This window comes from Dinoroseobacter sp. S124A, from assembly GCF_049801015.1.
Taxonomy (GTDB): Bacteria; Pseudomonadota; Alphaproteobacteria; order Rhodobacterales; family Rhodobacteraceae; genus Dinoroseobacter.
Map to the genome: position 1 here is coordinate 332,906 of NZ_JBNAGD010000005.1, position 57,443 is coordinate 390,348.

At 64.0% G+C, this 57,443-nt stretch carries 52 protein-coding genes (2 of these 52 running past the window's edge); 37 read left to right on the forward strand and 15 right to left on the reverse strand.

All coding sequences use genetic code 11. The annotated features are described in order from the left end of the window. Positions 1–500, forward strand: the 3' portion of a protein-coding gene (locus ACP15I_RS14680) for an NAD(P)-dependent alcohol dehydrogenase (protein ID WP_424975671.1). It extends 475 nt beyond the left edge of the window; the window shows 500 of its 975 coding nt (coding positions 476–975); its start codon lies off the left edge, out of view; the stop codon is at positions 498–500. A gap of 4 nt (positions 501–504) precedes the next feature. Here ACP15I_RS14680 and ACP15I_RS14685 read toward each other — a convergent pair whose 3' ends face one another. Continuing rightward, positions 505–1,389 (reverse strand): LysR family transcriptional regulator, encoded by an 885-nt coding sequence (locus ACP15I_RS14685; RefSeq protein ID WP_424965281.1) that lies wholly within the window; start codon positions 1,387–1,389, stop codon positions 505–507. Between the two features lie 331 nt (positions 1,390–1,720). Here ACP15I_RS14685 and ACP15I_RS14690 point away from each other — a divergent pair, with 331 nt between their 5' ends. From ACP15I_RS14690 to ACP15I_RS14705, 4 genes are all read left to right on the forward strand, one after another. Next, positions 1,721–2,686 carry a glycine betaine ABC transporter substrate-binding protein gene (locus ACP15I_RS14690; RefSeq protein ID WP_424975672.1) on the forward strand — a complete coding sequence of 322 codons (966 nt, stop codon included), beginning with the start codon at positions 1,721–1,723 and terminating at the stop codon, positions 2,684–2,686. A gap of 76 nt (positions 2,687–2,762) precedes the next feature. Further along, positions 2,763–3,818 carry a quaternary amine ABC transporter ATP-binding protein gene (locus ACP15I_RS14695; protein ID WP_424965283.1) on the forward strand — a complete coding sequence of 352 codons (1,056 nt, stop codon included), beginning with the start codon at positions 2,763–2,765 and terminating at the stop codon, positions 3,816–3,818. Continuing rightward, complete coding sequence (locus ACP15I_RS14700; RefSeq protein WP_424965284.1) at positions 3,815–5,356, forward strand: ABC transporter permease; 1,542 nt, start codon at positions 3,815–3,817, stop codon at positions 5,354–5,356. Before ACP15I_RS14695 ends, ACP15I_RS14700 begins: the two co-directional genes overlap by 4 nt. Beyond that, positions 5,353–6,078 carry an alpha/beta fold hydrolase gene (locus tag ACP15I_RS14705; protein WP_424975673.1) on the forward strand — a complete coding sequence of 242 codons (726 nt, stop codon included), beginning with the start codon at positions 5,353–5,355 and terminating at the stop codon, positions 6,076–6,078. Before ACP15I_RS14700 ends, ACP15I_RS14705 begins: the two co-directional genes overlap by 4 nt. Here ACP15I_RS14705 and ACP15I_RS14710 read toward each other — a convergent pair. Continuing rightward, entirely contained in the window at positions 6,075–6,983 is a 909-nt protein-coding gene (locus ACP15I_RS14710; protein WP_424975674.1) for a LysR family transcriptional regulator, read from the reverse strand. The genes ACP15I_RS14705 and ACP15I_RS14710 overlap by 4 nt on opposite strands. Before the next feature lie 112 nt (positions 6,984–7,095). Between ACP15I_RS14710 and ACP15I_RS14715 the strand changes: the two genes are divergently transcribed. After that, positions 7,096–8,169: a D-cysteine desulfhydrase gene (locus ACP15I_RS14715; protein WP_424965287.1), complete on the forward strand. Its 1,074-nt coding sequence runs from the start codon at positions 7,096–7,098 to the stop codon at positions 8,167–8,169. Positions 8,170–8,187: 18 nt separating this feature from the next. On the opposite strand, the gene ACP15I_RS14720 is transcribed toward ACP15I_RS14715, so the two are convergent. Continuing rightward, positions 8,188–9,783, reverse strand: coding sequence for a GMC family oxidoreductase (locus tag ACP15I_RS14720; RefSeq protein WP_424975675.1), 1,596 nt, complete (start codon positions 9,781–9,783; stop codon positions 8,188–8,190). A gap of 111 nt (positions 9,784–9,894) precedes the next feature. On the opposite strand from ACP15I_RS14720, the gene ACP15I_RS14725 reads away from it, so the two are divergent. The 4 genes from ACP15I_RS14725 to ACP15I_RS14740 all read left to right on the forward strand — a co-directional run bounded on the left by ACP15I_RS14725 (position 9,895) and on the right by ACP15I_RS14740 (position 14,049). Further along, positions 9,895–11,124, forward strand: a complete 1,230-nt coding sequence (locus ACP15I_RS14725; RefSeq protein WP_424975676.1) for a TRAP transporter substrate-binding protein — start codon at positions 9,895–9,897, stop codon at positions 11,122–11,124. 107 nt (positions 11,125–11,231) lie between these two features. Further along, the gene (locus ACP15I_RS14730) at positions 11,232–11,900 is read left to right on the forward strand and encodes a TRAP transporter small permease (protein ID WP_424975677.1); all 669 of its coding nucleotides are present in this window, start codon (positions 11,232–11,234) and stop codon (positions 11,898–11,900) included. After that, positions 11,900–13,258: a TRAP transporter large permease gene (locus ACP15I_RS14735; RefSeq protein ID WP_424965291.1), complete on the forward strand. Its 1,359-nt coding sequence runs from the start codon at positions 11,900–11,902 to the stop codon at positions 13,256–13,258. Before ACP15I_RS14730 ends, ACP15I_RS14735 begins: the two co-directional genes overlap by 1 nt. Positions 13,259–13,269: 11 nt before the next feature. Then, entirely contained in the window at positions 13,270–14,049 is a 780-nt protein-coding gene (locus tag ACP15I_RS14740) for an IclR family transcriptional regulator (RefSeq protein ID WP_424965292.1), read from the forward strand. 109 nt (positions 14,050–14,158) lie between these two features. Here ACP15I_RS14740 and ACP15I_RS14745 read toward each other — a convergent pair whose 3' ends face one another. After that, positions 14,159–14,983, reverse strand: a complete 825-nt coding sequence (locus ACP15I_RS14745) for a LysR family transcriptional regulator (RefSeq protein WP_424975678.1) — start codon at positions 14,981–14,983, stop codon at positions 14,159–14,161. Positions 14,984–15,064: 81 nt separating this feature from the next. On the opposite strand from ACP15I_RS14745, the gene ACP15I_RS14750 reads away from it, so the two are divergent. Continuing rightward, positions 15,065–16,054: an aldo/keto reductase gene (locus ACP15I_RS14750; RefSeq protein ID WP_424975679.1), complete on the forward strand. Its 990-nt coding sequence runs from the start codon at positions 15,065–15,067 to the stop codon at positions 16,052–16,054. Positions 16,055–16,068: 14 nt separating this feature from the next. Here ACP15I_RS14750 and ACP15I_RS14755 read toward each other — a convergent pair whose 3' ends face one another. Further along, complete coding sequence (locus ACP15I_RS14755) at positions 16,069–16,977, reverse strand: LysR substrate-binding domain-containing protein (RefSeq protein ID WP_424975680.1); 909 nt, start codon at positions 16,975–16,977, stop codon at positions 16,069–16,071. Positions 16,978–17,102: 125 nt separating this feature from the next. Between ACP15I_RS14755 and ACP15I_RS14760 the strand changes: the two genes are divergently transcribed. The 10 genes from ACP15I_RS14760 to ACP15I_RS14805 all read left to right on the forward strand — a co-directional run bounded on the left by ACP15I_RS14760 (position 17,103) and on the right by ACP15I_RS14805 (position 29,285). Further along, positions 17,103–18,155, forward strand: a complete 1,053-nt coding sequence (locus tag ACP15I_RS14760; protein WP_424975681.1) for a dipeptidase — start codon at positions 17,103–17,105, stop codon at positions 18,153–18,155. Positions 18,156–18,199: 44 nt separating this feature from the next. Next, positions 18,200–19,795: an ABC transporter substrate-binding protein gene (locus ACP15I_RS14765; protein WP_424965297.1), complete on the forward strand. Its 1,596-nt coding sequence runs from the start codon at positions 18,200–18,202 to the stop codon at positions 19,793–19,795. Further along, entirely contained in the window at positions 19,796–20,854 is a 1,059-nt protein-coding gene (locus ACP15I_RS14770; protein ID WP_424965298.1) for an ABC transporter permease, read from the forward strand. After that, positions 20,855–21,763 (forward strand): nickel transporter permease, encoded by a 909-nt coding sequence (gene nikC / locus ACP15I_RS14775; RefSeq protein WP_424965299.1) that lies wholly within the window; start codon positions 20,855–20,857, stop codon positions 21,761–21,763. After that, positions 21,763–22,620, forward strand: coding sequence for an ABC transporter ATP-binding protein (locus tag ACP15I_RS14780; RefSeq protein ID WP_424975682.1), 858 nt, complete (start codon positions 21,763–21,765; stop codon positions 22,618–22,620). Before nikC ends, ACP15I_RS14780 begins: the two co-directional genes overlap by 1 nt. Further along, positions 22,617–23,357 (forward strand): ABC transporter ATP-binding protein, encoded by a 741-nt coding sequence (locus ACP15I_RS14785; RefSeq protein ID WP_424975683.1) that lies wholly within the window; start codon positions 22,617–22,619, stop codon positions 23,355–23,357. Before ACP15I_RS14780 ends, ACP15I_RS14785 begins: the two co-directional genes overlap by 4 nt. Positions 23,358–23,383: 26 nt before the next feature. After that, entirely contained in the window at positions 23,384–24,976 is a 1,593-nt protein-coding gene (locus ACP15I_RS14790) for an ABC transporter substrate-binding protein (RefSeq protein ID WP_424975684.1), read from the forward strand. Continuing rightward, entirely contained in the window at positions 24,973–25,416 is a 444-nt protein-coding gene (locus tag ACP15I_RS14795; RefSeq protein WP_424975685.1) for a GAF domain-containing protein, read from the forward strand. Before ACP15I_RS14790 ends, ACP15I_RS14795 begins: the two co-directional genes overlap by 4 nt. Before the next feature lie 387 nt (positions 25,417–25,803). After that, complete coding sequence (locus ACP15I_RS14800) at positions 25,804–26,724, forward strand: hypothetical protein (protein WP_424975686.1); 921 nt, start codon at positions 25,804–25,806, stop codon at positions 26,722–26,724. Positions 26,725–26,795: 71 nt separating this feature from the next. Beyond that, entirely contained in the window at positions 26,796–29,285 is a 2,490-nt protein-coding gene (locus ACP15I_RS14805; protein WP_424975687.1) for an ankyrin repeat domain-containing protein, read from the forward strand. Positions 29,286–29,573: 288 nt separating this feature from the next. On the opposite strand, the gene ACP15I_RS14810 is transcribed toward ACP15I_RS14805, so the two are convergent. The 3 genes from ACP15I_RS14810 to ACP15I_RS14820 form a co-directional block, all read right to left on the reverse strand. Then, positions 29,574–30,776 carry an acyl-CoA dehydrogenase family protein gene (locus ACP15I_RS14810; protein WP_424975688.1) on the reverse strand — a complete coding sequence of 401 codons (1,203 nt, stop codon included), beginning with the start codon at positions 30,774–30,776 and terminating at the stop codon, positions 29,574–29,576. A 177-nt stretch (positions 30,777–30,953) separates the two neighbouring features. Then, on the reverse strand, positions 30,954–31,964 hold the full coding sequence (locus ACP15I_RS14815) for an AraC family transcriptional regulator ligand-binding domain-containing protein (RefSeq protein WP_424975689.1): 1,011 nt from the start codon (positions 31,962–31,964) through the stop codon (positions 30,954–30,956). A gap of 259 nt (positions 31,965–32,223) precedes the next feature. After that, positions 32,224–32,670 carry an Lrp/AsnC family transcriptional regulator gene (locus tag ACP15I_RS14820; RefSeq protein WP_424975690.1) on the reverse strand — a complete coding sequence of 149 codons (447 nt, stop codon included), beginning with the start codon at positions 32,668–32,670 and terminating at the stop codon, positions 32,224–32,226. Positions 32,671–32,805: 135 nt separating this feature from the next. Here ACP15I_RS14820 and ACP15I_RS14825 point away from each other — a divergent pair, with 135 nt between their 5' ends. The 4 genes from ACP15I_RS14825 (at position 32,806) to ACP15I_RS14840 (ending at position 37,161) form a co-directional block, all read left to right on the forward strand. Continuing rightward, positions 32,806–33,864, forward strand: a complete 1,059-nt coding sequence (locus tag ACP15I_RS14825) for an ornithine cyclodeaminase (RefSeq protein WP_424975691.1) — start codon at positions 32,806–32,808, stop codon at positions 33,862–33,864. Next, positions 33,861–34,814: a citrulline utilization hydrolase CtlX gene (gene ctlX, locus ACP15I_RS14830; protein WP_424975692.1), complete on the forward strand. Its 954-nt coding sequence runs from the start codon at positions 33,861–33,863 to the stop codon at positions 34,812–34,814. The genes ACP15I_RS14825 and ctlX overlap by 4 nt, the downstream gene beginning before the upstream one ends. Positions 34,815–35,159: 345 nt before the next feature. Continuing rightward, entirely contained in the window at positions 35,160–35,978 is an 819-nt protein-coding gene (locus ACP15I_RS14835; protein WP_424965311.1) for an alpha/beta fold hydrolase, read from the forward strand. 307 nt (positions 35,979–36,285) lie between these two features. Further along, positions 36,286–37,161 carry a GNAT family N-acetyltransferase gene (locus ACP15I_RS14840; RefSeq protein ID WP_424965312.1) on the forward strand — a complete coding sequence of 292 codons (876 nt, stop codon included), beginning with the start codon at positions 36,286–36,288 and terminating at the stop codon, positions 37,159–37,161. A gap of 154 nt (positions 37,162–37,315) precedes the next feature. Here ACP15I_RS14840 and ACP15I_RS14845 read toward each other — a convergent pair whose 3' ends face one another. Continuing rightward, positions 37,316–38,536 (reverse strand): M20 family metallo-hydrolase, encoded by a 1,221-nt coding sequence (locus ACP15I_RS14845; RefSeq protein WP_424965313.1) that lies wholly within the window; start codon positions 38,534–38,536, stop codon positions 37,316–37,318. A 28-nt stretch (positions 38,537–38,564) separates the two neighbouring features. Here ACP15I_RS14845 and ACP15I_RS14850 point away from each other — a divergent pair, with 28 nt between their 5' ends. Continuing rightward, positions 38,565–39,380, forward strand: a complete 816-nt coding sequence (locus ACP15I_RS14850; RefSeq protein WP_424975693.1) for a FadR/GntR family transcriptional regulator — start codon at positions 38,565–38,567, stop codon at positions 39,378–39,380. After that, on the forward strand, positions 39,355–40,284 hold the full coding sequence (locus tag ACP15I_RS14855; RefSeq protein ID WP_424975694.1) for a glutaminase: 930 nt from the start codon (positions 39,355–39,357) through the stop codon (positions 40,282–40,284). The genes ACP15I_RS14850 and ACP15I_RS14855 overlap by 26 nt, the downstream gene beginning before the upstream one ends. On the opposite strand, the gene ACP15I_RS14860 is transcribed toward ACP15I_RS14855, so the two are convergent. Continuing rightward, entirely contained in the window at positions 40,281–40,964 is a 684-nt protein-coding gene (locus ACP15I_RS14860; protein ID WP_424975695.1) for a DUF1028 domain-containing protein, read from the reverse strand. The genes ACP15I_RS14855 and ACP15I_RS14860 overlap by 4 nt on opposite strands. Before the next feature lie 90 nt (positions 40,965–41,054). Here ACP15I_RS14860 and ACP15I_RS14865 point away from each other — a divergent pair, with 90 nt between their 5' ends. The 4 genes from ACP15I_RS14865 (at position 41,055) to ACP15I_RS14880 (ending at position 46,516) form a co-directional block, all read left to right on the forward strand. Beyond that, positions 41,055–42,629: an ABC transporter substrate-binding protein gene (locus tag ACP15I_RS14865; protein ID WP_424975696.1), complete on the forward strand. Its 1,575-nt coding sequence runs from the start codon at positions 41,055–41,057 to the stop codon at positions 42,627–42,629. 100 nt (positions 42,630–42,729) lie between these two features. After that, entirely contained in the window at positions 42,730–43,677 is a 948-nt protein-coding gene (locus tag ACP15I_RS14870; protein WP_424975697.1) for an ABC transporter permease, read from the forward strand. Continuing rightward, the gene (locus tag ACP15I_RS14875) at positions 43,677–45,560 is read left to right on the forward strand and encodes a dipeptide/oligopeptide/nickel ABC transporter permease/ATP-binding protein (protein WP_424975758.1); all 1,884 of its coding nucleotides are present in this window, start codon (positions 43,677–43,679) and stop codon (positions 45,558–45,560) included. Before ACP15I_RS14870 ends, ACP15I_RS14875 begins: the two co-directional genes overlap by 1 nt. Beyond that, on the forward strand, positions 45,557–46,516 hold the full coding sequence (locus ACP15I_RS14880; RefSeq protein ID WP_424975698.1) for an oligopeptide/dipeptide ABC transporter ATP-binding protein: 960 nt from the start codon (positions 45,557–45,559) through the stop codon (positions 46,514–46,516). Before ACP15I_RS14875 ends, ACP15I_RS14880 begins: the two co-directional genes overlap by 4 nt. Before the next feature lie 117 nt (positions 46,517–46,633). On the opposite strand, the gene ACP15I_RS14885 is transcribed toward ACP15I_RS14880, so the two are convergent. Genes ACP15I_RS14885 through ACP15I_RS14905 form a run of 5 tightly spaced genes read right to left on the reverse strand, consistent with a single transcriptional unit; the run spans position 46,634 to position 51,932 of the window. Then, positions 46,634–47,899, reverse strand: a complete 1,266-nt coding sequence (locus ACP15I_RS14885) for a hypothetical protein (protein WP_424975699.1) — start codon at positions 47,897–47,899, stop codon at positions 46,634–46,636. 55 nt (positions 47,900–47,954) lie between these two features. Beyond that, a complete protein-coding gene (locus ACP15I_RS14890) occupies positions 47,955–48,770 on the reverse strand; it encodes a hypothetical protein (protein WP_424975700.1) in 816 nt (271 codons plus the stop codon). A 10-nt stretch (positions 48,771–48,780) separates the two neighbouring features. Further along, on the reverse strand, positions 48,781–50,145 hold the full coding sequence (locus ACP15I_RS14895; RefSeq protein ID WP_424975701.1) for a caspase family protein: 1,365 nt from the start codon (positions 50,143–50,145) through the stop codon (positions 48,781–48,783). Positions 50,146–50,149: 4 nt separating this feature from the next. Next, entirely contained in the window at positions 50,150–51,163 is a 1,014-nt protein-coding gene (locus ACP15I_RS14900) for a TAXI family TRAP transporter solute-binding subunit (protein ID WP_424975702.1), read from the reverse strand. Between the two features lie 10 nt (positions 51,164–51,173). Continuing rightward, on the reverse strand, positions 51,174–51,932 hold the full coding sequence (locus ACP15I_RS14905; RefSeq protein WP_424975703.1) for a hypothetical protein: 759 nt from the start codon (positions 51,930–51,932) through the stop codon (positions 51,174–51,176). Positions 51,933–52,143: 211 nt separating this feature from the next. Here ACP15I_RS14905 and ACP15I_RS14910 point away from each other — a divergent pair, with 211 nt between their 5' ends. The 6 genes from ACP15I_RS14910 to ACP15I_RS14935 form a co-directional block, all read left to right on the forward strand. Beyond that, positions 52,144–52,791 (forward strand): hypothetical protein, encoded by a 648-nt coding sequence (locus tag ACP15I_RS14910; protein ID WP_424975704.1) that lies wholly within the window; start codon positions 52,144–52,146, stop codon positions 52,789–52,791. Further along, the gene (locus ACP15I_RS14915) at positions 52,779–53,873 is read left to right on the forward strand and encodes a DUF4384 domain-containing protein (RefSeq protein ID WP_424975705.1); all 1,095 of its coding nucleotides are present in this window, start codon (positions 52,779–52,781) and stop codon (positions 53,871–53,873) included. Before ACP15I_RS14910 ends, ACP15I_RS14915 begins: the two co-directional genes overlap by 13 nt. A gap of 27 nt (positions 53,874–53,900) precedes the next feature. Next, positions 53,901–54,449 (forward strand): OmpA family protein, encoded by a 549-nt coding sequence (locus ACP15I_RS14920; protein WP_424965326.1) that lies wholly within the window; start codon positions 53,901–53,903, stop codon positions 54,447–54,449. A 25-nt stretch (positions 54,450–54,474) separates the two neighbouring features. Next, positions 54,475–55,980: a caspase family protein gene (locus ACP15I_RS14925; protein ID WP_424965327.1), complete on the forward strand. Its 1,506-nt coding sequence runs from the start codon at positions 54,475–54,477 to the stop codon at positions 55,978–55,980. A 446-nt stretch (positions 55,981–56,426) separates the two neighbouring features. Further along, the gene (locus ACP15I_RS14930; RefSeq protein WP_424975706.1) at positions 56,427–57,122 is read left to right on the forward strand and encodes an EF-hand domain-containing protein; all 696 of its coding nucleotides are present in this window, start codon (positions 56,427–56,429) and stop codon (positions 57,120–57,122) included. A gap of 51 nt (positions 57,123–57,173) precedes the next feature. Beyond that, on the forward strand, positions 57,174–57,443 hold the 5' portion of the coding sequence (locus ACP15I_RS14935; protein WP_424975707.1) for a sensor histidine kinase. Its footprint extends 504 nt past the window's final position; 270 of the gene's 774 nt are visible here — the first part of the coding sequence; the start codon lies at positions 57,174–57,176; its stop codon lies off the right edge, out of view.

Below are 57,443 nucleotides of genomic sequence, written 5' to 3' on the forward strand. Positions count from 1 at the left end.
TCCTGGGCGCCTCGGGCGGGGTGGGCAGCTATGCGGTGCAGATCGCCAAGGCGCTGGGGGCCGAGGTGACCGGGGTCAGCGGCCCGGACAGCCAGAACTTCGTCACAGGGCTCGGTGCGGATCGGGTGGTGAACTACCGCGACACAGGTCTCGCGGACCTGCCCGGGTCGTATGATCTGGTCTTTGACACGGTGGGCGCAGCCCGCCCATCCGAGGCCTTCGGACTGCTGAAGCCGGGCGGTCTGTTCCTGCCGCTGAACTTCGGGATGCCCGAGATCGGCGCGGCCCTGAAGAACCCGCTGCGCGACCGCAAGATCCGGCTGGAGGTCAACCCGGACCGCGCCGAGGATCTGGTCCGGCTGACCGCGCTGGTCGAGGCGGGCAAACTGCGTCCCGTAATCGACACCCGGTTTCCGCTGGCCGAAGCCCGCGCGGCCCATGCCCTGGTGGAAACGCGCCACAGGCAAGGCTCGGTCATCCTGACCATGCCCGGGGTCTGAGCGCTCAGAGCAGGCGCCAGACTTCCTGCGCCGGCTGGTCGAACGGGACCTGACTGGCAAAGGCCGCCACGGTCAGCTTGGCCACCCAGGCCGGGCCGCCGATGGGCACGACCTGCCCGGTCTCAAGCTCGCGCGCAATCGCGCTTTCCGGCATCCAGGCGAAGCCGCAACCCGCCATCAGCCGACGTTTGATCGCCTCGACCAGCCCGTCCACATAGAGGGTCTTGGCGACCAGCGGCTTCCCCCCCGCCGTGGCCTCGACCACCATGCCCAGAAAGCTCGACCGCTCATAGGCGAGGTAGGGCAGCCGCTCGGACCCGGGCTGATCCAGATCCCAGCCATGTTCGACCACCTGACTGCGCAGGGCGACCGGGATCAGGCGCTCGACCATCAGGTCCTTGCGGGCAAACCGCGCCTCGTCGATCTCGAGCGAGACGGAGGGGTGGCTGTAGCACAGCATGATGTCCACCGCGCTCTCGACGAGCAGTTCGCAGCAGGTGTTCAGGCTTTCGGAAATGACCCGTGTGCGCAGGTCGGGCAGATCCCGCTGCATCGCATCGAGCCGGTCGGCGAGCACATGGATCGAGATCGTGGGCAGGACCGAAAGGCGCACGAACCGGTTCTCGCCCTGATCCGCATCGCGCAGGGATTGGCGCGCCTCGGACAGGCGCGAGACCGCCGCCACGGCCACCGGAAGAAAGGAATGCCCGGATTCGGTCAGTTCCACCGGGTATGTCGCGCGATTGACCAAAGGTAAGCCGACCCAGCTCTCCAACGCCTTAATTCTTCGGCTAAAGGCCGATTGAGTGATGCTTCTTTCATCAGCTGCCCGCGTAAAGTTCTGTGTGCGGGCCAGACACTCGAAATCTCGCAACCAATTGAGATCCATGTTTTCCCCATGTTTTCAGAGGCTTTCCCGAAAATCGCATCAAACTATGCAAAACTGGAATAGTTTAATGAATAGTTCGAATTTGCGCCGGGCAAAACCCCCGCTCTAGTGTTTTTCCATGAAGAGACACCCCGCTCAGGCCGAAATCACTTCATCCCGGATGCATCGGGCGCCGATGCGGTCCCAAATGCTTGGCCCGGTCCACTCACGAACAAGTCCCCTCGAAGGGACATCCGACCACCGCAGCCGCCTCACCCCGAGACGCGCTGCGGCCCCGCCAAGATAACACCCCCGTCGGTGCCACCGACGGCCCCCAACACAGGAGACGACTATGGATCTGAAATTGAAATCGCTGGGTATGGCAACCGCACTGAGTGTGCTGGCCCTGCCCGCCTTTGCCGCCGAAGAGGTCAAGATCGGCGTGCCGTCCTGGACCGGTGCACAGGCCATTGCCTATGTGCTCGGCGAGGTCGTGGAATCGCGGATCGGCGGTCAGGTCGAGTACGTGCCCGGCAACAACGCAACGATTTTCCAGGCCATGGACCAGGGCAAGGGCGATATCGACGTGCATCCGGATGTCTGGCTGCCGAACCAGGAAAGCTTCACCAAGAAATACGTGGATGACGCGGGCACCGTGACCCTGTCCTCGAACCCCTATCAGGGCAATCAGGGCTTCTGCGTGACCCAGGACTTTGGCGAGGCCAATGATATCACCGATATCGCCGATCTGGGCCGCCCGGATGTGGCTGCCCTGATGGACAGCGACGGCAACGGGCTGGGCGAGATGTGGATCGGCGCACCGGGCTGGGCCTCGGCCAATGTGAACGAGGTGAAGACCCGCGATTACGGCCTGATGGACTTCATCGAGCCGATCCGGGCCGAGGAAAGCGTCAAGACGGCACGCATCAAGGATTCCATCGCCAAGGGCGAAGGCTATGCCTTCTACTGCTACAAGCCCCACGCGGTCTGGTTCATGTTCGACGTCAAGATGCTGACCGAGCCGACCTTTGATCCGGAGAAATACGTGATGGTCCAGCCCTCGGACGACGCGGATTGGTTCGAAAAGTCCATGGTCGCCACCAAGGACGCGCTGAAGGATGTGCAGATCGCGTGGTCGAACTCCCTCGTGGATCGCTCGCCGGCCATCGCCGAGTTCTTCACCAACTTCCAGCTGACCGCCGATGACGTGAGCCAGCTGGCCTTCGAGATCAGCGCCAATGGCAAGAACCCCGCCGATGTGGCCGAAGCCTGGGTGAACGCCAATTCCGACCGCGTGGATGGTTGGCTCGGCCTCTGATCCGAGCTCTCGACACTCTCAACGGCACCGGGATCCCGGTGCCGTTTCCCGGAGCCCCCAGCAGGAAACGAGCGCCATGACCGATGAGACCGTCATCGAAATCTCCAATGTCTGGAAGATCTTCGGTGCCAATGCCCAGGCCGCCCTGGCCGCCATTCGCGATCGCGGGATCGGCAAGGCCGAAGTGCTGGCGGAGTTCAACGCCGTGGTCGGCGTCGCCGATGTGAGCCTGTCCGTCAATCGCGGCGAGATTTTCTGCATCATGGGCCTGTCGGGCAGTGGGAAATCCACGCTCGTGCGCCATTTCAACCGCCTGCTCGAGCCCACGGCGGGCAAGATCGAGATCGAGGGCACGGATGTGATGGCCCTTGGACCGGCCGAGCTGCAGCGGTTCCGCAACCAGAAGATCGGGATGGTCTTCCAGAATTTCGCGCTGATGCCCCACCGCTCGGTGCTCGACAATGTCGCCATGCCCCTGGAGATCCGCAAGGTTCCCAAGAACGAGCGCATGCGCCAGGCCGCCGCCATCCTCGACATCGTGGAGCTTGGCGCCTGGGGGGCAAAATTCGCCCATGAGCTCTCGGGTGGGATGCAGCAGCGGGTGGGCCTCGCCCGCGCGCTGGCCGCCAACCCGGACGTGTTGCTGATGGACGAGCCCTTCTCGGCGCTTGACCCGCTGATCCGGCGCCAATTGCAGGATGAGTTCATCCGCCTGTCGAAGATCCTCAAGAAAACCACGATCTTCATCACCCATGACCTGGACGAGGCAGTGCGGATCGGCGACCGGATCGCGATCATGCGCGACGGCAAGATGGTCCAGATGGGCACCGCCGAGGACATCGTGATGCACCCGGCCGATGACTATGTGGCCGATTTCGTCGCCGGGATCTCGCGGCTCAAGGTGGTGCATGCCCATGCGGTCATGCAGCCGCTGGAGACCCATGTCGCAACCCATGGCCCGCTTTCGGCAGACGCGCCGCGGGTCGATGAGGCCGAAAATCTCAGCACGCTGATCAATCTTGCCATCGATGACGATCACCCGATCGTCGTGCAGGACAAGGGCAAGGATACGGGCATCATCACCCGCTCGGATCTGCTGCGCACCGTGATCGAGGGGACCGAAGTATCATGAAAGACAGCGATATCAATCCGCTCGAAGACACGGAATCCGAAGCCGCGCTGGCCTATGCCGCCGAGCGCAAGGCGAATATCGCCACCTTCGTCCGCACCAACCCCGACTATTACACCGAGATGTTCGACAAGATCGGGGCCTCGTCCAAGTTCGTGCCCACGGTCAACGTGAATGCGGGCCTGTTCGGGCCGGTCTGGTTCGGCGCGCGGGGGCTGTGGAACTGGGCGCTGGTCTTCCTGATCATCGAGACCCTCGCCCTGGTGCAGATCGCGCGCGGTCTCTTCGGGGATCTCGCGGCGGATGCCATGGCGCGCATCGCCTCCATCGAGGGCACGCTGGAGCTGCGCCGCCAACAGCTTGCCGCCGCCATCGAGAGCGGATCGGACAGGGTGGATGCGTTCCGCCGCACGGTGGAATCCCTTGAGGCCAATATCGGCGGTATCCGCGCGGAGGCCGAGGCTATGGCCGCAGAGGGGCCGAGCATCGCGCTCACCGGGCTTGTCATCCTCATCCTGGCCAAGGTCGCGCAGGCCCTCATGGCCAACACCGCGCTTGAGGCGCGGTTCTCGGAATGGCTGAGCGATCGCAGCGTCCGGTCCGGCCTGCCGGTGCAGCATATCGTGCTGAGTGCGATCTTCATGGGGCTCATCGTCGCCACGGCCATGGTCCATTACAGCTTTCCGGGGCGGTTCAACATTCTCAGCACCTTCCCGACGGACCCCGATATCCGGCTCACAGGGATCGCCTGGGTGGAGGATTTCATCGCCTGGACCGTGCGCAACACCGAGGCCTTCTTTGACGGCCTGACCTTTGGCATCCGCGCCCTTCTCGACGCGCTCGAGGTGATCCTGGTGCAAACCCCTTGGATTGTGATCGCAAGCCTGATCATCCTGCTGACCTGGCTGACGGCAGGATTGCGCACGGCGATCTATTCCAGCGCCTTCCTGCTCTACATGGGGCTTCTGGGCTTCTGGGAAGCCGCGATGACCACGCTCGCACTTCTGGGCACGGCGGCGTGCCTTTCGATCGTGATCGGCATCCCGCTGGGCATGTTCGCGGCGCGACGCCCCCGGTTCTATGCGGTCATCCAGCCGATCATGGACTTCATGCAGACCATGCCTGCGTTTGTGTTCATGGTCCCCGTCATCGCCTTTTTCGGCGTGGGCAAACCGGCGGCGGTGATCGTGACGATGATCTTCGGCGGCACGCCCGTGGTGCGCCTGACGGTGCTGGGCCTGCGCGGTGTCCCCGAGAGCGTGCGGGAGGCCGCGATCAGTTTCGGCGCCAACAAGTGGTACCTGCTGACCAAGGTCGATCTGCCCCTCGCCAGCCCCTCCATCCGGGCGGGCATCAACCAGACGATCATGCTCTCGCTGGCGATGGTCGTGGTGGCCTCGCTGATCGGGGCCAAGGGTCTGGGCGAGGATGTGCTCGAGGCGCTACAATACGCGAATGTGGGTCAGGGGATCCTCGCGGGCTTCTCGATCCTCTTCTGCGCCATGATCCTCGACCGGATTGTGCAGGGCGGACGTAAATGACGCCACTCGTCTGTGTCCATGGCTTCATGGGCGGCAGCGCACAATGGCAGGCCCAGCGCGCAGCGCTGGGTCCCGAACGGGGGGTACATGCCGTTGATCTGCCGGGCTTCGGGGCGAGCGCGCATCTGGAGGCTCCCTGTCAGATCGCGGGATTTGCCCGCTGGGTGCTGGCGCGGTTGCACGCGGATGGGGTCGATCGGTTCCACCTGATGGGGCATTCCATGGGCGGCATGATCGCTCAGGAAATGGTCGCCCAGGCGCCCGAGCGGGTCGACCGGCTGGTCCTCTACGGGACCGGGGCGAAGGGCATGTTGCCCGGACGCTTCGAGCCCATCGACACCTCCAAGCAGCGCGCGCGCGAAGAAGGCCCCCGGGACACGGCGCGCCGAATCTCGGCCACCTGGTTTCTGCAGCGCGAAGCGAGCCCGGCTTACGAGGCCTGCGCCGCGATTGCCGAGCGCGCCAGCCTGCAATCCATCGTCGCCGGGCTCGACGCCATGCGGGACTGGAGCGGCGAGGACGCGCTGGCCGACATCCACGCCCGGACGCTGGTGGTCTGGGGTGATCATGATCGCACCTACCCCTGGAGCCAGACCGAACGCCTCTGGAAGTCCATCGACGGGGCCAGCCTCGCCGTGATCCCCGATTGCGCCCATGCCGCCCATCTGGAGAAACCGCATCTCTTCAACGAGATCCTTGGCGACTTCCTGCGTGCCTCCTAAACTTCGCGACGCGGACGCGGTGGGGATACGAGCTGATCCAGCAGCAGTTCGGCACTGCGATCCTCGCGCCTTGCATAGAGCGTGATCTGCAACCCGATCTGGCCATAGCCCGGGCCCAGCGCCCGAAGCCGCCCGGCCTCCAGATCGGCGACGCACATGGCTTGGGGCAGCCAGCCGACCCCAAGCCCCCGGCGCACCATCTCATGGATCCCGTTGGAGAAGGCCGTCTCGCAGACCGGGTGGCGGGCGTGCTCGACCGTCCCAAAAGGGCAGCGCGCCGCACTCAGCGCCTGCCCGAAGGAGCTTTGCGCCGGATAGACAATCGCCGGGGTATCCTCGGGCACGGTCCCGTCCGCGCGCAGGCGGTGCCGGATCTGCCCGCCCACGACCGGGATCAGCTGGTCGCGCCCCCAGACCTCGCGCCGGACCGAGGCATCGAAGGGCATCGACCCGGTCAGATCCGTTTCATGGGCCAGCAGCATGCCCGTATCCCCGCGCAGGAACATGGACACGCATTCGCTCCGGTTACCGGGGCGCAGGCGCACCCGCAGCGCGGGCAGGACCTGCCGGGCATGGAGCGCGATATCGGGAAACACCGAGGAGATCAGCGCATGCTGCGCCGCCATCTCGACCACGCTGCCAGCCGGGTCGTAGCGCGCGATACGGCTCTTGAGCTCGCGGATCCGCTCGATCAGGGCGCGGATCTCGTCTTCATTGGCGAGCAGGGCCGGGTCGATCTCGATATGGTTGGAGCCCCGGGCGAGGATCTCGGTCCCGAGCCATGTCTCGAAACTGCGGATGCGGCGCGAAAAGGCGGGCTGGGTGATGTTGCGGCGCGCGGCGGCGCGGCTCATATTGCCCTCCTCCAGCAGGATGAGCACATCCTCGAGCCATTGCATATCCATCCTGACCTGCCCTCGCTCATACAATCCCTTTGCCTGGACTGCGAAGATAGCACTCTTAAACCGCGCCAGCCATATGTATGCTTGGCCTGAAAAGACCCAAAAGGCAGAGATCATGACCACAGCGACGCCCCAAGAGGACACGGATTTTCAGGAAACCCTGCGCAAGGAGCTGGCCACGACCCTCGCCACATTCCCGCGCATCCGCTTCGGCCACCTGCCCACGGCGCTGGAGCCGATGGACCGGCTGAGCGAGCTTCTGGGCGGACCGCGTCTCTGGGTGAAGCGCGATGATTGCACCGGTCTTTCCTCGGGCGGCAACAAGACCCGCAAGCTGGAATACCTGATGGCGGATGCCCAGGCGAAGGGGGCGGACACGATCATTACTCAGGGCGCTACCCAGTCGAACCACGCCCGCCAGACGGCGGCCGCCTCGGCCAAGCTGGGCCTGACCTGCCACATCCTGCTGGAGGATCGGACCGGCTCGAACGACCCCGCCTATATCCTGAACGGCAACGTCCTGCTGGACCGGCTGCATGGGGCGACCGTCTCCAAGCGCGCGGGCGGTGCGGACATGAATGCCGAGATGGAAACGCTGGCCGAGACCCTGCGGGCCGAGGGCAAGACGCCCTACATTATCCCCGGGGGCGGGTCGAACCAGATCGGCGCGCTCGGCTATGTCAACTGCGTGCGCGAGATCGCGGATCAGGCCGCCGAGATCGGCCTGTCGATCGACGCGCTGGTGCATGCCACGGGCAGCTCGGGCACGCAGGCCGGACTGGTCACCGGGCTCGCGGCACTCCAGAGCGATATCCATCTCCTGGGGATCGGCGTACGCGCCCCTCAGGAAAAGCAGGAGCAGATGGTCTATGACCTCGCCTGTAAGACCGCCGACCATCTCGGTACCGGGCTCGAGATCGACCGGGAGCAAGTGCGCGCCAATTGCGATTATGTGGGTCCGGGCTATGGCCTGCCCACTGCGGGCATGATCGAGGCGGTCAAGCTGCTGGCCCAGACCGAGGGCCTGCTGTTTGATCCGGTCTATTCCGGCAAGGGGCTCGACGGGTTGATCGACCAGATCAAGAAGGGCTATTTCGCAGGGCTCGACAACGTCGTCTTCCTGCATACGGGCGGCAGTGCCGCGCTCTTCGGCTACCCCGAAACCTTCGAGCTGCACGGCTATAGCTGACCCGGACGGGCGACACCTTCAGGCGTCGCTCAGCACGAGGTCGCTGGCCTTTTCACCGATCATGATAGCGGGAGCATTCGTGTTCCCGCTGACGATTTCCGGCATGATCGAGCAATCGGCGACGCGCAGATTGCCGATCCCGTGCACCCGCAGATCAGCACCGACCACCCCGCCCTCGCCCGAACGCATCGCGCAGGTGCCCGTCGGGTGATAGATCGACACCGAGTTCGACCGCGCCCAGTCCAGCGTGCCGTCGTAATCGTCTTGCGACAGGGCGGCGGTGGGCCGGAACTCTTCAGAGATCTTGGAAGCCAGAGGCGCATGGCCCGCAATCTTGCGCGCCACATTCACCCCCGCAACGATCGTCTGGCAGTCCGTCTCGGTGGACAGGTAATTCGGATGGATCTTCACATAGCTTGACGGGTCCGGCCCGTTCAGGCGCAGGCTGCCCCGGCTTTCGGGGCGCAGCTGGCAGACGGACATGGTGAAGGCCGAGAAAGGGTGCACCCCCTCGCCGGGGCTGTCCGCGGACCAGGGCTGTACATGGAACTGGATGTCCGGCGTTTCGACCTCTGGCCGCGTCTTGAGAAACCCGGTGGCGAGGCTCGCCGCCATGGTCATCGGACCGGCGCGGAACATCGCGTATTTCAGGGCGATCCGCGCCTGATTGAAGAGGCTGCGAATCTCATCATTCAGGGTCGGTTCATTGCATTTGTAGACCAGCCGCGCCTGCAGGTGATCCTGCAGCCCCTGCCCGACACCCGGCAGGCTGTGCAAAGGCTCGATCCCGTTCTCCTTGAGGTGATCCGGATCGCCGATCCCCGACAGCATCAGGATCTGCGGCGAGTTGATCGCGCCGCCGCTGAGGATGATCTCGCGCTTGACGGTCAGGGTCTGCTCGGTCCCGGACTTGTCGCGATAGCGCAGTCCGGTCGCCTTCTTGCCGTCGAGCACAATGCGCGTGACCAGAGCGTTGGTGATGATGTTGAGGTTCTCACGCTTCTTGGCAGGCTTGAGATAGGCCACCGCCGAGCTGCAGCGCCGCCCATCCCGCGTGGTCAGCTGGAAATACCCGACGCCTTCTTGCGTGGCGCCGTTATAGTCGGGATTGAACGGGTAGCCTGCCTCCTGCGCGGCTGCGACCCAAGCGTCGCAGATCGGGCGCTGGATCCGCATGTTCGACACCGAGAGCGGACCGCCCGTGCCGTGATAGGCGTCCTCGCCGCGCTCCTGATCCTCGCTGCGCCGGAAGAGCGGTAGAACATCGTCCCAGCCCCAGCCCGTATTGCCCATTTGACGCCAGCGCTCGTAATCCTCTTTCTGGCCGCGCACATAGAGCAGACCGTTGAGCGATGAGGAGCCGCCGAGCACCTTGCCCCGCGGCCAGTCGATGGCGCGTCCGTTCAGGCCGGGATCGGGTTCCGTGCGATAACACCAGTCCACGCTCGGATTGTGCATCGTCTTGAAATAGCCAACGGGGATGTGGATCCAGGGGTTCGTATCGGGCCCACCAGCCTCGAGAATTGCGACCCTGTTCTTAGGGTCCGCACTGAGCCGATTGGCCAGCACACAGCCCGAAGAGCCCGCCCCCACAATCGCATAATCCACCTCCATTTCACGTCCCCTCCCGTCGTCCGTGAAAAAAACTCTATGCAAATTGCGATTACTAAACTAGCATTTTTTGAAACAAAAAGTCTCAAAAAGTTGCAAAACGGGAGGAAAGCAATGGGAGTTTACGATCGGATCAAAGGAGTCTCACGTCGGGATTTCTTTAGAATCGCAGGGACTTACGGGATGAGTTCGACCCTGCTCGCGGCGGGCGCCTTTGGTGGGGCCATGACCGCTGGCAATCTCGCGAAGGCCGCTGAGTCTACCTATAACAAGCGCTTCTCCAAGGAAGCCAAGCACACGTTGAAGTTCGGCGCAGCCGGATTCAACCCGCAAAACCTGCTGATCGAGCGTGCGGGTTGCCTCGAATTTGCCCGCGACCTCGAAGAGCGTACCGATGGTGAGATTCGCATCGAATTCATCGGGAACAACCAGATCTGCGGTCAGCTCTCCTGCGTGGAGAAGGCCCAGCAGGGGATCATCGATCTCTATGCCGCCTCGACCCAGAACTCGGCCGGCGGTGCGCCTTACCTGAACGTGCTGGACTATGCCTATATGTTCCGGTCGCGGGCGGACCAGTACTACTTCATGTACTCGCCCGAATCGCAGCGGATCCTGCGCGACCCGTTCGAAAAGCGGCATGGCCTGAAGTTCCTGTTCACCCACGCAGAACTGCGCGGGATCCAGCTGGGTCTCAGCTGGCAGGACAAGGAAACCGTCACCAGCATCGACCAGCTGAACGGCACCAAGAACCGGGTGACGGGCACGCAGCTGGGCCGGATCGCCATGCAGGCGCTCGGCCTGAACCCGGTGCCGGTGGCCTGGGAAGAGACCCTCGACGGGCTCAAGCAGGGCCTGATCGACGGCGCCGAGACATGGGCCTCGGCTGTGGCCTATGCCAACATGTCCCCGGTGGTCAGCCAATGTGTGGATCTGCGCTTCTTCTGCGGGACCGAGCATACGGCTATCACCTCCAAGGCGTTCGACGGTCTGAGCGGCGAGCTGCAGGATGCGGTGATGGAATCCTCGTATCTCACGCAGGTCCATGTGCAGGCGGCCAACGAGGCGGCCCTCGTAAACACCGTGGGCTTCACCGATCCGCCCATGCCGGGCACGATCTTTGCCGAGAACAACGTGCGGGTGGCCAAGCTGTCCGACGCGGAGGTCCGCAAGGCCGAAGAGATGTGCTCGCCCGAGTTCCAGCCGCAGCTCTGGGAGCAGTGGCGCGAGCGGATCAACAACTGGGCCGGTGGCATCGACACCTACCAGGACATCTACAACGAGGTGCGCAACAACCCGCACACCCTCGCTGAGAATGTCGAGCCCCGCCGCTGGTGGAAAGGCTGAGGCTCACGCCCTAGACTACGGTGGCCGGCCCCTTGGCGGGGCCGGTCGACCACACGGCAATCAGACCGGATCAATCCGGCGGTGCGCATCATAGGGAGGAGGGACCGATGGAGATCTGGTCCGATTTGGGGGCATTGATCAGCGCCCTGGGCAGTCAGGATTCCTGGACAATCCGCCAGGCACTGACCCCCAACACAGTCTATATTTTCGGGGCGGTGTTTCTGGCGATGTCTGGCCTGGCTCTGGCATGGGTTTATCACCATGTCCCGATCGTCGAACGCTATTTCGAGCGCACGGTGATGGTGACCTGCTATCTCGCGACCGCCGGGATCATCTTCTGGGGCGTGATCGATCGCTTCATCTTTTCGAACCAGCAACCCTGGTCGACGACGATCCCCCCGTTCCTCTTCATGATCATGGCGCTCTTCGGCGGGGCCTATAACATCCGCCTGAGGACCCATCTGAGCTTTTCCGAATTCCGGACCGTGATGCCCCGCAAGGCGCAATATGCCTGCCTCTGCCTCGATTTCGCCCTGTGGTTCGGCTTTGCGCTGATCCTGCTGGTGACGACCCTGCGGGTTGTGGCGCTTTCGGCGTCGAACTTCCAGATCGTGCTGGGCACGGACAACACCATGCAGTGGTGGTTCCTGCTCTCGGCCCCGATCGCCGCCACCTTGATGGCCGCGCGCGCGGTCGAGAACATTCAGGATGACACCAAGAACCTGCGAACCGGTGCGCCGCTGATCAAGCAGGCCGTGATCGGAGGAGATGTCTGATGGCTGACGGAACTCTTGTCACACTGATCTCGGTTGGGGTCACATTCCTGTTCATGCTGGGCGTGCCGGTCTTTCTGGTGATCGCCTATTGGGTGGTCGGCTGCTCCTTCGTGCTGGGCCTGACGCTCGACAATATGGGCGCCGAGATCCTCAACGTCTTCAACAAGGGCTTTGCCCTGCTGGCGATGCCGCTCTTCATTCTGACCGGGGACCTGATCAACAAGTCAGGCATCGCGCGGCGGCTGTCGGATTTCGCCTATGCCTGTCTCGGCTGGCTGCGCGGCGGTCTCGCCATGGCGTCGCTGGGCGCTTGTGGGCTTTTCGCGGCGATCTCGGGCTCGAACTCGGCCACCACGGCGACCATCGGCTCGATGCTGCATCCCGAGATGGTCAAGGGCGGCTATGACGAGCGCTTCTCGGCGGCCACCGCGGCGGCGGGTGGCACGGTGGGGATCATCATCCCGCCCTCGATCATCTTCATCGTCTATGGCTTCCTGATGAACCTGCCGATCTCGGATCTCTTCGTGGCAGGGATCATTCCCGGCACGCTGATGGTGGTCGGCATGCAGCTCGCCTGCTGGATCATCTGCCGGATCAACGGCTGGGGCTATATCATCCCGCTGCAGCTGAACCGCGTCCTGAAGACTGCCTTTGGCGCCTGGCTCGGCTTCTTTGCCATCGGCCTCGTGCTCTGGGGGATCTATACGGGCAAGTTCTCTCCCACCGAGGCGGCGGGCGTGACCGTGGGCTTCTGCATCATCGCGGGCCTCGTATCGTGGCTGCTGACCAAGGTGCTGAGCCTGCGCACGGACAAGACCTGGGAAGAGAAGAGCTATGGCGAGATGCTGGTCGTCGAGGGCTTCACCCTGCGCCAGATCCCCGGGATCACCATGCGCTCGGCCGAGATCACCGGGATCCTCGCGCCGCTCATCGCCATCTCGGTGGTGATGCAGCAGATCCTGTCGCTCCTCGGGGCGCAGCAGGTGATCGGGGATTTCGTAACCTCCATGGGCGGCTACCATGCGGTGCTGTTCACGGCGATGATCATCGTGTTCTTCTCGGGCATGGTGCTGGAAAGCCTGCCGGTGACGATCATCCTCGCGCCGATCCTTGCGCCGATTGCGGCCAGTGTCGGGGTCGATCCGATCCACTTCGCGGTGATCTTCCTCGTGGGGGCCTCGATCGGGTTCATCACACCGCCTTACGGGCTTAACCTCTATGTGGCCTCAGGGGTCACCGGCGTGCCCTATTTCCGGCTTCTGCGCTACACGGTGCCTTATCTTGTGGCACTGATCTCGGTGTGGTTCCTGGTGTCGCTGGTGCCCGATTTGGCCTTGATCCTGCTGCCGAATAAGTAACCCATAGCGGTATGGATGAGACGGTAACACATGAGAAAGACGCCCAGATTCCCACGAACCTGCGGTTGCTTCTGATCCTCGAGGAGGTGGCGCGCCGCGGCGTGCCCCTCAAACCGTCTGATCTGATCGACGCACTCGGGCTGGCCAAACCCACCGTGCATCGCCTTCTGCAGACCGCCGAGGCCGAGGGCTTCCTGCAGCGCGATCTCGATGGGCGGTCCTATGGGCCGGGGCCGCGGCTCCGGCGCCTGTCGGTGAATACGATGTCCTCCGCATACCTGCGCACCGCCCGTCTGGCGATCCTGCGCAGGGTGGCGGAAGAGATCGGCGAGACCTGCAACCTCGCGATCCCGGACCGGGAGGGGATGATCTATCTCGACCGCGTTGAGACGAAATGGCCCCTGCGGATCCAGCTGGCCGTGGGCACGCAGGTGCCGTTTCATTGCACGGCGAGCGGGAAGCTCTATCTTTCGACCCTGCGGCGCAAGACGTTGGAGGGGTTTCTTGCGGCAGGCAGCCTGCCCCGGAGTACCGAGCGTACGCTGACGGAACCGGACGCGCTGCGCGCGGAACTGCATGCGATCTCGCGGAACGGGTTCTCCACCGATGATGAAGAATTCATGGCGGGCATGGCCGCTGTGGCCGTGCCGATCCTCGACGATCAACGCCGTCTCGTGGCGTCGCTGGCCGTGCATGCGCCGGTCCAGCGTCACGATCTGACCGGATTGCTGCGGTTTCTGCCCGTGCTGCAATCGGGCGCGGGGCAGCTGGCGGATCTGCTGGCAAGCTAGCCGCGTGCCCCGCGCGCGGCGGAGGATACTGCCCCTCACCCGAGATCTCCGCAAAAGGCGCGCAGAGGATCACGCAGCACGTCGGCGCCGACTGCATGCAGTCGGCGCGTCACGCTCCGCTGCAATTGTCCTTCAGGATGGCCACGAGCCGCGTGATCACCGCACGGACGGCAGGGATGTGGCGGTCATCCTGATGCATGACCAGCCATTGATCATGGGCCAGCTCGTCGATCTCGTCCGAGACCCGCTGCAACCCGGTCTCCCGATCCCCGACGAAACATGGCAGCACAGCCCGTCCGGCCCCCGCCAGCGCCAGATCCAGCGCGTTGCGGGGATGGGTCACTTCGACTCCGGTCTCCGAACCTCCCTGGGCCGCCACCCAACGCGACGAGGGCGTCGCCCCCATGACCCGGATCCAGGGCCTTTCCGTACGGTCGATGGCATAGGTCGCAAATCGGATCCGTCCGATCTTGCGCCCGGCGAGCAGGGGATCCTCCGGGCCTTGGTTCCGCACCCCGATCAAGGTCTCGCGCCGCGTGATGCTCAGCACCTCCTCGGCGGATATGAACCGCAGACGCGCGCCGCTCGTCCCGACCAGCTCGGGCAAGCGGCGGCAGAGCAGCGCGGTGATCCAGCTCCCGGCGGAGATCTTGATCAAAGGTCGCTCTGGTCGTCCGGTCTCGACCATGGGCACCAGCTGGGCCTCCAGACGGCTGACCTTCTCGAAAAACGCCTGCCCCTCCTCTGTGAGCGCATAGCCCCGGGGCATCCGCTCAAAGAGCTCCTGCCCCAGCCGCCGCTCCAGCGACAGCATCCGACGCCCCAAGGTTGGCGCACTCTTGCCCGTGACGTCCACCGCCCGCGCCAGCCCCTGGCCACGTGCCACGGCCAGAAACAGCCGCAAATCATCCCAATCGAAGTTCATTTCACTCATGAAATGAACCGTACAGTTTGTGTCGTGGAATTGCACCTGCCCGATCCATACCCTGCCTCCGACAGCACAAGGAGCAGAGCTATGGAGTTTCTCGACACCCAGATTGCGCCCCTGGGCATGGGGTGCTGGCCCATCGGCGGACCGATGTTCTCGGGCGACCAGTCCCTCGGTTACAGCAATGCCGAGGATGGCATGTCCATCCGTACCATCCATGCCGCCCTCGACGGAGGGATCACCCTGTTCGACACGGCGGCGGCCTATGGGGCCGGGCATTCCGAGCGCCTACTGGCCCGGGCGCTGGCCGACCGCCCCGATGCCATGATCGTCACCAAGATCGGCATCGGTATCGACGAGCAGAGCAAGCAGCTCTCCTTCGACATGCCCACCCCGGAGGACGTGCAACCGGCCATCGAGGCCTGTCTCACGCGTCTGAACCGCGACCGGATCGACCTTGTTCTGCTGCACCAGAACGAGATGCCGATTGCCGAGGCCGCCGCGATCTTCGACGCCATGGAAGAGGTGCGCCAAAGCGGCAAGATCCGCGCCTTCGGGTGGAGCACGGATTTCTCGGACCGCACTGCCGCCATGGCCAAGCGCGACGGGTTCGTGGCCATCGAGCATGCGATGAACGTCTTTTTCGATGCGGAAAACGTACAAACGACCGCCCGGGACCATGATCTCGCGAGGCTCATCCGCTCTCCACTCGCCATGGGGGTATTGACCGGGAAATACGGGGCCACCGAACGTCTGGGCAAGGACGACATCCGCGCCTCGGGCGAGACCTGGATGGAGTATTTCAAGGATGGCACAGCCAATCCCGACTATCTCGCGCGGCTGGATGCGGTCCGCGAGTTGCTCTGTTCCGATGGGCGGTCTCTGGTGCAAGGGGCCTTGGGCTGGATCTGGGCCAAGGCGCCGGACAACATCCCGATCCCCGGCGCGCGGACCGAGGCCCAGATCACCGAGATCGCCGGGGCACTGGCCCATGGACCACTTTCAGCGGAGGTTCTGACCGAGATCGAAGCCCAGATTGACCGCGCCAGTCAGCCGGTCCCGGAGCGACCCCGCTGAAGCACGCCCCGCCGTCAGGTCGACTGGGTGAAAGGCGTTTTCACCGTGTGGAGCCGCACATGTCGGATGAAGGCGCGGGCGATGGCCGGGGTGGGTTTGCGATCCGAGGTCACGAAATAGGTCCGGTACTCGATGGGTGAGGCGAATTTGCGAAACACCACATCGCCGGACCGATACTGCACCACCGGGAAGGGATTGATGACTGTGACACCCAGCCCAGCCTGCGCCAGATCCGCCGCCGCGAACGAGGTCGAGGCCTCGGCCACGATCCGCGGGATGCTGCGGCTGTTGGTCAGCACCTTTTCCAACTGCGCCCGGCGCGAGTGCCGGTGGCTCAGGGCGATCAGCGGCTGCTCATGGAGATCCTCGGGCCGGACGACCTCACGCGCGGCCAGGGGATGACCCTGAGGCATCGCGCAGACTGCCTCGGAGTGCCGATAGGGCGTCAATTTGATCCCCTCCCGGGTCAGATCCACACCCGACAACCCGAGATCGGACCGATCCTCCTGTATGCGGGTGATCACATCCTCCGATGAGGCGACCTCGAGACTGACAAAGAAATGCGGGTTGGCGGTCAGGAAGGTCGCCATATGTCCCACGAGGAAACGATGGGCGAAACTGGGCGGCGCGGTGAGGCGCAGGGTCTCTTGTGCGGGCTCGGTGGGCCCGTCGATCCGGTCGAGCGCCTCGAACAACGGATCGAGCCGCCGGTTGAGCTGAGCCGCCTCCGAGGTCGGACGCAAGCGCCCGCCATCGCGCTCGAACAGGATGCGCCCGAGCCGCGCCTCAAGACTGGCGATGGACCGGCTGACGGCGGATTGCGACAGCCCTAGACGCAGCGCCGCCTTGGAGGTGGTCCCGCTTTCCATGAGCGCGCGCAGTGCTTCGTATTCCGGCAGGCTGTGCCAGGTGCGTCCTGCCATGGGGGCCTCTGCAAAAATCTCATCGATCTATGATATTTTATCATTCACTCAAGGATGGTCTATGAGAAAATATGGCCTACGCTGGCCCGGTTGCGATCGCTTTGGGGGCGGCACCGATGGAACACATGACCCAACCACTCATATTCGACGGGCATAACGACGTATTGCTGCGGCTCTTCACCGAAGGGCGCGCGACGGCGGCGCAGGGCTTTCTCGCCGGGCGCGACGGGGCGATCGACGTGCCCTCGGCCCGCGCGGGCGGGTTCGGCGGGGGCCTTTTCGCGGTCTATGTCCCCTCCCCCAAGGATCTCGACAGTCAGCTCGAAGAGATGCTGAAGGACACCTATGACATGCCCCTGCCCGACCCGATCCATTGGGAGGATGCCTTCCCGGTGGTCATGGCGCAGGCGGCGATCCTCTTCGACCTCGAAGAGCAGGGCGCGTTGACGGTGTGCCGCAGCGCAGCCGAGGTGCAGGCCTGCCTGAACTCCGGAATTCTGGCAGCGGTCCTGCATATCGAGGGCGCGGAAGCCATTGATCCGGAACTGAATACTCTGGATGTGCTCTATCAGGCGGGGCTGCGGTCCATCGGACCGGTCTGGAGCCGCGAGACGATTTTCGGCCATGGCGTGCCCTTTCGCTACCCCAGCTCGCCGGATACCGGCCCGGGGCTGACCGACCACGGATTGCGGCTTGTGCGGCGCTGCAACGAGCTCGGCATCATGATCGATCTGTCGCATCTCAACGAGGCGGGGTTCTGGGATGTGGCGCGCTATTCGACCCAGCCGCTGGTCGCGACCCATTCCAACGCCCATGCGATCTGCCCCCATGCGCGGAACCTGACGGATAAACAACTGGCCGCCATCGCCGAGAGTGATGGTATGGTCGGGCTCAACTTCGCGGTCGCCTTTCTGCGATCGGATGGCAAGAAGCTGTCCGAGGTGCCGCTGGAGCAAATGATCCGCCATCTGGATCACCTGATCGAAACGCTCGGCGAGGATCGTGTGGGATTCGGTTCGGATTACGACGGTGCGCTCGTGCCGGACGTGCTTAACTCCTGTGCCGGACTGCCAAAACTTCGGGCAGCCCTGCGCCAGCACGGCTATGACGATGCGTTGATGACGAAGCTCTGCCAGGGAAACTGGCTTAGGGTTCTCGAGAAAACCTGGGGCGCATAACCCGGGTTAAACTTTCCAATTCCCGACAACGGAGGACGACCAAAATGAATACTTTTGCGAAATTGCTCAGCGGGGCCGCATTGGGCCTCGCGGTGAGCGTGACATCCTTCTCGGCCTTCGCCGAGACGCCTGCGAACATGCTGGTGATCGCGCACCGGATCGACGATGTGACCACCATCGACCCGGCCGAGAGCTTTGAATTCGCCGGCTCGGATATCAGCCGGAATGTCTATAGCCGTCTGGTCAATCTCGACCCGAACGATCTGGCCGCTGGCTACAAGCCCGACCTGGCCGAAAGCTGGGAGGTCTCCGAGGACGGCAAGACCATCACCTTCACCATGCGCGAGGGTGTCACCTTCCACTCGGGCAACCCGGTGACCGCCGAGGACGCGGCCTTCTCGCTGCAGCGCGCGGTGATCCTGAACAAGACACCGGCCTTCATCCTGACGCAGTTCGGCTTCACCGCAGAGAACGCGGCCGAGACGATCCGCGCCGAAGGCAACAAGCTGATGATCACGACGGACAAGCGCTATGCGACCTCCTTCGTGCTGAACTGCCTCACGGCGACGATCGGCGCGATCGTGGACATGAAAACCGTCATGGCCAACGAGGTCGATGGCGACATGGGCAACGAGTGGCTCAAGACGAACTCCGCCGGCTCGGGCCCCTACAAGCTCGACAGCTGGAAGCCGAATGAGAGCGTCACGCTGACCTCGAACCCGGATTACTACGGTGGCGCCCCCGCCATGGAGCGCGTGATCGTGCGCCATGTGCTGGAAAGCGCGTCCCAGCGCCTGCTGCTGGAGCGCGGCGATATCGACATCGCCCGCAACCTCAACCCCGAGGACATCGCCGGGGCCTCCGGGGCCGAGGGCGTCAAGATCCAGGATGAGCTGAAGGGCCGCCTGATGTATCTGGCCCTGAACCAGAAGCATCCGGAACTGTCCAAGCCCGAGGTCCGTCAGGCGTTCAAATACCTGATCGATTATGAAGGCATGCGCGACAGCTTCCTGAAGGGTCAGTACACGATCCATCAGAACTTCCTGCCCGCGACCTATCTCGGCGCGTCGGATGAGAACCCGTTCTCCTACAATATCGAAAAGGCCAAGGAGCTGCTCGCGGCTGCCGGGGTCGAGAATCTCGAGATCGAGATCGGTGTGCGCGAAGCCCAGGAGCGGATCGAGATCGGTCAAAGCTTCCAGAACGCCGCGGCGCAGGCCGGGATCACGGTCAACATCACCGTCGGCACCGCCAAGCAGATCCTCGCCCGCTACCGCGCGCGAGAGCTGGACGTCTATCTCGGGGCCTGGGGCCCGGACTATCCGGATCCGCAGACCAATGCCGGCACCTTCGCCTATAACCCGGACAACTCGGACGAAGCCAACGCGACCGGCCTTCTGGCCTGGCGCAACAGCTGGGACACCGGTGGTCTGACCGCCAAGGTCGACGCCGCCGTGGTCGAGAATGATCGCGACATGCGCATCAAGATGTACGAGGAGATCCAGGCCGAGTTCCGCGAGACATCCCCCTTCGTGGTGATGTTCCAGCAGATCGAGCAATCTGCCCTGCGCGAGAATGTCATGAACTGGTCCACCGGTCAGGCTGTGACCGCCGCCGCCTATTGGCAGGTCACAAAGTAAATGGCCCTCTCCGAGGACAACGGGAAGGGGCGCGCGCGCGCGTCCCTTCCCCCATGGATCAAAACGACGGCCCTGACCCTCGGCTCCATTGCCGTGACGATGCTGGGCCTGCTTTTCATTACCTTCATTATCGGTCGGGTGATGCCCATCGACCCGGTGCTGGCCATCGTCGGCGAGCGGGCGTCGCAATCGACCTATGACGCGGTTTTTCTGGAGCTTGGGCTCGACAAACCGCTGATCGTGCAATTCGGCTATTACATCTGGGATGTGCTGCACCTGGACTTCGGCACCTCTCTGCTGAACGCGCGGCCCGTCTCCGAAGACATCGCCCGCGTCTTCCCCGCCACGCTGGAGCTTGCAACGCTCGGCATTCTCATCGGGGTCATCCTCGGGGTGCCGCTGGGCGTGGTCGCCGCGGCGCGCAAGGGATCCTGGATCGACCAGGTGGCCCGGGTGCTCGCGCTGGTGGGCTATTCGATGCCCATCTTCTGGCTGGGTCTGATGGGGCTCTTGATCTTCTACGGCATTCTCGGCTGGGTCGGCGGACCGGGGCGCGTGGGCATCTTCTATGTCGACGTGGTGCCCAGCGTGACCGGGCTGATCCTTGTGGATGCCGCCCTTGACGGCAATTGGGACGTCTTCAAGGACGCCTTCAGCCATATCATCCTGCCCGCCTCGCTGCTGGGCTATTTCTCGCTGGCCTATATCAGCCGAATGACGCGGTCGTTCATGCTGGAACAGCTCAGCGCCGAATACATCACCACGGCCCGGGTCAAGGGCATGTCGGAATGGGATGTGATCTGGAAGCACGCCTTCAAGAACATCCGGGTGCAGCTCATCACGGTCATCGCGCTCAGCTATGCGAACCTGCTGGAGGGCTCGGTCCTGACGGAGATCATCTTCTCCTGGCCCGGGATCGGCAGCTACATCACCACGGCCCTTCTCAGCGCGGATATGAACGCGGTGCTGGGCGGCACGGTGGTGGTCGGGCTGATTTTCATCCTGCTCAATATCTTTTCGGACCTTCTCTACAAGGTCTTCGATCCGAGGGCGAAATAGATGGCCGACCAGACCCTCCGGGCGTGGCTCCTGACGGACACGCCAACCTCGCGGCGCCATGCGAAATTGTCGGCGCTTTATCAGGGCTGGCTGTCGTTCCGGTCCAACACCATGGCCATGATCGGCCTCGGCATTCTGGTCGCGCTGGTGCTGATCGCAGCCGCCGCCCCCCTGATCGCGCCCCACGATCCCTTCGTGCAGGATCTGGGCAACCGCCTCGCACCGCTGGGATCCGAAGGGCATATCCTCGGCACGGACAGTCTGGGGCGGGATATCCTCTCGCGGCTGATCTATGGCGCGCGGATCACGCTCTATATCGTGGCGCTGGTGGCGCTGATCGCGCCCGTGGTCGGGCTGCTGGTGGGCACGGTTTCGGGCTATCTTGGCGGGTGGATGGATGTCGTGCTGATGCGGATCACCGATATCTTCCTCGCCTTCCCCCGGCTCGTGCTGGCGCTCGCCTTCGTGGCCGCCCTCGGCGCGGGGATCGAGAACGCGGTGATCGCGATCTCGCTCACGGCCTGGCCTCCCTATGCCCGGATCGCCCGGGCCGAGACCCTGACCATCCGCTCGTCGGACTACATCTCGGCCATCAAGCTGCAGGGGGCGGGCGGTCTGCGGATCATCACGCGGCATATCTGGCCGCTCTGCATCTCGTCGCTGATCGTGCGGGTGACGCTGGACATGGCGGGGATCATCCTGGCCGCCGCCGGCCTCGGCTTTCTCGGCCTTGGCGCGCAGCCGCCCAGCCCGGAATGGGGCGCGATGATCTCGGAAGGGCGTCGGTTCATACTCGATCACTGGTGGGTCGCCACCATGCCGGGGCTTGCGATCTTCACCGTTTCGCTGGCCTTCAACCTGCTGGGCGACGGCCTGCGCGATGTGCTCGACCCGAAGGCAGGTGAATGATGGACAGGCTTCTGGATGTGGAAAACCTCTGGGTGAAATTCCCGACCCGGCAGGGGATCTTCGACGCGGTGCGCGGGGTGTCCTTCACCCTCGGGCGCGAGCGGTTGGGGATCGTCGGCGAAAGCGGCTCGGGCAAGTCCATGACCGGGCGCGCGATCCTGCGCCTGATCCGCCCCCCGGGGATCGTGGAGGCCGATCACATCGCCCTGGACGGCGTGGATCTGTTGCAGAAATCCGAAAAGGAGATGCGGGCCGTGCGCGGCCAGCGGATCTCGATGGTGATGCAGGACCCGAGATTCTCGCTCAACCCGGTGATGACCATCGGCGACCAGATCATGGAGGCCTACCGCCTGCACTCCAAGGCCTCGAAATCCGAGGCCCGCACCAAAGCGCTGGAGATGCTGGAGGCGGTCTCGATCCGCAACCCGGAAAGGGTGATGCGCGCCTATCCCCACGAGATGTCCGGCGGGATGGGCCAGCGGATCATGATCGCCATGATGCTGATCCCCAATCCCGAAATCCTGATCGCGGATGAGCCGACCTCGGCGCTGGATGTGTCGGTGCAGCGGCAGGTGCTCGACATCATGGACAAGCTGGTCACGGACCGGGGCATGGGCCTGATCTTCATCAGCCATGACCTGAACCTCGTGGCGGATTTCTGTGACCGGGTGCTGATCATGTATGCCGGTCGGATCGTCGAGGTCTGCGATGCGGACAAGCTGCACGAGGCGCAGCACCCCTATACGCGCGGCCTGCTGAATTCCCTGCCGCGGCTGGATGCGCCGCGCGACCGGCTCGAGGTGCTGACCCGTGCGCCGGAATGGTCCGAAGCCCCAAGTGTGAGCGGTCGCCAATGACGATGCTGGAAATCGATGGTCTCGACGTCTGGTTCGGGCGTGATCGCGACCGGGTGGATGCGGTCAAGCAGGCGCGGTTTTCCGTGGCCGCGGGCGAGAGCTTTGGCCTTGTGGGCGAGAGCGGCTCGGGCAAGTCCACCATCCTGCGCGCCATCACCGGGCTGGCCCCCACCTGGTCCGGTCGGATCGCCGTGGGCGGTCAGGAGATCGAGTTGAAACGCGCCAAGGCCTTCTACAAGAAGGTGCAGATGGTGTTTCAGGACCCCTATGCCTCGCTCCACCCGCGCCATTCCGTGGATGCGGTGCTGGGCGAGACCCTGCATCTGCACGGGTTCAGGGATATCGACACGCGGGTCATAAAGCTGCTGGATGATGTGGGGCTGGGGCAGAAGTTCCGGTTTCGCTATCCGCACCAGCTCTCGGGGGGTCAGCGGCAGCGGGTCGCGATTGCCCGCGCGCTCGCACCCGAGCCCGAGCTCTTGCTGCTGGACGAGCCCACCTCCGCGCTAGATGTTTCCGTGCAGGCCGAGATCCTGAACCTGCTCGCGGATCTGCGGCAGGAACACGGGCTGACCTATCTCATGGTGTCCCATGACCTGAGCGTGGTGGGCCATATGTGCGACCGGCTTGCAGTGATGAAAGACGGCGAGATTGTCGAGATCATGGATGTGGCGGCGCTTCGGGCCATGAAGGCCACGCATCCCTATTCGCAGCACCTGCTCAGGGCCTCGATCTGAGGCGCGGGCCAATCACGGGGGTTTACATGTACCATTCGACCAAGACCTTACTTGCGGGCGTCGCGGTGGCGGCTCTGGCGGCCGGGCCACTCTGGGCAAAGACGCCGGACACCATTCTGGTGGTGGCCCAGAACATCGATGACATCGTGACCATCGATCCGGCTTCGGCCTATGAGTTCAGCTCGGGCGAGTATGTGGCGAACACCTATGACACGCTGGTGCGCTATGACGCCATGGACACCACGGTCCTGGCCCCTGCCCTCGCCACGCAATGGGAGATCGACGGCGCCAGCAAGACGGTGACCTTCACCCTGCGCGACGGCGTCACCTTTCACAGCGGCAACCCTTTGCGCGGCGCGGATGTGGTCGGCTCCTGGAAGCGGGTGGTGACACTCGACAAGGCCCCGGCCTTCATCCTCAAGCAACTCGGCTGGACCCCGGAGAACATCGACGAGATGGTCACGGCTGAGGGCAACACGGTCACGGTCCGCTATGAGGGCGAGTTCGCGCCCTCCTTTGTGCTGAACGTGCTGGCGGCGCGCCCGGCTTCCATCGTGGATATGGAAACGGTCATGGCCAACGAGGTTGATGGCGATCTGGGCCACGCCTGGATGAACAAGAATTCCGCCGGGACCGGGCCCTTCAGCCTCGGCACCTACCGGCCTGCGGATATCCTCTCGCTCACGGCCAATCCGGACTATTATCAGGGCGGCCCGGCCATGGAGCGGGTGGTGATCCAGCACAATCCCGAGGGCGCGACCCAGCGCCTGCAGCTTGAAGCCGGGGATATCGACATCGCCAAGAACCTCGATCCGGGCCAGATCGCCGGGCTCGACGCGGCCGAAGGCGTCCGGGTGGAGACCTATCCCCAGGCGGCGGTGCATTGGGTGTCGTTCAACCAGAAGACCGAGAGCCTGACGGATCCGGCCGTCTGGGAGGCCGCGCGCTATCTGGTGGATTACGAGGGCATGGCCGAGGGCATGCTCAAAGGTCAGATGAAGGTGCATCAGGCCTTCTGGCCCGACGGCTTTCCCGGCGCGCTCACGGAGACCCCCTTTGGCTACGATCCCGAAAAGGCGCGCCAGATCCTGTCCGAGGCCGGGGTGGAGACCCCGATCAACGTGACCATGGACGTGATCTCGGCCCCGACCTTTGTCGAGATGGCTCAGGCGCTTCAGGCGTCTTTCGCCGAGGGCGGCATCAATCTTGAAATCATTCCGGGCACCGGCGCGCAGGTCATCACCAAGTACCGGGCGCGGACCCACGAGGCGATGATGCTCTACTGGGGGCCGGACTTCATGGACCCCCATTCCAACGCCAAGGCCTTTGCCTATAACGCGGATAATTCCGACGACAAATACGCCTCCACCACCACATGGCGCAACGCGTGGATGCCGCCGGAAGAAATGAACAAAAAGACCATGGCGGCGCTGGCCGAGCAGGACGCCGACACCCGGCTTGAGATGTATATGGATCTGCAAAAGGCGACCCAGGCCGAGGCGCCGTTCGTCATCATGTTCCAGGCAATCAAGCAGGTGGCCATGCGCGACAACGTGCAGGGCTTCGTCAACGGTGCCACGTCTGACTACGTCTTCTACCGGCTGGTCGAAAAGGAATGAGCCCGCCGCGCTCCGCCGACGCCTTCTTCGCAGAATTGCATGAGGCCATCGGCGGGCGCCTGTTCACGATCACCGTGCTGGACCGGGACGCCGGTCTGGCACGGCGCGCTTACAGCTCGCATCCCGAGGCCTATCCCGTCTCGGGCACCAAGCCCATGGCACAGGGTGCCTGGACGGACATGGTGGTCACGCGTGGTGAGGTGTTCGTGGCGAACTCGGTCGCCGAGTTCGCGATCTATTTTCCCGACCACGCGCTGATCGAAAGCCTCGGCTGCGGGGCCGCGCTGAATGTGCCCATCCGCAATGGCCCGGTGATCGGCACCGTGAACGTTCTGGACGTCGCCGGGGCGTTCTCACCTCCGGTTGTGACGCGGATCTGCGCCGAGATCGCCGCGCAGGAGGACGCGCTGCGGACCCATCTGGAAGGTCTCGCGCTGTAATCAGACGTCCTTTACGGGGGCCAAAGCGCCCCGACGGATCGACAGCGTACCACAGGGCCAAGCTGGGACCCGTTCCCGGAGCATCGCCGCAACGCTGTCTCGACCCGAGATCGCCAGCGCGCACCGGGCGGCCCCGTTTGCGACATCGACAACACCGACCGGGGGACAGGTCGAAATCCTGCAGCGCTGCGCAAGAGCGCTTGAGGCCCGCGCGCTTGACACAGAGCCTGCGCCCGCGGCACGCTGTGTCATTTCTTGACGCCAAATCCGACCTGCACCGTGCTGTTTCGAAGTTTTTTCCTGTCCCTTTTCTGTCTGGCGGCCATGCCGTTACAGGCCTTTGGACAAAGCTCCTGCGACACCAGCATCCGCTTCGCCGCCGCCAGAATGAGCGTCTCGGCGGCCCAAGCCCGGTTCCGGGGCTGCGTCGCCCGCGAGGACAGGCTGGTCCAGCAGGATCGCGACGCCTATTACAATGGGCGCCGTCCCCCGCAGCAGCAATGCGCGGGCGAGGCCGTCATCTACACCGCATGCGAGCGCGAAAGCCGCAATATCTGCACCGCCCGGGAAGAACTGGAGGCCGCGCGCGACGCCTGCTTGCGGTTCGATCAGGAAGAGCTCGACACGATCACTGACGCCGTTGAGGACCTGAATGGTCGACGCCCCGATGCCGGGGCCGGCGCGCTTTCGAAAAAGCTGACCGAGCAGGCCCTGAAGGAGTTGGACGCAAGCATCCGCACGACCCTCGGCGCGTTGGATGGCGTCATCGCGGATGCGGACGCCTTGGGTCCGGTCGGAGATACCGCCCCCGCTCCGAGGTTTTCCGCCACGACGGGCCCCGGCGGCGCGGATCAACCCAACGCGCTGCCTACCGACCTGCAAGCCATTCTCGATCAGACGGTGGAAGGGCTGCAAAGCGCCGTTCAGGATGGGGATCTGTCGGTGCAAGAGGCGCAGACCCTGTTGAACCGGGGCTTGCGCCAAATCCGCGAAGACCGCGATCGACAGGTCAGGGCCGCGCGAGAAGAGATCTGGGACAACAGGGTCCAGGGCTCCGAAGAAGACGAGCTGGCGGCGCGCATGCGGGCGCAACTCTCTGCGTTCTCGCGATCAAGCCCGGCGCAACCGCCCAGAGGTCAGCAATCCAGACCCAGCGCCGCGAACGATGTCGCCGCGTGTATTCAGACCTGTGTCACCTGGCCGAACAACACCCGGGGCGGGTGCACCCGGTGTTGCCAACAGCTGGGCGCGGGCGTGTTCACCAGCTGCTTTCCCAACAGCAGAACGTATTTCGAACGGTGGCGATAGACGGGCCCGCGATGCGCAAAAGCCCGGGGCCTCAGGCGACGGGCGGGCACCCCCAATCCGAGGACAACGAGATGACACAGCAATCTGATCCTACGACACGGGCCTCGCGGGTCGCTGCGCTCGCGGTTTTGACCTTTTGCGGCATTGCACCTCTGGCGTCGCAGGCCTTCGAGCCCGTGGCGGAGTTTCCGGTGGATCACAACTCCTACACGCTCACCGCGCAGACCTTTGGCCCGGACGGCACCTTCTACGCGGGCGACGGGCTGCGGCTCAGGGCGTTTGATCTGCTCGGGAACACGCAAACCGACGGGTTGATCGTCGGGCAGGCGGCGGGCATCGCGGTCTCACCGAATGGAAGGCAGGTCGCCATCGGAACCCATGATGACGGTGTCACGCTCTACGCGCTGCCCGACGGGTCCGAGATTGCGCGGTTCGACCTGGACCTGGTCTACACTCCCCCTGTCTTTCAGTTCGATCCCTTGGGCCAGAACCTGCTGGTCAAGACGCAAGCTGCGCCAAACGCGCTTCATCTGTTCAACGTCACATCCGGGACGCTGCGCCGGATCGCGCCCGACAAGGTCTCCCCTGAAATGGCTGCATTCTCGCCCGATGGCCTGTCGATCTACGTGATCGAGCGGTCCGGAGAGATCGAGAAGATCGACCTCGCAAGCGGCACGACACAAGCCGCGGCCAGAACGCGCGTCCCCCTGGCATTGCCGGTGCGCTTGCAAATCCTGCCAGACACGCAGGATGTGGCCGTGGTCTCGGTGGGCGAGGTCAATCGCTTCAACGACCAGCTGGGCGGGCGCAGGCATAGCTTCGCGCCCCTCGCATTTGGCGAAAGCTTCACCGGGTCGGGGCAGTTTGATCGGTTCTTGTTCACGAACCCATCGGGCAGTTCCGTGGGGCGGCTAACCCTGGCGGGGGATTTTTCGACCTATGACATTGGTCGGGACAGGGCGTCACAGTTCCGGAACCCGCGCATTGCGAGCGCGTTCCCGGCCTGGAAACATGACACTGCGGCATTGAGCTGGGATGGGTCCGTGCTGGGGGTGGTTCAGCGAAACCCGGATGAAGGCGGTGTTTTCTTCTTTGCACTTCCATCCGAGCGTTGGACCGATCTGAGCCAGATGTTTGACCGCCAAGCAACCGCACGCGCCGCGCTGGAGGCGATCAAGCGGAATGACCTCGACGGGCTCGCCACGCTCATAACGCCCGAGCTGGTTTTGAACACACCGATGGCGCCCTCGCTGCTTTCGATGGCGGCGGCTTTTGGATCGCTTGAGAGCGTGTTCCTGCTGGTTGAGAATGGCGCAGATGTGGATCAGCTTGCGCCCCTGACGGGCAAGACCGCCTTGATCCATGCCGCGGAAGCCGGAAATGAGGAGACGATTCAAGCGCTGCTCAGCCTGGGTGCGGATACCACTCGGATCGCGAGGACCGGCGAGACATTCACGGCAGCCCTGGCGAAGTCGCCCATTGCAGAAGACAGCGGGTCGCAGATCGCCACGCTCAAAGCGCAGATCAGGCGCAAGCTGCCCGCCGCAGCGCTGGGTCAGGCCCTCTTCACGGCGGTGGCGCGTGGCGACCGGCATCTGTTGGCGACCCTTCTGTCCATGGGGGCGGATGCGAATGCCCGGGACAGAGAAGGCCGAACCCCCTTGATGATCGCAGCCGCATCCGAGGCGGACACGGCGCTGGCGATGGTGCGGGACCTGCTGCGTTTCGGGTCCGCCGATCCGAACATGACAAACAGGGACGGGGCAACGGCGCTGGCCTTCGCCATGGCTGCGGATGCCGGGGAGGACCTTCTCAGGACCCTGATCGTGGTCAGCGCGCTCGCACGCGAGGACAACCCGAGCTATGCGTGGGATCTGGCGTCCGAGCTGAACAATCCGGCGGCTCTGACCCTTCTGCCCGCCCAAGGCTGGCAGCCGCCCAACATCCCCATGCCGGAGATCGCGAAAATCGACCTGCCGATCGCGGGCAACATGACCCGCCAGCAGATCCGCACCCTGCAGGAGGCGCTGAAGCGACAGGGGCTCTATGCCGGATCCATCGATGGTCTCTGGGGCCCTGCCAGCCGGCGGGGACTCGCATCATATTTCAAGGTCGTGTTCGAAGACCACCACAGTGTCCTTGAAGAGTTCTGCACCGGGATCGGGGCCGAGATTGACCGGCGTTCCGCTCGGGGCGCGGCCTATCTGGGGTCTGGATCCGGCTCGGGCGTGGCGTGGCGCTTCGAGGGCTTTCACGGGATGGGCGTCGATGTGGAGGCATCGAGCACCGACCGGGACATGACCGTCCGATGCGAGTTCAGGGCGGGCGCGAATGGCACACGCACCACCGAACAGCTTGAGCTTTGGGCGGGGTTTGTGCGCTACGACAGCCGTCAGGTCATCGCCGATTTCCGCAACAAATGTGCAACCGCGCAGGACTGGTTGCGATCTCAGTTCTACGTGGCCGAAGCGCCGGTCGCGGTGGATTTCGCCTGCGAGCGGGCCATGGCTGGGGTACCTATCAGTGATCGTGGGGTCGCCACGACCTGGCAGGAATACTGATCGGCACCGGGCCGCCATCGAACGGAGCGCTGCACTGCTTTGGGCAAGCTCGTCCTGCGGGAAAGCGCGCAGCGCATCTCTGAAGCGCCGCGCGGGGGATTTCGGACCATGACGCCCTGCGCAGGCATCAAGGGGGGACAGACACTGGCGGTGTAGCCTCCCCAGCTATTGTCTCATGGCCCTTCGGATCGTCATCAATGGCCAGGGGACTACAGGTCCGGGGAGTGACCTCGCCGCCGGGCCAGCCGCTTCTCGCGCCCCGGTCGTCGCCAGACGGATCGCTCCGCGTTACTCCGCGGCAACGGCCTCCGGCCCGTCGGTCTCGCCGAAACCCTTCGGCACAGGCAGATCCGGCAGGCCTGCGGCCCGCTTTTTCAGGGCGCGCCCGATGACGACGCGACTGACCTCGGTCGTTCCGTCCACGATCCGAAGCATCTGCGCGAGCCGGGACAGACGGTCCAGACCATAAGGTTGCAGCAGACCCATGCCGCCCAGCACCTGTGTACAGGTGTTTGCCGCCTTCACCGCGGCATCGGGCACGAAACGTTTGGCATGGGCAGCCATCAGGGGGCCTTCGGGTGTGCCCAGGGCCTCGGCGGCTTTGCGATAGAGCAGCCTGGAGGCCTCCAGATCGGTCGCGACCTCGCCCAGCATCCACTGGATCCCGTCGAGATCGAGAGTCTTTCCCCCGAACATCTTGCGGTTCTTGGAATAGGACAGCGCAGTGTCCAGCGCCGACTGCATCAGCCCACAACACCCCGACGCGATGGAGACCCGCGCGATATCGATCGCCATGAGCCCGCCTTGCAGCCCCTGACCGATCGGCAGGATGATGTTGTCTTCACTGACCACGACCTCGTCGAGATACATCTCGGACATCGGCAGGAAACGATAGGAGGGCGTGTCATAGAGCGGGCCAAAGCTGATCCCCGGGGCGTCGGCGGGAATGGCGATCATGGCCATGTCCTTGTGACCGGGGGCGTCGCTGGTTTTGACCACGGTGAAGTAGATGTCAGCCTCGGTCGCCAGACTGACCCAGGCTTTCGCCCCACGGATCGTCCAGGTGCCATCGCCGTTGATGGTGGCTCTGGTATACATCGTCATGGGGTCAGAGCCGGATTGCGGCTCCGTCAGAGCGAAATTCGCCAGCTTGCGGCCAGAGGTCAGGTCACGCGCCCATGCCTCCTTGAATGCCTCGGTCCCGTAACCGCATGCCGCGAAGGTACAGATATTGTGCATCGACAAGGCAAAGGCATAGGCCCCGTCGCCCAGCCCCAACTGTTCATAGACCTGAATGCCCTCGGCCAAGGGCAGGCCCTGCCCGCCCCACGCTTCGGGCGCATAAAGCCCGGTCAGACCCGCAGCCCCGGCTTTGTCAGAGGCGGCGCGCGGCCAGGCTCTCTCGGCGTTCCAGGTTGCCACATTCGGTGTGATGACATCGCGCGCGTGATCGCGGGCTGCGGCGAGGATGGCGTCGAGTTTGGCTGACATGGGCGAGATCCTTGGACATGGCCGCACATATCCGAATTCGCCAACAAGGGTTGGCAGAACAGATCGAACAGACACGGCGCGTTGTGATTTCCCGTCTTATATCTGCCCTGAAGCCATTCAGGCCATCTCACAGAGTGACAGGTCATTGTCCAAAAGTGACAGATCAGGTGCTCGCCATCATCGCCGCCGGTAAGAACTGGGCGTGGCCCCGGTCCAGCGGTGGAACGCCTTGTGAAAGCTGGCCGCCGATGAAAACCCGACATCCTGGGCAATCGCTTCGATACTCGCCTCCTCCAGCTGAAGTCGCCGGATGGCGATGTCCCGGCGCAGCCCATCCTTGATCGCCTGAAAGGAGGTGCCATCGGCCTCGAGCCTGCGGATCAATGTGCGCGGGGTCATGTGCAAGGCATTGGCGGCTGCCCCCAGATGCGCCGCCTCCCACGGGACCTCGGTCAGATAGGCCCGCACCCGCAGCGATTGCGTATGCTCCTGCGAGCGCGTGAAGATCCAGTCGCGGGGCGCGTTCTCGAGAAAGCGGTCCAGATCATCGGAACTGCGGATCTGAACCGGGCCGAGCGCTTTCGTGGGCACGCGGATCGTGGTTGCGGGGGCCGAGAACCTGATCGGCGCCGGGAAGATGACAGCGTAATCCTCTTCAAAGGACGGGGGCTCAAAGGCGAAGGCGACCCCCGCCAGCGGCACCTCCTGCCGGGCCAGCCAGGACAGGATGCCATGCGCAAGTTTCAGGATCAGCATGTGGCCGAAACGCTGGGCGGGCGCGTCGGTCTGGGGGATGAGGCGCAGGGCATAGGTCTCGGCCTCCTCGCTCAGGTCGAACTGGTAGTCATCCAGCAGCAGATTCCAGAAGGTGGAAAAGCGATAGAGCGCCGAGGCGAGCGATGTGGACTCGCGCAGCGTGGTCAGCAGATGCTGCAAAGCGCGCGCTCGGATCGGGCGGGACCAGAGGCCCATCATCTCGTCCCCGGTCTCGACCGCCGCCAACTGGTACAGGCGCACGATCTGATCAAGGGTGACCCGCCCCTGGGCGGGGCCAGCTTCCACGGGCAAGCCGGATCGCTCCAGCAAGGAACGATAGTCATCCTCGGCACAGATCGCCCGAAGGCCGACAAGCCAGTCCTGGATGAACTGGCTGGAGACCGTCGAGAAGGAGGGGGCTGCTGCGCTCATGTACCGGCGAAACTAACAACGAAACGTCCGCGCCAGAAGCCGTCATTCTGCGACCGCCCACACGCGCGTCAGGGGGTGCCATGCCCTCTGCGTGGGCAGAATGTGGCTCTGCACCCGGGGGGGGGACGCGCGCGCATGACAACGTGGCAGGGGAAGGTCCCACCTGCACCGGGCACACGCCACGGGTCCTGCCACGCTGTGGACAAGACCAGCCCATGCGTCGAAGACGCAATAGACACTTCGGTCCAGGCCGCGCGTGTCAGATGGTCGACAGAAGGATGCTCGTCTCGCTGTTCAAGACGCCATCGACAACGCGAACCTCCCGCAGAACCCGATCGAACTCGGCAAGATCATCCACAAGGATCTCAGTAATCAGATCCCATTTGCCGCTGGTTGTGTGAATGGCCGTCAGCTCAGGCAAGCGCCGCAGCTTGTTGATCACCTGCGTGGTGTTGCGGCCCACGACCTCGATCATCATGATCGCCCGGATCTGACCGGGGCCGTAATCCTCGCGAACGCGGGCCGTGAAGCCCAGCAAGGCCCCCGATGCCAGCAGCCTGTCCAACCGGGTTTGGACCGTGCCCCGGGTGACCCCCATGATCTCTGCCAACTTGGACACCGGCGCGCGCCCATCGTGGCGCAGCAGCCCGATGAGCGTGCGATCATGATCGTCGAAGACATGTTTGCTCGCCCCACGCTTGGACATGCGGACCCCTCATTTTGCAGTCTGGTGCCATACAAATTGTACGATTCATGGACAGAAATCTATTCTGTTGAGCATTTGAACTGCAATTATCAGGGTCGATAACAGGGCCACAGAACAGTTTCGAGGTCCGCCATATTGCCCCCCGCCCCGTCCAGACGTGCACTTGTCCCATTCGTCAGCGTTGCAAACATCATGTCCCTGATCCACCGGATCGGGCTCGAAGAGATGATGTCCGGCATGGCTGACTATATCGAAGACGACTTCCGCCGGTGGGAGCTCTTTGACAAGACGCCGCGCGTGGCCTCGCATTCCGAGGTGGGTGTCATCGAGTTGATGCCGACCTCGGATGGTGCGGTCTATGGCTTCAAATATGTGAACGGCCACCCCAAGAACGCGGCGGAGGGATTGCAGACCGTCACAGCCTTCGGGCTTCTGGCGGAGGTCGATACGGGTTATCCGGTTCTGCTCTCGGAGATGACGGTGCTGACCGCGTTGCGCACGGCGGCGACCTCGGCCATGGTCGCGCGGCACCTGGCCCCCGGATCCGCCGAGACCATGGCGCTGATCGGCAATGGCGCGCAATCGGAGTTTCAGGCGATCGCCTTTCGCGCGATTTGCGGTGTAAACAGGCTCCGGCTCTATGACATCGATCCCGCCGCAACCCGCAAAACGATCGCAAATCTAGAGACGCAGGGCTTCGAGCTGATCGCCTGCGCCACTGCGCAAGAGGCGATCGAGGGGGCGCAGATCATCACCACCTGCACGGCCGACAAGCAATATGCCACCATTCTGACCGACAACATGGTGGGTGCCGGTGTGCATATCAACGCGATTGGCGGGGACTGCCCCGGCAAGACGGAATTGCACAAGGACATCCTGAGCCGCGCTGACGTGTTTGTGGAATACCCGCCGCAAACCCGGGTCGAGGGCGAGATCCAGCAGATGCCCGACGACTTCGCCGTGACCGAGATCTGGCAGGTCATCACGGGGGCCGCGCAGGGCCGCAGGGATGACCGGCAGATCACGCTGTTCGACGGGGTCGGCTTTGCCATCGAGGATTTCTCGGCGCTGCGCTACTTGCGGGACCATCTCACCGACAGCGGGCTCTACGCGCAGCTGGACATGATCGCCGACCCGGATGATCCCCGTGACTTGTTCGGCATGGTGCAGCGCGCGCACGGAGAGGCTGCATGATCCGCCCGTCGGTTCAGGCCCCGGCCGCCATCGTCATGGTCCGTCCCCACGGCTTCACGGTGAACACCGAAACCGCGCAGGACAACGCCTTCCAAAGCCATATCGGCGCCGCAGGTCCCGATATGGCTCGCCGCGCCTATGAAGAACACAGCGCGATGGTCGCTGAACTGGAGCATCACGGCGTGACTGTGCATCTCTGCGAAGGCGAGAACACTGATACGCCGGATTGCGTGTTTCCGAACAACTGGTTCTCGACACATGTCGGAGGACATGTGGCCCTCTACCCGATGAAGGCCGAGAACCGCCGGCTGGAACGGCGGCCCGACATCATCGAGTTTCTCAAAACCCGGTACCGGGTGCAGGATGTCATCGACTATTCCGGGCTCGAAATGGACGGGCTCTATCTCGAGGGTACGGGCGCCATGGTCCTCGACCATATCGAACGGGTGGCCTACGCGGTGGGGTCCGACCGCACGAACCCCATCGCGCTGGAACGGTTCTGCACCCATTTCAACTTTGAGCCGTTGGTCTTTCCCGCCACGGACGGCAACGGCGTCAGCATTTACCACACGAATGTCCTGATGTGCATTGGAACCGATTTCGCCCTGCTGGGGGCCGAGCTGATCACAGACAGCGCGCGTCGGCATCATGTGATCGCACGGCTCAAGGCCTCGGGCCGTGAAATCATCAACCTGAGCGCCGCCCAGATTGCGGCTTTCGCGGGGAATGCAATCGAAGTGCAGGGCGCAGACGGGCGTCTCTTGGCGCTATCTCAGACCGCCTATGACGCGTTGACCACGGACCAGATCGCACGGTTGGAGCAGGTCGTTTCCCCGATCCCGTTATCGGTGCCCACCATAGAGATGGCAGGCGGGTCCGTCCGCTGCATGATCGCGGGCATCCATTTGACACCACGTGGCTCGGCTGCCCCGCCTCAGGCTCTGGCCTGATGGCTGGGGGCGTCGCGTGGCTGCACGCGGCCATGGTCTGGCGCGCGTGCGATCAGCCGGCCGTGCCCGGTCCGTCGGTCAAACTCGGGTCCGCTCAGGTCGCATCCGTCGCGGCGCCTGTCAAAACGCCTCCGAGTGGTCTGCGGAGAACCGGGCCAGCAGTGCCCCAAATCACCTGTCCAAACGCGCGCCAGCCTCGGGCGCGCCCCATAGGGCGACTGATCCGCCCCGAACCGATGCGCCGTCTGCGACCCGCACCCAAGTTTCACCTGTGATCCCGCCGCTCCGCTCTCGCATCGACCCGGTTTTTCAGATTAGCTCATGGCAGCAGACAGAGAGGCATCCATGACCGAGTGGACCCTGAACGAGCGCTACCAGACGACAGCGGGCCCGGTCGCGGCCGGTCGTACCGGGGATGGCCCGGCCCTGGTTCTGGCGCATGGCTGGCCTTGGTCGTCATACGCCTGGCACCGCATCATTTCCGAACTGGCGAGGTATTTCACCGTCCACTGGTATGACATGCCCGGCTATGGCAAGTCGCACAAAGCGCCAGATCAACGCACATCCCTCGATGTTCAGGGTGAGGTTTTCGCCGAAATGCTGAGGCATTGGGGATTGGCAAAACCCCATGTCGTTGCCCATGATTTCGGCGGCGCCACGACGCTCAGGGCGCATCTGCTGCAGGACTGCGACTTCGAGAAATACGTGCTCATGAATGTCGTCGCGATGCGGCCATGGGGATCGAATTTCTTCGATCATGTGGGGCGGCATGTCGAGGCGTTTCAGGGTTTGCCGCCGCATATCCACAAGGCGGTGGTGGCGGCTTACATTCAGGGCGCATTGGTCAATGACCTCCCCGCCGAAGATGTCGAGGCTTTGGTGGCCCCATGGCTCACCGAGGAGGGGGCGGTGAGTTTCTATCGCCAGTTCGCGCAAGCCGATGAACGGTTTACGGAAGAGGTCGAGCCGTTCTTCGGGGCCGTGCGATGCCCTGTGACAATCCTGTGGGGTGAGGACGACCCCTGGATACCGCTCGCCCGAGGCAAGGCTCTGCACCAGCGCATGCCGGACGCCGGGTTCGCGACCATCCCGAATGCAGGTCACTTGCCGCAGCTCGAAAGGCCGGATGCTGTTCTGACGGAGCTGCTGGGGGTCCTGCGGTAGCTCGACAGGCACCAAGCCGGTCCACCGACGCGCGAGGGTGGCGGCCTTGCCTCTGTGGTCGATCACCCCGCCGTGGTGAGGTCAAAGGGCAGGCAATCCCGCTGGCGTTTGCTGCGTCTGTTTCCGATGGGGCGGTCGCCCATGCCGGGGCTGATCTAAGCCAGACCACCCATTCTTCGGGTTGCTTGTCACGGCGCGGACAGCCACGGACGGAGCGAGCAAGGCACGGGCCCGCGCCCCGGATCGGCCCCGCGGATGCGCCGAATTTTCTCTTGCACGCGCGAATTGCCTGACTAAAGTCAGCTAAATGGACCAAGATGACATCACCCGTATTCGAAACTTCGGGCGCTCCGTCGCCGTCGAAGTTGGCGCGCTTGAGGATTCCTTTTTGAACCGGGGGCGCCCGCTTGGCTCTGCGCGTGTCTTGAACGCGATTGGTCTCGGCTATGAAAACGTCTCGGATCTGCGCGCGAAGCTCAAACTCGACACCGGTCTCCTGAGCCGGTTGCTCCGGGGGCTCGAAGCCGAAGGGCTGGTCGAGACCAAGCCCAACCCGGACGACCGCCGAGGCCGTATTTCCACGCTCACCCCTGCGGGCGAGACCGAGTTCGACATCTACGAGACGCTTTCGAACGAGCGGGCCGCGACGATCCTGGCGCGCCACAAACAAGCGCGCCGACTGCTTGATGCGATGGATGTGGTGACGATCACCCTGTCCCGCGACGAGATCATTTTCGAAGAGACCGACTATGCCTCCGACATTGCCAATGCATGCCTGTCTGCCTTCGCGCGGGAGCTGAGCGCACGTCTGAACCTGACCTTCGATCTGGACAATTCCGGTGTTCAGGAACTCTCGCAGATGCGGCCGCCTCTGGGCAGTTTCGTCGTGGCCCGGATCGGCGAGATGCCGGTCGGCTGCGTGGGGATCAAGGGCAATGGCGGACCCGTGGCCGAGATCAAGCGCATGTGGATCACGCCCGCCGGACGCGGGCTCGGGCTGGCAAGGCGTCTGATGCGCACTGCCGAAGACGCCGCCCGGAACATGGGCATTAAAACGCTGCGGCTCGATACCAACAGCACCCTCGTCGAAGCCGCGACCCTATACCGGAACACGGGCTGGGTGGAAATCGAGCGGTTCAACGACGACCCATACCCGGATCTGTTCTTCGAAAAGCAGCTCTGACCCGCCTTGGCCGGGCGAGGGGCTGGTCGGCCTTGCGCCCCTGCGACGCCCCTCGGGGGCGCGGAGTATTGGCGCCAATCGGACAGGACAGGCCGGTCCGGTATTGCGCTCGGGCACCTGCCCTTGATTGCCAGATCCGCCGAGATGTCCGACCTCAGGCCCAGTGATCGAAAGCCAGCAGCGTTCTGGCCAGAACATCAATGGCCGCGCCCATATCCTCCGCGCTCGCGAATTCCTCTGGCCTGTGGCTCACCCCGCCCCGGCATCTGACAAAGAGCATGCCGATATCGCACAGATCCGCCATGGCGGACGCATCATGGGTGGCACCGGACGCAAGGCGCGTGGCCTCACGCCCCGTGGTCGCGGCCACGGCTTCGGACAGGCGCGCCACCAGATCAGGCGCACAAGGGACCGCCGGTTGCTCATAGCTCCGCGTCATCGCACTGCGCACGCCGCGTCGGATGGCGCAGCGCTCGGCCTCTGCCTGCATGCGCGCGGCAAACGCCGCGCGGGCCACATCCTCCGGAGCGCGGAGTTCAAGCGTGAGCTCTACCCGATCGGGGATCCCGTTTGCCACGCCCGGCCCCACCCGGCAGGTGCCGATGGTCGCGCGCAGATCCGCTGTCTGACGGGCCTGATCATGCACCGCACTGATGAAATCCGCTGCCGCGACCAGCGCATCCGCCCGGCCCAGCATGGGCACCGTGCCCGCATGGCCGGTCTCGCCCCGAAAGAGAACCGTGTTCCGCTCTATCCCGCAGATCCCGGTTACGACCCCGACGGGCCTGTCCAGCGTCTCGAGCACCGGCCCCTGTTCGATATGCAACTCGAGATAGCACCGGATATCCGCCGGATCCCGGGCCAATGCGGGCACCGCGCGCTGGTCACCGCCAAAGGCGTCGAGAGCCGCGCCCAGGACCTCCCCCTCCTCATCGGCCATGGTCAGCACCCCCGGATCAGCCGTCTCCGCCAGGGCGCGCGGTCCCAACAGGGCCGTGGGAAAGCGCACGCCTTCCTCATCCGCGAAGGCCAGAACCTCAACCGGATAGGCAAGCGACATGCCATCCGCGCGCAGTTTCTCAAGGGCGAGGCAGGCCAGCGCGACCCCCATGATCCCGTCATAACGCCCGGCATGGCGCACGCTGTCCTGATGGGAACCGAGAAGCACGCATGCCCCCTGCCCGTCCTGTCGGCCCACAAGAGTTCCTGCGGCATCGAGATGAGACGACAGGCCCGCACGGCTCATCCAGCCGCGCATCACCTCCAACGCGGCCCTATGCTCCGGTGTGAAGGGAAAGCGCGTCACCCCGGGCCCGGGAAGACTGCAAGTGGCGATTTCGGCCAGTCGGTCTTGTGCAAGTTCACCCCAGCGCATGGCACCCTCTATTTATCATGATAAATTTGTGCTACACAAACCGCGCGAGGTTGTCTATCTCTGGACGAAAATCGAGGTGAGCATGGACGGCGGACAAGAGGTCAAACCCAAAGGCAAGCGGTCGCGCCCGGTTCAGGTCGCCGATCAGATCAAGGCCTGGGTCGTGGAGCGGGACCTGCACCAAGGCGACAAACTGCCCAATGAGGCAGAGATGATCGCGCTGTTTCAGGTCTCGAAAGGCACTGTGCGCGAAGCCCTGCGCATTCTGGAGGCGCAGGGCCTCATCGCCACGCGCACCGGTCCCGGCGGGGGCAGTTTCGTGGGCGAGGTCTCGCAGGACCGGGCGCTGTCGCTGCTGGGCAATTACTTCTACTTCCAGGAACTCTCGCTCGCCGACATCTACCAGATGCGCAAGGCGCTGGAACCGGAACTGGCGGCCGGGCTGGCAGGGCAGCTGGATGCAGCCCAGCTGGACGCGCTGACCGCGCTGGTGGGGTCCCACGCGACCCCGGCGCAATCGCCCGAGGAAGAGAAGCGCGAGCATATCGCCTCGCTGGCCTTCCACGCCAAGCTGGCCGAGTACGCGGGCAACCGGCTCTTGGGCTTCATGATCGCCTTCATGGTGCGCATGCTGACCGAGATGACCGTGTACCGAAAGCTCTACGATATGCCCAACCACGAGCTGTGGCGGCGCGGCCGTCACCATCAGCTCGAACTGATCGCAGCCCTGCGCAAGGGCGATCCGGACGGGGCGCGACGGACCATGGCCTCCCATATGGCCGCCGCGGAAGAGCTGATGCAGCATCAGGAGGCCCGCCTTGCCCGGAGGTTCCTCCCTGACTGATCTCTCCGGGATCATCGCCGAGATCGACGCGGATCTGCGCGCCCGGGCCGATTGGGGCCGGCCCGCGCAATACATCCCGCAGCTCGCCAAGGTCGACCCTGCGCAATTCGCGATCGCCGTCTGCGATGCCGCCGGGCAATGCCATGTGGCCGGAGATGTGGACACTCCGTTCTCGATCCAGAGCATCTCGAAGGTCTTTGCGCTGACGGCCACGCTGGGCCGGATCGGGGACCAGATCTGGCGACGCGTGGGGCGCGAACCCTCGGGGACCTCGTTCGATTCCGTCGTCCTGCTCGAGAGTGAGAAGGGCCACCCGCGCAATCCTTTCGTCAATGCGGGTGCATTGGTGGTGACGGATGCGCTGCTGGGGGGCCGCCCTCCCAAAATCGCCCTTGCCGAGATCCTGGGGCTGGTCCGCGCGCTGGCCGAAGATGACGCGATCCATATCGATGCGGAGGTCGCCCGCTCGGAACAGGCCACCGGCGCGCGGAACAAGGCGCTGGCCCACTACCTCGACAGCCATGGCAACCTGATGGATGAGCCGGAGCGGGTCCTTGGCACCTATTTCCACCAATGCGCGATAGAGATGACCGTTCGGCAACTCGCCATGGCCGGGCGCAGTCTTGCGGCCCTCCCCCAAGCGCCGCGCCTGATTTCGCAGGACCGGGTCCGCCGGATCAACGCGCTGATGATGACCTGTGGCCATTACGACGGGTCCGGAGAGTTTGCCTTTCGGGTCGGCTTGCCCGGCAAATCGGGGGTCGGCGGCGGCATATTGGTGATCGCGCCAGGGCGGGCTTCGATCGGGATCTGGTCGCCGGGGCTCGACGCCTATGGCAACTCCAAGGCGGGGACCGAAGCCGCCGCCTTGTTGAGCCGAGCAACCGGGTGGTCCGTCTTTTAGGACTGCGGCGCGGCAAGGGATTTCGGCGCACGATTGGGGTCGCTGGCCACAGGGACCTCGTGCAGCCAATCCGCATAGGGACGCGACCGCGCAAGGCGCAGGAGCTCTGCCAATGCCGCGATCGGCCGCGCGTCATGGTCGATCCGCAAATCGAGCGGCGGGGCATCCGGCGACAGAACCAGCAGCGCCGCCGATAGCAGCCCCCGCGAATCGCCCCCTGCCCGGGCCGCCCCCCGGAGCGCAGAAATCAGGCGATCCGCCATGGGCTGCGTGCTCTGGGAATATGCGCTGCGCAAGCCGTCGAGCACTTGAGGTCCGGCCAGCATGTTGCCCGCACAGACAAGGCCGGTCTGCGCCAGATGTCCTGCCCAGACGACACTTTCCCCACCGGTGAAAGCGCCCGTCCCACCATGCGGATCCAGGGTGGTGAGCTGACGATGCGCGCGCCCCTCATCCGCCTGGGTGATTGATTTCACCGCGTTTTCCGCCGCCATCCCTTGCGCCATGGCACCCAGCGCGGCGTCCCGCCAGAGCGTCGAGGGGGCGGTCCCCTGACTGGCCACCAGCCCCGCCTCCAGACTGCCCCGCAGCACCCATCCCCCGACGCAAAGACTGCCCGTGGCGGCGGCAGCCCCGTATGTGCCTGTTTTTTGATCGAACGCGAGAATCGAGAAAGTCATGCGCATCACCTTAGACATTTTTCTTGAATTTATAATGATAATTTGTCTGGATGTAATTAATCATGATAAATTCGGCAGAGAGGAGCCAAGATGTCCCTACTTACCTTCACCCGCAGAACCGCCCTCGCGACAGGCGCGGCCATGGCGCTGGCCCTGTCCGCCACCGGGTCTTTTGCGCAAACGCCGCCCGGCGTTCTGATCGTCGGCCAGATCGCGGAGCCCAAGGCGCTTGATCCGGCGGCGGTCACGGCGGTGAATGATTTCCGCATTCTGATGAATGTGTATGACGGCTTGGTGCGCTACAAGGACGGCACGCTGGAGACCGAGCCGGCGCTGGCCACGGATTGGACGATCTCCGAGGATGGCACGGTCTACACCTTCCAACTGCGCGAGGGCGTGACCTTTCACGATGGCAGCGCCTTTGATGCGGAGGCGGTGAAATTCAATTTCGACCGCATGCTCGACGAAAGCCACCCCTATCACGATACAGGCCCCTTCCCGCTCGCCTTCTTCTTCTCTGCGGTCGAGAGCGTTGATGTGATCGACCCGATGACCGTCCAGTTCACCCTGAACGCGCCCTATGCGCCCTTCCTGTCCAATCTCGCCTATCCGACCGGCTTGATCGTCTCGCCCGCCGCCGTGATGGCGCATGGGGCCGAGTTCGGGCGCAACCCCTCGGGCACGGGCGCCTTCAAGTTCATCGAGTGGCGCTCCAACGAGGCGGTTGTGGTCGAGGCGAACCCTGACCACTGGGATGGCGCGCCGGAGCTGCAGGCGGTCGTGTTCCGTCCGATCACCGATGCCAATACCCGCACGGCCGAGATGCTGGCCGGTGGGATCGACCTGATGGTGGAGGTGCCGCCCGTGGCCCTCAGCCAGTTCCAGACCGACCCCTATACGGTGCACGAGCAGGCCGGGCCCCATGTCTGGTTCCTCATTCTGAATGCCAAGGAAGGCCCCTTTGCCGATATCCGCGTCCGGCAGGCCGCGAACTACGCGATCAACAAGGAGGCGATCGTCAATGATGTGCTCGAAGGTACGGCCGAGGTCGCTGCGGGCCCGACGCCGCCCGCCTTTGCCTGGGCCTATAACCCCGAGCTTGAGCCCTATCCCTACGATCCGGAGCGGGCGAAGGCCCTGATTGCCGAGGCCGGTGTCGAGGGGGCAGAGCTTACATTCTATGTCACCGAAGGCGGCTCGGGCATGCTCGACCCGGTGGCCATGGGCACGGCCATGCAAGCCGATCTGGAGGCTGTCGGCTTCGATGTGAAGATCGAGACCTATGAGTGGAACACCTTTCTCGGCAATGTGAATCCGGGTCTCGAAGGCAAGGCGGATATGGCGCAGATGGCCTGGATGACCAATGATCCGGACACGCTGCCCTTCCTCGCCCTGCGCACGGCCGCTTTCCCGGATCAGGGCGGGTTCAACTCGGGCTATTATTCGAACCCGAAGGTGGACGAACTGCTCGAGGCCGCGCGCGCCGCGACCGATCAGGCGGAACGCGCCCGGCTCTATCAGGAGATGCAGACCATCGTGCAACAGGATGCGCCCTGGGTCTTTGTGGCGAACTGGAAGCAGAACGCCGTGACCTCGGACCGGGTGGAGGACTTCGCCCTGCAGCCGTCCTTCTTTCTGCTGCTCGACGACGTCGTAAAGAACTGACCCTGTTGCGCCCGGATCGGGTCCGGGCCTGACAACTCGTCTCGGGGCGCGGGCGGTCACGCGCGCCCCAAGCCTCCGCAGGCTGTCACAAGGGGGTGTCATGGCAGGCTATATTCTCAAGCGGCTGCTCTCCGCGATCCCGGTGCTGTTCGGCATCTCGATCATCGTCTTTCTGATCATGGCGATGATCCCCGGCGATCCGGCCACCGCGATCCTCGGGTCCTTCGCGACGCCCGAGAATGTCGAAAAGCTGAACCGCGATCTTGGGCTCGATCAGGGTCTGGTGCAGCGCTACGTCATCTGGCTGACCAACATGCTTCAGGGGGATTTCGGTCGCTCCTTCGCTTTGAACCGCCCGGTCCTCGATGAGGTACTCGAGAGGTTCAACGCCACGCTCATCCTTGCGGGCACGGCCTTTGTCATCTGCGCGTTGCTGGGGGTCGCAGCGGGTGTGGTCTCCGCGGCACGGCAATACGGGGTCGCGGATAAGGTCATCACCTTCGTCGTCCTCTTAGGGATCTCGATCCCGTCCTTCTTTCTCGGAATGATGATGATCCTCATCTTTTCCGTGAACCTGCGCTGGTTCCCGGTCTCGGGCATGTGGCCGATCTATGGCACGCGGGACATCTGGGCGCTGCTGGACCATCTGATGCTGCCCGCGCTGGCGCTCGCCGTGGTGGCCACCGGTGTCATCGCCCGCCTCGCCCGGTCCGCAATGCTCGAGGTTCTACGTCAGGATTTCATCCGCACCGCCCGCGCTAAGGGCGTCCGGGAAAGCCGCGTGATCTGGGGACACGCCCTGCGCGCAGCGATGGTGTCGATCATCCCGGTGCTGGGCATTCAGGCAGGCTTTGTCCTGTCGGGGGCGGTCTATATCGAGATGGTGTTCCAGTGGCCCGGCGTGGGCCGCATGCTGGTCGATGCCATCCTCAAGCGCGACATCCTGCTGGTTCAGGGAGGCGTCGTCTTCGTGGCGGCCTGCTACGTGCTCTTTAACATCGCGGTAGATGTTGCGCAGTCCATGCTCGACCCGAGGATCAAGACATGATGGCGTTCCTGGGGCTGCTGGCCCGCAACCGGCTGGCGCTGGCGGGGTTGATCGTGATGGGCGTCGTGGTCTGTCTGGCGATCCTCACGCCGATCCTGCCGCTGGCAGATCCGGATGTGACCAATACGGGCAACCGTTTCAAACCGCCCTTCTCGGAGGGCGCGCTTCTGGGGACCGACCATCTCGGGCGGGATCTGTTGAGCCGGTTGATGTGGGGCACGCGCCTGTCTCTGGCCGTGGGCTTTGCCGCCGCGGTCATCGCGGCCACGCTGGGCGCCGCGATCGGGATCATCGCGGGCTTTTACGGCGGGCGGACTGACAATGTCATCATGCGCGGCGTCGATATGCTGATGGCCTTTCCCTATATCCTGCTGGCGCTTGCGATTGTCGCGGCCCTGGGTCCGGGGTTGATGAATGCGCTCATCGCCGTGGCGGTGGTCAACATCCCCTTCTTCGCCCGCAATATCCGCGGGATCACCGTCGGGATCGCCCATAAGGAATTCGTCGATGCTGCGCGGCTCTCGGGTATGACGGACGCGCGGATCATCCTGACCGAGATCCTGCCCAACGTGGTCCCGGTGATCGTCATAGCCATGTCCACGACCATTGGCTGGATGATCCTCGAAACCGCGGGCCTGTCCTTTCTCGGGCTCGGCTCGCAGCCGCCCCAGGCGGATCTGGGCTCTATGCTGGGCGAGGCGCGCTCGGCGCTGATCACCAATCCGCATACGTCGGTGGTGCCGGGGGCGATGATCCTGATCATCGTGATGGCGATCAATCTGCTGGGCGACGGGGTGCGCGACGCGCTCGACCCGCGACTGAAATCGGGGGCGCTGGAACGGCCCATGCCCACCACACGCGTCGCGCGCCATGGTCCGGCCCCGGCCGCACAAGGCGATGCGATCCTCGCGCTGCAGGGGCTTGAGACACAGTTCCACGTCAAGGATCGGGTCTACAAGGCCGTGGGCGGCGTGAGCCTAGAGGTGCATCCGGGCGAGTGCCTCGGGATTATCGGCGAGAGCGGATCGGGCAAGTCCGTGACCGCGCTGAGCATCATGGGGCTGGTCGCGTCGCCGCCGGGCGTGATCACGGCAGGGGCGGTGCGGTTCAAGGGCGGGGATCTGATCGGTGCCCCCTACGAGACCTTGCGATCCCTGCGCGGCGAGAAGGTGGCCTATATCTTTCAGGACCCGCTGGCCACGCTGCACCCGCTTTACACGGTGGGCCAGCAGTTGATCGAAGCGGTCCAGTGCCATCACCGCACGCCCCGGGCCCAAGCCCGCGCCCAAGCCATCGACCTGCTGAAAGCCGTGCGCATCCCAAACGCCGAGAGCCGCGTAGACAGCTATCCGCATGAAATGTCGGGCGGAATGCGGCAGCGGGTCGGGATCGCCATGGCGCTGGCCAATGATCCGGAGGTCATCATCGCCGATGAGCCGACCACCGCGCTCGACGTGACCGTCCAGGCCCAGATCCTGTCCCTCTTGGACGATCTGCGCCGGGAACGCGGGCTGGCCATCATCTTCATCACCCACGACTTCGGCGTGGTGGCCCAGCTCTGTGACCGGGTGGCGGTGATGTATGCAGGACGCATCGTGGAACAGGGCAGCACGCAGGATATCCTTGACGCACCGGCCCATCCCTACACCGCCAAGCTCATGGACTGCGTGCCCGAGCTTGGCGCGGGCCGCCGCCGGTTGGAGGCCATCCCGGGTCTGCCACCCGTGGTGGACAGGTTGCCCGCGGGATGCGCCTTTGCCGATCGCTGTCACAAGGCGCAGCCCGCCTGCCGCGCGGGCGAAGTCGCGCTCGCCCCCCACGCGGCCGGGCATCTGGTTCGCTGCAGGGACCCGGAAACATCCCGTCAGGAGGCCGCGCAATGACCGCCGCACTGAAAGTGACCGGGCTGAGCAAGACCTTTGCCGTCGGCAAGCGTCTCTTCGGCCCGCCAAGAGCCCTTGTTCATGCGGTGCAACCGCTCAACCTGACGGTGGAGCAGGGCGAAACCCTGGGCATCGTGGGTGAATCCGGTTGCGGGAAATCCACACTCGCGCGGATGCTCGTGGGGCTCTTGCCGCCCAGCGCTGGCGCGATCGAGCTGAACGGTTACGCAGTCGGAGCCGCCGATCCGGCGGCCTTCGGCAGGAAGATCCAATATGTTTTTCAGGATCCGATCTCGTCACTCAACCCGCGCAAAACCATCCGGGAGATCATGGAGGCGCCGCTCAAGCATCTCCACCAGATGGATGCCGAGACCCGGCAGGCGCGGATTCGCGAGATCTTTGCCGCGGTGAACCTGCGTGAGGAGTTTCTGGGCCGCTATCCGCATGAGTTCTCGGGCGGGCAGGCCCAGCGGATCGGGATTGCCCGGGCGCTGGCTGCGGATGCCCGGATCCTCATCCTGGATGAGCCGGTCTCGGCGCTCGACGTCTCCGTGCAGGCGCAGGTGCTCAACCTGCTCGCGGATCTCAAGGCGGAGTTCGGGCTGACTTACCTTTTCATCAGCCACGACCTCGCGGTGGTCGAAGCCGTCAGCGACCGGGTGGCCGTGCTCTATTTCGGCGCGGTGGTTGAGGTCGGCCCGGCGGAGGAGGTGTTTGCCAGACCAAAGCACCCCTATACCAAGCTCCTCGCCGATAGCGCGCCGGTGGTCGGGCGGGGACTGACAGCGCCCGAGGGGCGGGAAACCGAGTTGCCCGATCCGCTCCATCCGCCCGAAGGATGCGCCTTTGCCGCGCGCTGCGCCTTTGCCACCGACCGATGCCGGAAAGAAAAACCTCAACTGATCCGCACCGACGCGGTGACAGAGATTGCCTGTTTCAACCCGCTGGAGAGCTGAATCTGCGGCGGCTGCGGCGTTTCAGTGGCCGCGCGAACACGAGCCATGGCACGTAAAGCACCCCTTGCTTGGCAGCTCGCCATGAGAGCCCCTGCGGGAGCCCGGCTCGCCCCGCGGCTAGTCCTCGTCCTCGATCTGCAGAATGCCGAACACGAGGCCCGAGAAGGTGAAAAACAGCGAGGCGCAGAGGATCAGCCAAGGCTCCAGCAGAACCCGGTCGATGAAGGGCACCGAGACGATGTTGCTGTCCTGCAAACGCCCCCCTGCCCCGGGGCGCAGCACCTTGAAGCTGTCCGCCTCGGTTGCGACATCCACGGTATAGCGCCCGTCTTCGAAACTGACCTGACCATAGAACTGAGACGGGGCCTCGGGCTCCGACCACGGGGTTACGACCCCTGTCAGCGCCGAACCCGGCGGCAGCGCGATGGGCTCAGCCTCCACCCGATAGATCCGCCGGCAAGCCTTGTCATACTCTGCGAACCCAGTTTCCCAGATCGTCGCGATCAGTTCTACGCACAGCGCCTGACGGATGATCACCTCGACCTGACCGCTCAGATGGGGAATATCGTCATCGACCACGATCAGCCCGCTGACCTGTCGCAACTTGCGCCCGATGACGGCGGGACCGTCGATGGTCATGGGGGCCGAGCGCGTGGCAAAGGCCGCGCCTGAGCCTTCGCCCATATCCTCGCGGATAAGCTCCGCACAGGCGGGGTCAGACACCAGGGTGAACGGCGCTGTCAGCGGAAACTCCCCCACACGCTGGGGCTGCAGGCCGTCCGACGCCAGGTCTTCGCCCTCGGACAGAGGATCCAGCAGCAGCGCAGCGAGGGGATCAGCGGCAGGACCACCGGCGTCCAACTGGGCGAGCCGGTCCGCGTTGAGCATCAGATCACGGTCATTATAGCTGAGCGTGCCATAGCTTTCGATCCGCTCTGCGTCAGGCTGAACCGCGTCGATGCGGAGCACCTGCTCCCCCCCCTCGAAGGACAGCTCCACCCGCGTTGCGGGACCCGGCCTGATGACACCGCGATAGCAATAAGCCGCCGCGTGGTCGGCAATGGCGGGCACCTCATCCGTCACGGTCTCGAGCTGCGCGGCATCGACGACCCAGTCCGAGCCGACCTGCACGAGCGCCCCTTGCACGGCGATCTCGCTGCGCTCGGCGCTCGTGACTTCGTAGTCGAGACGACTCGTCTGCGCCGTGACCACGAACAACCCGCCCGAAGGGAAGATGATCCAGAACACCAGCGAGAGCACCATGAGACAGAAGAGCGACAGGAACATCAAACCGCTGAGATAGGGCACGCTGCGGCAGAAGAACCGCTTGAGCCCCTTATGGGTGGTCGTCGCTTCCTTGCAGCTTTGCATCGCACGGCGCATGCGCCCGGGCTTTGCCGGGGCGGGCTCTGCTGCAGGTTCGGGCTTGCTGGGAAAGTCAGTTGGCATCAGAGGCCGGCGGTGGCAGCGTGATGCGCGAGCGGAAGATCCGCGCCTCCGGCCGATGGGGCTGAACCACCTCGAGCCGGACCTCGTAGAGCATGAACTCGTTCGACCGCACCGTGTCGATGTTCAACCGGCAATCGTAACCCCGGTCCACACGCTCGGTTTCGACGCATTCGAACCGTTTCAGATAGTCTTCGGATACCTCGCCGGTCTCCCTGACGCCGTAGAGGGTCGCGTCGATCTGTGCATTGCCGATTTCGAACACCGCGAGCAGCGTATCCGCCTCGTCGGAGAAGAACATGGGCACGTAGTAGCTGGAGCGGCGCGATGTGCAATCGGGCGCGAGAAAGCCGCGCATGAGCATCAGGGCCTCGGAATACTGGTTGTCGATATGCTGACTGCTGATCTTGGTGATGACCTCGGTCTTGGCCGTGTCGCCGTCCTGAAGCTCGCTCAAGCTGACGCTGGTGCCGATCGCCTCGTAAAACCCGTTGATCGTGCGCACCTCGGCGCACAGTTTGACACCCGCATCCTTGGTGATGGCCGCCGGCAGAAGGATCGGCGCGAAATCCAGCGTTTTCATCTCGATCTTGTGGTCTTCGTCCTCGTTGCGGATCAGCTGGAACGCCGAGAACAATGTGTTGGTCCGGATGGCCAGTCGCGCATTGCCCGACATGGTGCCGGTGCCCGCATTCACATTCTCGGTAAGCTCCAGGGGTCGCGGGACCTGCCAGCTGTTGAATTCCTGAGCCTGCAGGGACGTGACCATCCCGGCCATGCAGAAACCGACTGCGAGAGACTTCAGCATGGGCATCTCCTTAGAAATTTCGTGGCTCGAACCCGGAGGCTGGCAGGCTGCCATCGGTGCGCCGCCAGCCAAAGACGAACTTGCTGCCTTCGGCAAAGTAGTGGCGCGCCAGCATGTCCTGAAAGATATCAAGGGATTGAAATGAGAACCGCTGGCGCGGCTGCCCCTGCAGGACGACATTTGCCATGGCAATCCGGTCCTGGGACCGGAACGACGACGCAGTATTGGTTTCGGACACGATCACGCTCTTGGCGTCCGCATCAAAGCCGAGCTTGAGGATGCCGAGATCGCCCAGCGCCGCCTCGAGAATGCAGGCCCGCAAGGCCGCCCCATCCGGCCCGTCCTCGGCCGATCCCGCGGCGGCTCGCAGGGCAAGCGCCTCGTCCCGCTTGGCCGGATCCACGCGGCAGAGCTGCGCATTGCGCCGCCAGTCCGCGCCGTCGGTCTGGGCAACCTCCCCTGCTGCGGGGCTCTGGGACAGAGAGAACCCGCCGCTGATCGTATCGTAGAGAACGTGAGGGATCTGCCGCCAACCCAAGGGCGGCAAGCCACGATCACTGGCGGCAAAGGTGCTTTGCTGCTCGACCTCCAGGCGCACTTCGGTGAAGAGGCTCAGAAGCGGGCGGTCATCCTCGATCTTCGGAATGAAGTTCCGGGAGAACAGGGAATAGAGCGGTGCCTCGGGCTCCAGCCCAAGGCCAAGTGCGCCGCCGGCTGGCTCCCGTTCGCTGTTATCCATGATGTCATAGGCGATGCCCCGGGGCGACGAACTGTAGAGCACGAGGATCTCGTTGCCGGCATCGTCAAAGCGCGGGCGGACCGGGGCGCGCGACGCCTCAGAAACCAGGGGTTCATCGCCACAGGCGTTGATGATCAGGATGATCCGCGCAGGCCGTCCGATATTGAGCTTGCGGATCACGTTCTCAAGCGTGATCGACCCGGCGCGCATATCCCCGATCGACCGGTATCGCTCGCCGGTTTCAGGCACCCCGACGAGGAAGTTCTCGCCGCCATCGGTGAACCCGTGGCCGTTGAAGATGAACAGCACCTCGGACCCTTCGGTCACCCGCGTCGAGGCCGCGTCCAGATCATTTTCCAGCGATCTGCGCGACCGGTCGGAGAAGGACTCGTTGATCACGGTCCATCCGACGCTTTCCAGCGCGTCCACATAGCCCAGCGCGTCATTGCGCGGCGTCAGCAGGTTCAGCGGCGAGCCGTTGATCGCCACGTTGTCACTGCTGCTTTCATAGGATTGGTTGCCGATCACGAAGGCCAACCGATCCGGCGCAACCTGTGCAATGGCCGAGACCGCCCCGAAGACGATCAGACCGAGCCCCGCCAGAGCACTCCGGAAGATATGCGGGCCCGCGGCCAATGCTCTAGCGTCCGTTCAGGACACGGGCGGCGCATTTGTAGATGTCTTTCCGGTTGCCCGCTTCCACCAGATTGACCTCCCGCCATTTCGGATGGCTGCCCGAAATCGGATTTTTCCGGTCCTCGAGCCCATCCCGAATTGCACGGGTCACCTGCGCGATCAAATCGCAATAGGGATTGTCCTCGTCATAATCGAAAGTGACCAGCAATGCCGTGACCGCGAGCGTTTCCACGTCTTCCTCAAGCCAGGGATATTGGTCACGGGTCAGCAGAGCCTTGCGATAGGGCGATTCCGCGCTGTCCAGAAGCGAGGCGTATTCCTTAATGGGCAACAGCTCCAATTCTTGATCCGGGGTGATCGACTTGCCCAGACTGCTTGGCGCGCCCGAGACGTCGAACACGACATCATAGCCAAGCCCGATATTCGGCAGGCCCAGTTCGACGGAAAAATTCTCCCAGTTCGCGGTCTGGTCCGAATGGCCCAACTGCTCGAAGAGCCAGCGCGATGTCAGGTTCGTGCCACTGGTCTCCCCCCCGGCGTTCACCTGCACCTGACCGTTCAGGATGTCGCCCACCGAGTTCATGTCCCAGGACTGGTGCGCATAGACATGGATCTCTTCCCCATAGAGCGGCATCACCACCTTGATGCGATCCACCACGCTCTTGAGCACTTCGTTGCCCTCTGCGCGCACGCGCAACTGGTCGAGCACGTCGGCCTGAACCAGCGCCAGCTGGAAATACTGCTGCGTGTCATGACCTTCATATCCGATCAGACGCTTGAGGTTCTGCACCGAGCCGCCACTGGGCACGATTTCAAACCGAACCGAGGGCAGCATGGCCGCGATCTCGCGGGCGAAGCGGGTATAGGTGCCGTTCTCCGATCCGGTGGTGATCGTCAGATACAGCTCTTCATCCTGCGCCAGCGCCGCCGGGCTCGACAGCGACAGGGCCAGTGCCGCCCCGGCCAAGAACACGCGAGCCTGCCGTCCGAGTGAAGATAGAATTGTGCCACGTGACATGAGCACCCCCTTAGCGCGCGTAGAAGTCTGATTTATCGGCGTAAACGAGGCCATACCCCGCATGCACCAACATGATGGTCTCCGGATCCGGCTCGACCGTTTCGATGACGATGACAATGTCGCCCGAACCGTTGGTCTGTCCGACCGGCTCGGAGGTCGGGTCGGGATCCGCCGTCAGCGACAGAGCGGCGGGCGCCTCGTCCAGAGTGATCCGCGCAACCTGCCCCAGATCGAAGGCGCGGTTGCGTTCAAGCTCCATCACGAAACGCCGCATGACATCGCCCCGCAGAGCAACCGCATCCAGCCGGTCCAGCACCTCCTGCAGCCCTTCGAGCTGCGCAGCGATCTCGGGAGAGGACCGGCCGAACGTGTCCTGGCGACTTCTGAGGCGATCATAGTCCTTGCGGACGATCTCAACCCGCGCGGCGAGCGCGTCGCGCTGATCCTTGAGCCGCGCCAGATCCCACTCGAATAGCCCGACGAGGTCGTTATTGTCCCGCTTCGGTGCACATTGATAGGCGAATTTCTCTTTTTCGAGCTCCGGAATATCTGCGCAATTCCCCGCGGTCGGCGGGGCCACGAACCACACCCAAGCCCGGCTTTTCTCGATCTCGAGCCGCTCCCGGCGCAGGGCCTCGCGCGCCTCCAGATAGAGCGGCAGGGCCCGCAGGTACTCGAACCCGCATTCGGTCCGAAATTTCGGCCATTCCAGCAGCGGAACGTCCTGGCAGGACTGGATCTGAACCGGGCCGCCTATCTGCGCCAGCAACCCGTCGGAGGTTTGCGATGCTTGACTTGAAAACGGGAAAAAAGATGCCGCAAAAAGCGCCAGAAAACCCAGAATTCCAGATCGCGGAATGATCAAAATTAAGAACACCTTCACCGATCGTTGCGGCGTATCAAAGGTCAAACTATCATCAACTCATCTTTAAGTTTCAATCGATTCGTCTTTCATCGCAACTGTAAATGAGCCATTGAGAGTGATACGCGCAATTGACGTTTTAGCAGCGGGCTTTCTGATCTTCAGCGCGGGAAACGCTCTGGCACAGCAGATTGTCAGCGATGACGACATGGCGACGCTCGACCTTTCATCGATCGACAGGACTATCGATCAGATCGCCTCGCAGGTAGAGCTCCTGAAAGGGGCAGGGTCCGGAGCGGCCTCGGCGCTTGGTCCCGCGCCGACGGAGCCGGAAACGACCGAGACCGTGGTGTATCGGACGGATCGTGCGCGCTCCAACGCGCTGTGCTTCCGGGATTCCGATACCGGGCATGACACGCTCGGGGCGCTCGATGGGTATTTCGAAACCGTCGAGGCCCTGATCGGCACCGTGGACACAACCGTGGTCGCCTTTGACGGGCTCAAGGGCATTCACCAGCAGGGATCATGCCCAAAATTCATGCGCGATATGCTGACGACCCTGGACCGGCAGCTTGCCTCGGTGTCACGGCGGGATCTGAGCGATCTCGTGTTTCATCTTGAGACCTGCTGGCCCGATGAAGGCGCAACCGAAGCAGATGGGAGCGTGTTGGACATGGATGCCCGCTATGCCCGGGCCCGCACGAGCCTGAATTCCTACCGACGCAGTCAGCGCGGTTTCCGGGAGGCTGCGGCATGGTGCGAGTGACCCTGACCGCCCTGGCGATGCTCGCCGCACCGCTCGCCCCGGTGGCCGCACAACAGAGCGAGGCCCTGCGCGAGGTCCGCACCCTCGTGAACGAGGCGAACCGCCAGGTGCTCGAGATGCAGATCGCCATCGAAGAGATCGAAGCCAATCTCTCGCGATGGGAGGCCGGCATGCGCCGAGCCAGCGCCACCGGCAGCATCCGCCCGGTCCTGTCGACAAGCGCGTCGGATGATCTGAGCGATCTGGCAGAACAGATTGCCGACCACCCCAGTGTCGCGATTGCCGATGGCACCTGCCGCGATGATCTGCGCGCCATGGGGCGGCAGGACCTGCTGGACAGTTCGCTGGCCCGCCTGCCCGCGTTGAGCGAATGCGCCGCGCGGATCGCGCCCCGCGTCCGGATCGATCTGCCCTATGAATGCGCCAGCCTGTTCTGGCAGGTGTCCGCAACGGGGGACCTGAACCTGACGGGGCATGTGCAGGACCCCGGCGATCTCGCCGAGTTGCAGACGCGCTTCGGCCCTGCCTTGACCGAGAATGTCGTCGCCCGCCCCTTCCCGGTCTGCTCGGCGCTCGAAGCGCTGGAGCTGCCGCTGACCTCGGACAAGAAACCGGCGATCCGCATGTTGAGCGGGAAGTCCCGCATCCCCTACAATGACAGTCTCGCCTTCGAGGTGGTGACCCCGGATTTCTACGCCTTCGTCTACCTCGCCTATCTGCAGGCGGACGGGACGGTGGTAAACCTGCTGCCGCGGCGAAGCTTCATCCGCAAGCAACACCCGCCGCGCACGGTCCTGCGCTTTGGCGATGGCCAGGAGGGGCGTCAGACCTATACCGCCACGGCTCCGGCCGGGACCGAAGCGATCATCGGCATCGCCTCGCGCAGCCCCATCGACGCGCTCGAGGATCTCGAGCAGGGGGCCTCCGGCCAATACCCCGCCCGGGATGCCAGCGGACGCATCCTGGATCAGTCCGTGTTTCTCGACCTTTTGAACTCAAGTCTGGATGACGAGTTCGAACAGGGCAGCGGGCGACGCGAAATTTCCGCAGAAGTGCTTCATTTGACCGTTATTCCCGGTTGACCCAGCCCACCCATGAGGAGGCCCTTGATGACGACACTATCCAGACTGCTCGCGATGACACTGTGCATTTTTCTGGCGATGCCTGCCGCCGCTCAGGGGTTCAAGGACAGCCAGGCGATCCTGCAACAGCTGATGCCGCAGAATACCGGGCCGATGGTGCGCTCGATGAATTCGGTGGCCAAGCGCGGGATCAACATTCAGGGCCCGTTGCCGCCCATGGTGGACCTGCCCAAGGTGGACCTCACCGTGAATTTCGAGCTGGGTTCCGCGCTCTTGACCAATGACGGGATGCTCGCCCTGCGCTCGCTGGCCAAGGCGCTGCACCATCCCAGTGTCCAGAACATGACCTTTCAGGTGGCTGGCCATACGGATGGACGCGGGGATGCGCTGATGAATCAGCGCCTCTCGGAGCGGCGCGCCCAGGCGGTGGTGGAATTCCTGACTGTGCATTTCGAGATCCCGCCGGGAACGCTCATTCCCATCGGCTATGGGTTCTCCCGCCCGATGGATCCGACGAACCTGCTCAATCCGCTGAACCGGCGGGTCGAGATCATCAATCTGCAACCCTTGTCCTGACGGGCACACAAAAGGAGACGTTCGAATGCTGAGAACCCTGAAATCCATCTTTGTGTGCATGGCCCTGGTTGTCACCGCTCACACGGCTAGCGCCTCGGTCGAGCGCAAGGTCGCCCTCGTGATCGGCAATGGCGCCTATATGCATGCCAGCCCCCTGACCAACCCCGTGAATGACGCCCAGGCCATGTCGAACAAGCTCGAAGCGCTCGGCTTTGAGACCTATACGGGCTTTGATCTGGACAAGTTCGGAATGGAACGGCTGCTGCGCGACTTCTCGCGCGCCTCCCGGGCCAGTGATGTGAACGTGTTCTTCTATGCCGGCCATGGGATGTCGGTGAACGGCGTGAACTATCTGGTGCCGGTGGATGCGGCGTTTCAGGATGAAACTGCGCTCGACTTCGAAGCGGTCGCGGTGGACTTCATCACCCGGCAGATGTCCTTGTCGGATGCGGTGAACCTCGTGTTCCTCGATGCCTGCCGGGACAATCCGCTGGCCAATACCCTGTCGCGTTCGATCGGCGGCGGCACGCGGTCGGCGGCGGTGGCCAATGGCCTGGCCGAGATGAAAGTGTCGAACACCGGCAAGGGCATGGCGATTGCCTTTGCCACCAGCCCGGGCGAGGTGGCGCTGGACGGCGAGGGCGTGAACTCGCCCTTCACCACTGCGCTGCTGAAGCATCTGGACGCCGAGAACACCGATATCGCCGAGGTGTTCACGCGGGTCACCGGGGATGTCTACAACTCCACCGACCAGCAACAGCGCCCCTGGCTGAACGTGTCCCTCACCGGGCCGGTCATGCTGAACCCTGTTGTGCGTCTGCAGCAGCCCGCTCCGACCGACCAGCTCGCCATGGCAACGCCTGCGCCGCAAGCCGCAGCCCCGGCGACGGGTCCCGGCACCCAGCGCCTCGAAGAGCAGAAACTGCTCTTTGATCTCGCCCGGGAAACCGGCGATGTGGATGACTACCGCGCCTATCTCGAGAGCTTCCCGCAAGGGCTCTACGCGAACAATGCGCGCCGGACGATCCGCAAGCTCGAGGGTGGCGCGGTGCAGAACACCCGGACACAGGCCGTGGCAGCCGTCGTAGCGCCGCCGGCAAATTCCCGCAGCGCCCAGATCAACGAGGTCGGGCCGCTCGTGCTGCCGGTTTCCGCGACCCTGCGGAGCCTGCCATCCAGCCAGGCGACCGAGTCCATGCTGGAGCTGGACCGGACCCGTCGAGGCAACATCCAGTCGCGCCTCAACGCAGCGGGCCACAATGTCGGCGGGGTCGACGGGCAATGGGGCCGCAAGACCCGGGCCGGGATTTCCAACTGGCAGCTGGCCAACGGACTGCCGCCCTCTGGCTATCTGAACGTGCCGCAATACCAGCTGCTCGTGTCGCAGACCGAGGGCCGTTACACGCCCTATACCGCCCCTGTCCGGAGCTCGAACTCCGGTGGCGGTGGCTCCAAGAGCAAGTCGAGCGGGGCCGGTGAGATCGGGGCCGCTCTGCTCGGTGTGGCGATCGGGACGATCCTCGCCAAGTAACAATTGGATGGGGGCAGGCCGTGCCCGCCCCCATCCGGTGGCGTGGTTCCGAAACCGGAACCACGCGGACCCGCCAGGCTGATGCCGAAGGCTTGAAATCCGCCAGCCAGCGCCGGGCGCGTCGCATCCCTCATTCTCTGATCCGCTGTCCTTGCTGGCGCGAGGATCCTCGGTGAGGATCCTTGACGGGCACGGCCCGTCTGCGGATGCCCGCATTCACTCTGTTCCTCCCCATACGTGACCCGCCGCCCGCGCAAGGCACGCCGCGCCCATTCCGCGCGATCCTTTGCCCCGTCCCGTGCCCCACAGCCAATGCCACCAGATCTGGCGCCGCAATGCCCTTCGTTCATCTGCCGTTCATCTGGGCGCATGGGCAGATGTCATGGCGCTATGGGATGGACAGAGGCTTGAGGCGATGCGATTCCCAAGAGGACAGAGTAGTCAGCATGTCAAAACCGAGTGGTGGACCGCGCAGAACGGCTGGACTGACGCGCTGCCTCGCCGTTCTGGTGACCTCGACACTCCTGACCGGCATCGGCGCGGACAGCAGTTGGGCCCAGACCGCAAGCTTCAGATCCGTGGACACCAATGGGGACCGGGTACTGGATTTCGACGAGTTGGTTGCCGCCTTCGGTGAGCGCGGGGCGCGCAGCCTGCTGTCCTCCATGGACCGAAACCGAAACGGGCAGATCACGTTTCCGGAGTTGCGGGGGCTGGATCGGGACAGCGCCAGCCTGCGCGACCGGGCGGTGGCCCGACGGGGACGGACTGCCGGGCTTCAGGCCCTGCTACAGGGCGGGCTCGCCCTGTCGGGCCTCGCGCTGTTCTGGGCCGCAGGCCAGATGGGTACCGCGCAGGCAACCCTTGCCGCGAGCCTGTCGGTTATGGCACTTGAGGAGGAGATGGAGGAGCTCGAACTGCTCGACGCCATCGAGGATGACATCCGCGCCGTGAATGCGGCGATCTCGAGCCTCACACGCTCCGGGGATCCGACTGAAACCTTCGTTCAGATCGAACGCCTCGCAGCGCTTCTGGATGGGGATATCGACGACCAGCTGGACAAGAAGATCAACGCAGCCCTCGAAGAGGAGCTGGAAGAAACCGAAGAGGTTCTGTTGAAGGCAGCCGCCTTCCGCGCCTGAAACAAGCGGCTGGTCTACGCGATTGTTCTGGTCGGGATCGCGACGCTGGTCGTGGCGCTGGTCTCGTTTGACGCGCAGATCCGCAAGCCGATCATCCGGCTCAAGGATGGGATCAACCGGCTGCGCGATGCCGAATATGCGAAGGCGGTCTATCTCGGCGGCAGCCGCGAGTTCCGGGATCTTGGCGGGGTTCTGAACCAGATGGGCGAAAAGCTCGCCGAGCGGGAGGCCAGCCGGGAAGAGCAGAAGCGCCGGCTGGAAGAGATGGTCGCGATCCGCACTGCGGAACTGAAGAGCCTCGTGGACAAACTCGAGATCGGG

Coding starts and splice junctions, on each gene's coding strand:
- ACP15I_RS14685 (WP_424965281.1), bottom strand. CDS start 1,389: ATGGATCTCAATTGGTTGCGAGATTTCGAGTGTCTGGCCCGCACACAG.
- ACP15I_RS14690 (WP_424975672.1), top strand. CDS start 1,721: ATGGATCTGAAATTGAAATCGCTGGGTATGGCAACCGCACTGAGTGTG.
- ACP15I_RS14695 (WP_424965283.1), top strand. CDS start 2,763: ATGACCGATGAGACCGTCATCGAAATCTCCAATGTCTGGAAGATCTTC.
- ACP15I_RS14700 (WP_424965284.1), top strand. CDS start 3,815: ATGAAAGACAGCGATATCAATCCGCTCGAAGACACGGAATCCGAAGCC.
- ACP15I_RS14705 (WP_424975673.1), top strand. CDS start 5,353: ATGACGCCACTCGTCTGTGTCCATGGCTTCATGGGCGGCAGCGCACAA.
- ACP15I_RS14710 (WP_424975674.1), bottom strand. CDS start 6,983: ATGGATATGCAATGGCTCGAGGATGTGCTCATCCTGCTGGAGGAGGGC.
- ACP15I_RS14715 (WP_424965287.1), top strand. CDS start 7,096: ATGACCACAGCGACGCCCCAAGAGGACACGGATTTTCAGGAAACCCTG.
- ACP15I_RS14720 (WP_424975675.1), bottom strand. CDS start 9,783: ATGGAGGTGGATTATGCGATTGTGGGGGCGGGCTCTTCGGGCTGTGTG.
- ACP15I_RS14725 (WP_424975676.1), top strand. CDS start 9,895: ATGGGAGTTTACGATCGGATCAAAGGAGTCTCACGTCGGGATTTCTTT.
- ACP15I_RS14730 (WP_424975677.1), top strand. CDS start 11,232: ATGGAGATCTGGTCCGATTTGGGGGCATTGATCAGCGCCCTGGGCAGT.
- ACP15I_RS14735 (WP_424965291.1), top strand. CDS start 11,900: ATGGCTGACGGAACTCTTGTCACACTGATCTCGGTTGGGGTCACATTC.
- ACP15I_RS14740 (WP_424965292.1), top strand. CDS start 13,270: ATGGATGAGACGGTAACACATGAGAAAGACGCCCAGATTCCCACGAAC.
- ACP15I_RS14745 (WP_424975678.1), bottom strand. CDS start 14,983: ATGAGTGAAATGAACTTCGATTGGGATGATTTGCGGCTGTTTCTGGCC.
- ACP15I_RS14750 (WP_424975679.1), top strand. CDS start 15,065: ATGGAGTTTCTCGACACCCAGATTGCGCCCCTGGGCATGGGGTGCTGG.
- ACP15I_RS14755 (WP_424975680.1), bottom strand. CDS start 16,977: ATGGCAGGACGCACCTGGCACAGCCTGCCGGAATACGAAGCACTGCGC.
- ACP15I_RS14760 (WP_424975681.1), top strand. CDS start 17,103: ATGACCCAACCACTCATATTCGACGGGCATAACGACGTATTGCTGCGG.
- ACP15I_RS14765 (WP_424965297.1), top strand. CDS start 18,200: ATGAATACTTTTGCGAAATTGCTCAGCGGGGCCGCATTGGGCCTCGCG.
- ACP15I_RS14770 (WP_424965298.1), top strand. CDS start 19,796: ATGGCCCTCTCCGAGGACAACGGGAAGGGGCGCGCGCGCGCGTCCCTT.
- nikC (WP_424965299.1), top strand. CDS start 20,855: ATGGCCGACCAGACCCTCCGGGCGTGGCTCCTGACGGACACGCCAACC.
- ACP15I_RS14780 (WP_424975682.1), top strand. CDS start 21,763: ATGGACAGGCTTCTGGATGTGGAAAACCTCTGGGTGAAATTCCCGACC.
- ACP15I_RS14785 (WP_424975683.1), top strand. CDS start 22,617: ATGACGATGCTGGAAATCGATGGTCTCGACGTCTGGTTCGGGCGTGAT.
- ACP15I_RS14790 (WP_424975684.1), top strand. CDS start 23,384: ATGTACCATTCGACCAAGACCTTACTTGCGGGCGTCGCGGTGGCGGCT.
- ACP15I_RS14795 (WP_424975685.1), top strand. CDS start 24,973: ATGAGCCCGCCGCGCTCCGCCGACGCCTTCTTCGCAGAATTGCATGAG.
- ACP15I_RS14800 (WP_424975686.1), top strand. CDS start 25,804: ATGAGCGTCTCGGCGGCCCAAGCCCGGTTCCGGGGCTGCGTCGCCCGC.
- ACP15I_RS14805 (WP_424975687.1), top strand. CDS start 26,796: ATGACACAGCAATCTGATCCTACGACACGGGCCTCGCGGGTCGCTGCG.
- ACP15I_RS14810 (WP_424975688.1), bottom strand. CDS start 30,776: ATGTCAGCCAAACTCGACGCCATCCTCGCCGCAGCCCGCGATCACGCG.
- ACP15I_RS14815 (WP_424975689.1), bottom strand. CDS start 31,964: ATGAGCGCAGCAGCCCCCTCCTTCTCGACGGTCTCCAGCCAGTTCATC.
- ACP15I_RS14820 (WP_424975690.1), bottom strand. CDS start 32,670: ATGTCCAAGCGTGGGGCGAGCAAACATGTCTTCGACGATCATGATCGC.
- ctlX (WP_424975692.1), top strand. CDS start 33,861: ATGATCCGCCCGTCGGTTCAGGCCCCGGCCGCCATCGTCATGGTCCGT.
- ACP15I_RS14835 (WP_424965311.1), top strand. CDS start 35,160: ATGACCGAGTGGACCCTGAACGAGCGCTACCAGACGACAGCGGGCCCG.
- ACP15I_RS14840 (WP_424965312.1), top strand. CDS start 36,286: ATGGACCAAGATGACATCACCCGTATTCGAAACTTCGGGCGCTCCGTC.
- ACP15I_RS14845 (WP_424965313.1), bottom strand. CDS start 38,536: ATGCGCTGGGGTGAACTTGCACAAGACCGACTGGCCGAAATCGCCACT.
- ACP15I_RS14860 (WP_424975695.1), bottom strand. CDS start 40,964: ATGACTTTCTCGATTCTCGCGTTCGATCAAAAAACAGGCACATACGGG.
- ACP15I_RS14865 (WP_424975696.1), top strand. CDS start 41,055: ATGTCCCTACTTACCTTCACCCGCAGAACCGCCCTCGCGACAGGCGCG.
- ACP15I_RS14870 (WP_424975697.1), top strand. CDS start 42,730: ATGGCAGGCTATATTCTCAAGCGGCTGCTCTCCGCGATCCCGGTGCTG.
- ACP15I_RS14875 (WP_424975758.1), top strand. CDS start 43,677: ATGGCGTTCCTGGGGCTGCTGGCCCGCAACCGGCTGGCGCTGGCGGGG.
- ACP15I_RS14880 (WP_424975698.1), top strand. CDS start 45,557: ATGACCGCCGCACTGAAAGTGACCGGGCTGAGCAAGACCTTTGCCGTC.
- ACP15I_RS14885 (WP_424975699.1), bottom strand. CDS start 47,899: ATGCGCCGTGCGATGCAAAGCTGCAAGGAAGCGACGACCACCCATAAG.
- ACP15I_RS14890 (WP_424975700.1), bottom strand. CDS start 48,770: ATGCTGAAGTCTCTCGCAGTCGGTTTCTGCATGGCCGGGATGGTCACG.
- ACP15I_RS14900 (WP_424975702.1), bottom strand. CDS start 51,163: ATGTCACGTGGCACAATTCTATCTTCACTCGGACGGCAGGCTCGCGTG.
- ACP15I_RS14915 (WP_424975705.1), top strand. CDS start 52,779: ATGGTGCGAGTGACCCTGACCGCCCTGGCGATGCTCGCCGCACCGCTC.
- ACP15I_RS14920 (WP_424965326.1), top strand. CDS start 53,901: ATGACGACACTATCCAGACTGCTCGCGATGACACTGTGCATTTTTCTG.
- ACP15I_RS14925 (WP_424965327.1), top strand. CDS start 54,475: ATGCTGAGAACCCTGAAATCCATCTTTGTGTGCATGGCCCTGGTTGTC.
- ACP15I_RS14930 (WP_424975706.1), top strand. CDS start 56,427: ATGTCAAAACCGAGTGGTGGACCGCGCAGAACGGCTGGACTGACGCGC.